The organism is Pseudomonas sp. MWU12-3088, from assembly GCF_023242405.1.
GTDB lineage: Bacteria > Pseudomonadota > Gammaproteobacteria > Pseudomonadales > Pseudomonadaceae > Aquipseudomonas > Aquipseudomonas kribbensis.
The window spans coordinates 113,947-160,691 of the sequence record NZ_JALJEA010000013.1; the positions used below are offsets into that span (position 1 = coordinate 113,947).

Annotated in this window: 50 protein-coding genes and 2 tRNA genes (1 of these 52 running past the window's edge); 33 read left to right on the forward strand and 19 right to left on the reverse strand. The window is 60.7% G+C overall.

Annotation, left to right across the window (positions count from 1 at the left end; genetic code table 11):
- The 25 genes from M5B98_RS25280 to recX all read left to right on the forward strand — a co-directional run.
- Window positions 1-550 carry the final stretch of a phage tail sheath subtilisin-like domain-containing protein gene (locus M5B98_RS25280; protein WP_248744325.1) on the forward strand. It extends 947 nt beyond the left edge of the window, so 550 of the gene's 1,497 nt are visible here — the last part of the coding sequence; the start codon falls outside the window, past its left edge; the stop codon is at window positions 548-550.
- A 67-nt stretch (window positions 551-617) separates the two neighbouring features.
- Window positions 618-965 (forward strand): phage tail tube protein, encoded by a 348-nt coding sequence (locus M5B98_RS25285; RefSeq protein ID WP_007908779.1) that lies wholly within the window; start codon window positions 618-620, stop codon window positions 963-965.
- Window positions 962-1,258, forward strand: a complete 297-nt coding sequence (locus tag M5B98_RS25290; RefSeq protein WP_003222226.1) for a phage tail assembly protein — start codon at window positions 962-964, stop codon at window positions 1,256-1,258. The genes M5B98_RS25285 and M5B98_RS25290 overlap by 4 nt, the downstream gene beginning before the upstream one ends.
- 130 nt (window positions 1,259-1,388) lie before the next feature.
- Window positions 1,389-3,164: a phage tail protein gene (locus M5B98_RS25295; protein ID WP_248744326.1), complete on the forward strand. Its 1,776-nt coding sequence runs from the start codon at window positions 1,389-1,391 to the stop codon at window positions 3,162-3,164.
- Window positions 3,151-4,386 carry a DNA circularization protein gene (locus M5B98_RS25300; RefSeq protein ID WP_248744327.1) on the forward strand — a complete coding sequence of 412 codons (1,236 nt, stop codon included), beginning with the start codon at window positions 3,151-3,153 and terminating at the stop codon, window positions 4,384-4,386. The genes M5B98_RS25295 and M5B98_RS25300 overlap by 14 nt, the downstream gene beginning before the upstream one ends.
- A gap of 3 nt (window positions 4,387-4,389) precedes the next feature.
- Window positions 4,390-5,433: a phage baseplate assembly protein gene (locus M5B98_RS25305; RefSeq protein ID WP_248744328.1), complete on the forward strand. Its 1,044-nt coding sequence runs from the start codon at window positions 4,390-4,392 to the stop codon at window positions 5,431-5,433.
- 29 nt (window positions 5,434-5,462) lie between these two features.
- Window positions 5,463-5,972: a phage baseplate assembly protein V gene (locus M5B98_RS25310; RefSeq protein ID WP_248744329.1), complete on the forward strand. Its 510-nt coding sequence runs from the start codon at window positions 5,463-5,465 to the stop codon at window positions 5,970-5,972.
- Entirely contained in the window at window positions 5,972-6,370 is a 399-nt protein-coding gene (locus tag M5B98_RS25315; protein ID WP_248744330.1) for a phage GP46 family protein, read from the forward strand. The genes M5B98_RS25310 and M5B98_RS25315 overlap by 1 nt, the downstream gene beginning before the upstream one ends.
- On the forward strand, window positions 6,360-7,406 hold the full coding sequence (locus M5B98_RS25320; RefSeq protein WP_248744331.1) for a baseplate J/gp47 family protein: 1,047 nt from the start codon (window positions 6,360-6,362) through the stop codon (window positions 7,404-7,406). The genes M5B98_RS25315 and M5B98_RS25320 overlap by 11 nt, the downstream gene beginning before the upstream one ends.
- Window positions 7,394-7,993, forward strand: coding sequence for a YmfQ family protein (locus M5B98_RS25325; protein WP_248744332.1), 600 nt, complete (start codon window positions 7,394-7,396; stop codon window positions 7,991-7,993). The genes M5B98_RS25320 and M5B98_RS25325 overlap by 13 nt, the downstream gene beginning before the upstream one ends.
- A gap of 11 nt (window positions 7,994-8,004) precedes the next feature.
- Window positions 8,005-9,162 carry a phage tail protein gene (locus M5B98_RS25330; RefSeq protein WP_248744333.1) on the forward strand — a complete coding sequence of 386 codons (1,158 nt, stop codon included), beginning with the start codon at window positions 8,005-8,007 and terminating at the stop codon, window positions 9,160-9,162.
- The gene (locus tag M5B98_RS25335; protein WP_248744334.1) at window positions 9,159-9,674 is read left to right on the forward strand and encodes a phage tail protein; all 516 of its coding nucleotides are present in this window, start codon (window positions 9,159-9,161) and stop codon (window positions 9,672-9,674) included. The genes M5B98_RS25330 and M5B98_RS25335 overlap by 4 nt, the downstream gene beginning before the upstream one ends.
- A 126-nt stretch (window positions 9,675-9,800) precedes the next feature.
- Window positions 9,801-10,841 carry a phage tail protein gene (locus M5B98_RS25340; protein ID WP_248744335.1) on the forward strand — a complete coding sequence of 347 codons (1,041 nt, stop codon included), beginning with the start codon at window positions 9,801-9,803 and terminating at the stop codon, window positions 10,839-10,841.
- 7 nt (window positions 10,842-10,848) lie between these two features.
- Window positions 10,849-11,430, forward strand: a complete 582-nt coding sequence (locus M5B98_RS25345) for a tail fiber assembly protein (RefSeq protein WP_248744336.1) — start codon at window positions 10,849-10,851, stop codon at window positions 11,428-11,430.
- A gap of 82 nt (window positions 11,431-11,512) precedes the next feature.
- Entirely contained in the window at window positions 11,513-12,439 is a 927-nt protein-coding gene (locus tag M5B98_RS25350) for a hypothetical protein (protein WP_248744337.1), read from the forward strand.
- Window positions 12,439-12,906, forward strand: coding sequence for a phage tail assembly chaperone (locus M5B98_RS25355; protein WP_248744338.1), 468 nt, complete (start codon window positions 12,439-12,441; stop codon window positions 12,904-12,906). Before M5B98_RS25350 ends, M5B98_RS25355 begins: the two co-directional genes overlap by 1 nt.
- 37 nt (window positions 12,907-12,943) lie before the next feature.
- Window positions 12,944-13,684: a hypothetical protein gene (locus M5B98_RS25360; protein ID WP_248744339.1), complete on the forward strand. Its 741-nt coding sequence runs from the start codon at window positions 12,944-12,946 to the stop codon at window positions 13,682-13,684.
- 2 nt (window positions 13,685-13,686) lie between these two features.
- Entirely contained in the window at window positions 13,687-14,118 is a 432-nt protein-coding gene (locus M5B98_RS25365) for a phage tail assembly chaperone (protein ID WP_248744340.1), read from the forward strand.
- Between the two features lie 12 nt (window positions 14,119-14,130).
- Window positions 14,131-15,291, forward strand: coding sequence for a hypothetical protein (locus M5B98_RS25370; RefSeq protein WP_248744341.1), 1,161 nt, complete (start codon window positions 14,131-14,133; stop codon window positions 15,289-15,291).
- Complete coding sequence (locus M5B98_RS25375; protein WP_085729862.1) at window positions 15,291-15,545, forward strand: hypothetical protein; 255 nt, start codon at window positions 15,291-15,293, stop codon at window positions 15,543-15,545. The genes M5B98_RS25370 and M5B98_RS25375 overlap by 1 nt, the downstream gene beginning before the upstream one ends.
- Before the next feature lie 34 nt (window positions 15,546-15,579).
- Window positions 15,580-16,146, forward strand: a complete 567-nt coding sequence (locus M5B98_RS25380; protein WP_248744342.1) for a glycoside hydrolase family 19 protein — start codon at window positions 15,580-15,582, stop codon at window positions 16,144-16,146.
- Window positions 16,125-16,643 (forward strand): lysis system i-spanin subunit Rz, encoded by a 519-nt coding sequence (locus tag M5B98_RS25385; RefSeq protein ID WP_248744343.1) that lies wholly within the window; start codon window positions 16,125-16,127, stop codon window positions 16,641-16,643. Before M5B98_RS25380 ends, M5B98_RS25385 begins: the two co-directional genes overlap by 22 nt.
- Before the next feature lie 68 nt (window positions 16,644-16,711).
- Complete coding sequence (locus M5B98_RS25390) at window positions 16,712-17,212, forward strand: CinA family protein (protein ID WP_248744344.1); 501 nt, start codon at window positions 16,712-16,714, stop codon at window positions 17,210-17,212.
- 83 nt (window positions 17,213-17,295) lie between these two features.
- Window positions 17,296-18,354 carry a recombinase RecA gene (gene recA / locus M5B98_RS25395; RefSeq protein WP_085712898.1) on the forward strand — a complete coding sequence of 353 codons (1,059 nt, stop codon included), beginning with the start codon at window positions 17,296-17,298 and terminating at the stop codon, window positions 18,352-18,354.
- Between the two features lie 8 nt (window positions 18,355-18,362).
- Entirely contained in the window at window positions 18,363-18,833 is a 471-nt protein-coding gene (gene recX, locus M5B98_RS25400) for a recombination regulator RecX (RefSeq protein WP_248744345.1), read from the forward strand.
- Window positions 18,834-18,905: 72 nt separating this feature from the next.
- Here recX and M5B98_RS25405 read toward each other — a convergent pair whose 3' ends face one another.
- Complete coding sequence (locus tag M5B98_RS25405; RefSeq protein ID WP_248744346.1) at window positions 18,906-20,024, reverse strand: TIGR00730 family Rossman fold protein; 1,119 nt, start codon at window positions 20,022-20,024, stop codon at window positions 18,906-18,908.
- 354 nt (window positions 20,025-20,378) lie between these two features.
- Between M5B98_RS25405 and M5B98_RS25410 the strand changes: the two genes are divergently transcribed.
- Window positions 20,379-20,573, forward strand: coding sequence for a hypothetical protein (locus M5B98_RS25410; RefSeq protein ID WP_085712901.1), 195 nt, complete (start codon window positions 20,379-20,381; stop codon window positions 20,571-20,573).
- On the opposite strand, the gene M5B98_RS25415 is transcribed toward M5B98_RS25410, so the two are convergent.
- A complete protein-coding gene (locus M5B98_RS25415) occupies window positions 20,574-20,999 on the reverse strand; it encodes a PA3611 family quorum-sensing-regulated virulence factor (RefSeq protein WP_119427211.1) in 426 nt (141 codons plus the stop codon). It lies immediately after the preceding gene.
- A gap of 189 nt (window positions 21,000-21,188) precedes the next feature.
- Here M5B98_RS25415 and M5B98_RS25420 point away from each other — a divergent pair, with 189 nt between their 5' ends.
- The 3 genes from M5B98_RS25420 (at window position 21,189) to M5B98_RS25430 (ending at window position 23,251) form a co-directional block, all read left to right on the forward strand.
- Window positions 21,189-21,932, forward strand: a complete 744-nt coding sequence (locus M5B98_RS25420) for a tRNA-uridine aminocarboxypropyltransferase (protein ID WP_085712903.1) — start codon at window positions 21,189-21,191, stop codon at window positions 21,930-21,932.
- Window positions 21,933-22,162: 230 nt separating this feature from the next.
- On the forward strand, window positions 22,163-22,813 hold the full coding sequence (gene erdR, locus M5B98_RS25425) for a response regulator transcription factor ErdR (protein WP_085647827.1): 651 nt from the start codon (window positions 22,163-22,165) through the stop codon (window positions 22,811-22,813).
- 75 nt (window positions 22,814-22,888) lie between these two features.
- Complete coding sequence (locus M5B98_RS25430) at window positions 22,889-23,251, forward strand: diacylglycerol kinase (RefSeq protein ID WP_003222276.1); 363 nt, start codon at window positions 22,889-22,891, stop codon at window positions 23,249-23,251.
- On the opposite strand, the gene M5B98_RS25435 is transcribed toward M5B98_RS25430, so the two are convergent.
- On the reverse strand, window positions 23,248-24,174 hold the full coding sequence (locus M5B98_RS25435; protein WP_085712905.1) for a LysR family transcriptional regulator: 927 nt from the start codon (window positions 24,172-24,174) through the stop codon (window positions 23,248-23,250). The two genes, M5B98_RS25430 and M5B98_RS25435, sit on opposite strands and share 4 nt — an antisense overlap.
- A 144-nt stretch (window positions 24,175-24,318) precedes the next feature.
- On the opposite strand from M5B98_RS25435, the gene fpr reads away from it, so the two are divergent.
- Entirely contained in the window at window positions 24,319-25,098 is a 780-nt protein-coding gene (gene fpr, locus M5B98_RS25440; protein WP_003222277.1) for a ferredoxin-NADP reductase, read from the forward strand.
- 70 nt (window positions 25,099-25,168) lie between these two features.
- Here the strand turns inward: fpr and tsaA are convergent, their stop codons facing one another.
- From tsaA to rimO, 6 genes are all read right to left on the reverse strand, one after another.
- Window positions 25,169-25,867 carry a tRNA (N6-threonylcarbamoyladenosine(37)-N6)-methyltransferase TrmO gene (gene tsaA, locus M5B98_RS25445; protein ID WP_248744347.1) on the reverse strand — a complete coding sequence of 233 codons (699 nt, stop codon included), beginning with the start codon at window positions 25,865-25,867 and terminating at the stop codon, window positions 25,169-25,171.
- A 61-nt stretch (window positions 25,868-25,928) separates the two neighbouring features.
- Entirely contained in the window at window positions 25,929-26,699 is a 771-nt protein-coding gene (locus M5B98_RS25450) for an SDR family oxidoreductase (RefSeq protein ID WP_248744348.1), read from the reverse strand.
- Between the two features lie 127 nt (window positions 26,700-26,826).
- The gene (locus tag M5B98_RS25455; protein WP_114881683.1) at window positions 26,827-27,294 is read right to left on the reverse strand and encodes a DUF1456 family protein; all 468 of its coding nucleotides are present in this window, start codon (window positions 27,292-27,294) and stop codon (window positions 26,827-26,829) included.
- A gap of 73 nt (window positions 27,295-27,367) precedes the next feature.
- Window positions 27,368-28,078, reverse strand: a complete 711-nt coding sequence (locus tag M5B98_RS25460; RefSeq protein WP_134825697.1) for an rRNA pseudouridine synthase — start codon at window positions 28,076-28,078, stop codon at window positions 27,368-27,370.
- A gap of 82 nt (window positions 28,079-28,160) precedes the next feature.
- Window positions 28,161-28,634 carry a GNAT family N-acetyltransferase gene (locus tag M5B98_RS25465; RefSeq protein WP_248744349.1) on the reverse strand — a complete coding sequence of 158 codons (474 nt, stop codon included), beginning with the start codon at window positions 28,632-28,634 and terminating at the stop codon, window positions 28,161-28,163.
- 111 nt (window positions 28,635-28,745) lie between these two features.
- Complete coding sequence (rimO, locus tag M5B98_RS25470) at window positions 28,746-30,083, reverse strand: 30S ribosomal protein S12 methylthiotransferase RimO (protein WP_085712910.1); 1,338 nt, start codon at window positions 30,081-30,083, stop codon at window positions 28,746-28,748.
- Between the two features lie 350 nt (window positions 30,084-30,433).
- Between rimO and M5B98_RS25475 the strand changes: the two genes are divergently transcribed.
- Window positions 30,434-32,275, forward strand: coding sequence for a potassium transporter Kup (locus tag M5B98_RS25475; RefSeq protein ID WP_371321039.1), 1,842 nt, complete (start codon window positions 30,434-30,436; stop codon window positions 32,273-32,275).
- A gap of 68 nt (window positions 32,276-32,343) precedes the next feature.
- Here M5B98_RS25475 and M5B98_RS25480 read toward each other — a convergent pair whose 3' ends face one another.
- The 5 genes from M5B98_RS25480 to M5B98_RS25500 all read right to left on the reverse strand — a co-directional run bounded on the left by M5B98_RS25480 (window position 32,344) and on the right by M5B98_RS25500 (window position 37,810).
- Window positions 32,344-32,676 carry a DUF3077 domain-containing protein gene (locus tag M5B98_RS25480; RefSeq protein ID WP_248744350.1) on the reverse strand — a complete coding sequence of 111 codons (333 nt, stop codon included), beginning with the start codon at window positions 32,674-32,676 and terminating at the stop codon, window positions 32,344-32,346.
- A 560-nt stretch (window positions 32,677-33,236) separates the two neighbouring features.
- On the reverse strand, window positions 33,237-34,529 hold the full coding sequence (locus tag M5B98_RS25485) for a virulence factor family protein (RefSeq protein ID WP_248744351.1): 1,293 nt from the start codon (window positions 34,527-34,529) through the stop codon (window positions 33,237-33,239).
- Window positions 34,529-37,168: a bifunctional lysylphosphatidylglycerol flippase/synthetase MprF gene (gene mprF / locus M5B98_RS25490; protein ID WP_248744352.1), complete on the reverse strand. Its 2,640-nt coding sequence runs from the start codon at window positions 37,166-37,168 to the stop codon at window positions 34,529-34,531. The genes M5B98_RS25485 and mprF overlap by 1 nt, the downstream gene beginning before the upstream one ends.
- Window positions 37,169-37,447: 279 nt before the next feature.
- A tRNA-Met gene (locus M5B98_RS25495) sits at window positions 37,448-37,524 on the reverse strand.
- Window positions 37,525-37,733: 209 nt separating this feature from the next.
- A tRNA-Met gene (locus M5B98_RS25500) sits at window positions 37,734-37,810 on the reverse strand.
- 280 nt (window positions 37,811-38,090) lie between these two features.
- Here M5B98_RS25500 and dinB point away from each other — a divergent pair.
- Complete coding sequence (gene dinB, locus M5B98_RS25505) at window positions 38,091-39,152, forward strand: DNA polymerase IV (RefSeq protein ID WP_114881690.1); 1,062 nt, start codon at window positions 38,091-38,093, stop codon at window positions 39,150-39,152.
- 48 nt (window positions 39,153-39,200) lie between these two features.
- On the opposite strand, the gene M5B98_RS25510 is transcribed toward dinB, so the two are convergent.
- The 4 genes from M5B98_RS25510 to M5B98_RS25525 all read right to left on the reverse strand — a co-directional run bounded on the left by M5B98_RS25510 (window position 39,201) and on the right by M5B98_RS25525 (window position 43,989).
- On the reverse strand, window positions 39,201-40,154 hold the full coding sequence (locus tag M5B98_RS25510; protein WP_085712916.1) for a hypothetical protein: 954 nt from the start codon (window positions 40,152-40,154) through the stop codon (window positions 39,201-39,203).
- A gap of 17 nt (window positions 40,155-40,171) precedes the next feature.
- A complete protein-coding gene (locus M5B98_RS25515) occupies window positions 40,172-41,887 on the reverse strand; it encodes a proline--tRNA ligase (protein WP_085712917.1) in 1,716 nt (571 codons plus the stop codon).
- 115 nt (window positions 41,888-42,002) lie between these two features.
- A complete protein-coding gene (locus M5B98_RS25520) occupies window positions 42,003-43,562 on the reverse strand; it encodes an AmpG family muropeptide MFS transporter (RefSeq protein ID WP_114881691.1) in 1,560 nt (519 codons plus the stop codon).
- 43 nt (window positions 43,563-43,605) lie between these two features.
- On the reverse strand, window positions 43,606-43,989 hold the full coding sequence (locus M5B98_RS25525) for an MGMT family protein (RefSeq protein ID WP_162803463.1): 384 nt from the start codon (window positions 43,987-43,989) through the stop codon (window positions 43,606-43,608).
- A 136-nt stretch (window positions 43,990-44,125) separates the two neighbouring features.
- Here M5B98_RS25525 and M5B98_RS25530 point away from each other — a divergent pair, with 136 nt between their 5' ends.
- Window positions 44,126-45,133 (forward strand): DUF481 domain-containing protein, encoded by a 1,008-nt coding sequence (locus M5B98_RS25530; protein WP_085712920.1) that lies wholly within the window; start codon window positions 44,126-44,128, stop codon window positions 45,131-45,133.
- Between the two features lie 60 nt (window positions 45,134-45,193).
- Here the strand turns inward: M5B98_RS25530 and M5B98_RS25535 are convergent, their stop codons facing one another.
- Window positions 45,194-46,648, reverse strand: coding sequence for a toxin-antitoxin system YwqK family antitoxin (locus M5B98_RS25535; RefSeq protein WP_248744353.1), 1,455 nt, complete (start codon window positions 46,646-46,648; stop codon window positions 45,194-45,196).
- Between the last annotated feature and the right edge of the window lie 97 nt (window positions 46,649-46,745).

Here is a 46,745-nt window from a genome sequence, read left to right on the forward strand (position 1 = left end):
TGCCAGCCGTCCGACCCAGAGCGGCAGCCTGCCTGGCGTCGATCCGGCTCCGGCCAGCGAGCGCTTCACCCTGACCGAGCGTCAGTCGCTGCTCAACTACGGCATCGCCACCGCGTACTACGAAGGCGGTTACGTGCGCATCCAGCGCTCAATCACCACCTACCAGAAGAACGCTTACGGCCAGGCCGACAACTCGTACCTGGACAGCGAAACCATGCACCAGTCGGCGTTCATCGTGCGTCGTCTGCAAAGCGTGATCACCAGCAAGTACGGTCGCCACAAACTGGCTTCCGACGGCACCCGTTTCGGCGCCGGCCAGCCGATCGTCACTCCGGCGACCATTCGCGGCGAGCTGATCGCCCAGTACGCCAAGCTCGAACTGGAAGGCCACGTGGAAAACGCCGAGCTGTTCGCCGAGCACCTGATCGTCGAGCGCGACGTGCAGGACCCGAGCCGCGTGAACGTGCTGTTCCCGCCGGATTACATCAACGGTCTGCGCGTGTTCGCACTGCTCAACCAGTTCCGTCTGCAGTACGACGACGTCGCCTGATCGGCCCGTTTGAATCTGTGAATCCAGCCCACCTCGCGTGGGCTTTTTATTTGAAGGGAGTAACACCATGGGTCAACTGATTGCAGGCACCTGCTACGTCAAGGTCGACGGTGCACAACTGACCATCAACGGCGGCTGCGAAGCCCCGCTGATGGCCGTCAAACGCGAAACCGTCGTGCCGGGTTTCTACAAGGAAACCGACATCGCGCCATCGTTCAAGGTGACCGCGCTGCACACCGCCGACTTCCCGCTGAAGAAGCTGATCGAAGGCACCGACATCACCGTCACCTGCGAATTCAGCAACGGCAAAGTCTACGTGCTGGCCGGTGCCTACCTGGTTGAAGAGCCAGTCTCCAAGGGCGATGACGCCACCATCGAACTGAAATTCGAAGGCATCAAGGGGACCTGGCAATGAGCGGCGCCGTGAAGCTTCAAGTTGCGATCGAAGCTCACGGCGAGCCCCTGACCGAACTCGTCCTGCGCCGTCCGACGGTGCAGGAGGTGCGAGCGATCAAGGCGCTGCCGTACAAGATCGACAAGAGCGAAGAGGTCAGCCTCGACATGGACGTGGCGGCCAAATACATCGCCGTGTGCGCCGGCATTCCGCCGTCGTCGGTCAACCAGCTGGACCTGGCTGACCTCAACGCGCTGAGCTGGGCCGTTGCGAGTTTTTTCATGAGTGCGGCGTCGGAGCCATCACCGACCTGATTTCGGTCGCCTATGACCTGGCCTGGTTCTGGAAGGTTGACCCCGAACAGATGATGGCCAGGCCACTGGATGTGCTTCGCGAATCGCTGGAGCACGCGCAACGGATCAATGCGATGCAGCAGGTGCAGTGATGGCAGACGAAGAAAAGAAAGAGAAAACCTCGGTGCTGCTGACGGGCATCGATGAACTGTCGCCCAAGCTCGGTGCCCTGCGAGTAAAGGTCGAGAGCTTCAAGAAAAACCTCGAACAGACCGGCCTCGGCAAACTGGACATCAGCGGTCTGTTCAAGGGCGGCAGCGTGATTACACCGTTCGTGGACGGCATCAAATCGGCTGCGGCGTTTCAGGGCAAACTGAGCGAAGTCAGCGAGACGGCAAAAACCGTCGATCTGCCGGAAACACCGAAAGCCGCCGCGCAGAACATGAACGTGTTCAGCGCGTCGATGGAAAAGGTCTCCGCTGCGGTAGACGCCGCACTGGTGCCGGCGGTGGGCGCCTTGGTGGTGGGGCTGGAGCCGATGCTGACCCAGGTCGGCAGCCTGCTGGCCGATAACCCGAAACTGGTCGAAGGGCTGGCGGCGGGGGCGATTGCGTTCTCCGCCATGCAAACCGCCGTCACCGGTATGACCCAGGTGATGGACGTCATGAGCATGGTGCTCAAGACCAACCCGATCATGCTGATCGCCATGGGCATTGCCGTGGCGGCCGGACTGATCGTGGCCAACTGGACACCGATATCCGCGTTCTTCACCGGAATGTGGGAGGGCGTGAAAAATGCCGGGGCCAGTGCAATGGCGACGTTGCGCTCGGTACTCGACTGGCGACCGCTGGAAACGCTGGCAGCGCTGTGGGAACCGGTCACGGGTTTCTTCTCGGGTATCTGGGACAAGGTCAAAGCGGTCACGGCGCCGGTGATCGACTTCTTCAAGTCGGTTTTCTCGTGGTCGCCCGCGGGCCTGATCCTGGAAAACTGGGGGCCGTTGACCGGTCTGTTTTCGGCGATCTGGGAATTGCTCAAGGCCTTGAGTGTGCCGGTGATGTCGTTCCTCAAGGGGCTGTTCGACTGGACGCCGCTGGGCATGATCATCAACAACTGGGGTGCGATCACCGGTTTCTTCGCCTCGATCTGGGTCGCGCTGCAACCGGCGGCGCAAGCCATCAAGGATTTTTTCGGCACGCTGTTCGACTATTCCCCGTTGGGGATGCTCGTCAACAACTGGGGCAGCGTCGTGACCTTTTTCGAACCGGTCTGGGCCGCGCTGCAAACGTCGGCACAAACGATCAAAAGCTTCTTCCAGAGCCTGTTCGAATGGTCGCCGCTGGAGCAGATCGCGCAGTACTGGCAGCCGATCAGCGAAGTGTTTTCGGCGCTGTGGGGCGTGGTGCAGGCGCTGGCCGCACCGGTGCTGGAGTTCCTGCACAACATGTTCGAATGGACACCGTTGGGGCAGATCATCAAGAACTGGGGACCGATCACCGAATGGTTCGGCGAGCTGTGGCAAAAGCTGCAAACCGTCATCGCCCCGATCAAGGAATTGTTCGACGGCGGTTTCGCCGGGCTGATCGCCAGGGTCACCGGCAAGGTCGAAACCTTGACCGAAGCGCAACGCCAGACCAATGCCGAAGGCAAGGGCGAACTGGCGCCGGCCTTCTTCGGTACCAGCCCGAAAGCCGAGGGTGGTAGTGCGTTGCAGGGCGGCTCGTTGCCGCAATCCTCTGGCGCACTGATCCAGCAAAGCGCCGCCAACAACCGCACGCAACTCGAGGGCGGCCTGACGGTGCGTTTCGAAAACGCGCCGGCGGGGCTGCGCACCGATCAACCGCAAACCAATCAACCGGGGCTGGCGCTCAGTTCGCGCATCGGCTATCGCTCGCTATCGGCAGGAGGTTCCAATGAACTGGCGTGACCGTTTGTTGCCGGCATCCTTTCGCGGTGTCGGCTTCTGGATCGACCAGGCGAAAACCCCGGTCGGTCGCAAGGGACAGTTGCACGAATACCCGCAACGGGACCTGCCGTTTTTCGAGGACCTCGGCCAGCAGGCCAAGACCCACGATCTGACGGCGTTCATCATCGGTGCCGATTGCCTGGAGCAGCGCGACAAGCTGCTCCAGGTCCTGGAGCAGGGTAGCGGCGAGCTGGTGCATCCGTGGCTGGGACGCTTGCAGGTCAAGGTCGGCGAGTGCGACATGACCCACACCCGCCAGGACGGCGGGATGGTGACCTTCACCCTGAAGTTCTACCCGGACCGGCCACTGCCGTTTCCGACGGCGACGGTCAGCACGCAAAAAGTCCTTTTGATCAAGGCCGACGGTTTGCTCGGGTCGGCGGTGGCGCGTTTCGAACAGGCGATGACCCTGATCAAGGCGGCGCGGATCGGCATCGCCAATCTGCGCAACAGCCTCACCGGCGTGTATGACGTGATCAAGGAGCAGCTCAAACCGCTGATCGCGCAGTACAAGCAGATCACCGAACTGGTCAGGGCCGTCAAGGAACTGCCCAAGGAAGTGGCGGCGGAGTTCAAGGGCTTGCTCGGCGATATCAAAGAGCTGAAGGAATTCGCGAAGGAGGGCTACCGTGGCGTGATTGCCGACGTGTCCCAACAGATCGAAGCCATCCGCAAGGCCGACGCCCCGAAAATCACCACCGGCAAGGACACCACGGCTGCGGCGCAGGCCCTGGCCAATCTGGTGCAGGACACCCTTATCGTCAAAGCGGCGCAATGGGTAGCCTCGATGCCGGTGGCCTCGACGCCGGTGAAACTGTCGTCGACACCTTCGCTGGACCAGCAATCGAAACAGCCGGTCAGCCGTCAGGAAGTGCCGGTCACCGACGATCTGCAAGCGTTGCAAAAAGAGCTGATCGACGCGCTGCAAAAGGCCCAGGACAAAGCCGATCCCGCGCACTACCAGGCTATTGCCGATGTGAAGGAAGCGCTGATCGCGCACCTCAAGGCTGTGGCTTCGTCCGGTGTGCGGCTGGTCAGCAAAACCTTCCAGGAAACCTTTCCGGCAGTGGTCGTGGCTTACAAGCAGTTTGGCGATGCCACCCGTGTGACCGAGGTCATTCAGCGCAACGGCCTGTCTCATCCAGGGTATTCACCCAACGAAGTGAAAGTCTCCGGGGAGTGAGCCATGAACGAAACTGACAACCGCGTCACGCTGACCGTCGGCGACATGGAATACGGCGGCTGGAAAAGCGTGCAGATCACCGCGGACCTGGAGCGCCAGTTCCGCACTTTCAAACTCGATATCACCTGGCAATGGCCGGGGCAGACCGTGGATCAGCGGATCAAGGCCGGTGACCCGTGCGAAGTGCGGATCGGCCAGGATCTGGTGCTCACCGGTTATGTGTTCAAGGCCCCGATCAGTTATGACGGGCGGCAGATCAGCCTGAGCATCGAAGGCAGCTCCAAGACCCAGGATCTGGTGGATTGCGCGGCGCGAAACAACCCCGGCCAATGGCAGGATCAGTCGCTGCTGAGCATCGTCCAGGCCCTGGCCATGGAGTACGCGTTGATGGTGGTCAACGAAATCCCCGAGACCGCGCGCCTGAGCAAACACACGATCGTGCCGGGTGAAACGGCGTTTCAGTCGATCGACCGTCTGCTCTCGCTGTACCGGGTGTTTTCCACCGATGACGCCGAAGGCCGGCTAGTACTCGCCAAACCCGGCAGCGGCGGCCGCGCCAGCGATGCACTGGAGCTGGGCAAGAACATTCTCTCGGCCAACGCGCCGATGGATTTCAGCCAGGTATTTTCCGAATACCGGGTGATCGGCCAGCAGAAGGGCAACGACAAGAAGAGCGGGGCGGCGGTCAGCGAAGTGGAATCGACGGCGGCCGACCTGAGCTTCAAGCGTCGGCGCACCACGATCATCAACGAAGGCTCGCAACTGACGTTCGAACTGGCCCAGCAACGGGCGCAATGGGAAAGCGCGACGCGCATGGGCCGGGCACTGACCACCACGTATCAGGTACAGGGCTGGCGTCAGTCCAACGGTGACCTTTGGCGTCACAACACGTTGGTGCGGGTCAAGGATCCGGTGCTTGGCTTCGATGAAGACATGCTGATTTCCAAGGTGACGTATTCGTTGTCGGCGCAAGGTTCGGTGACCACTCTGCAAGTGGCGCCGCCGCATACCTTCGACGCGAACCCGACTCCCCCGAAAAAGACCTGAGCCCGACACCGCCCTCCAAGGAAAACCCTATGAGCCTACTGACACGCCTGCTGGCGCGCGGCACTGTCGTGCTCGCCAGTTCGGCCTCCAAGCTGCAATCGCTGCAAATGCGCCTGACCGCCGGTGAAGTGAACGACGACATGGAGCACTTCGAACCTTATGGCTTCACCAGCCATCCGCTGGCCGGCGCCGAGGGTGTCGTCACGTTTCTCGGCGGCGACCGTTCCCATGCCATCGCCCTGGTAGTTGCCGACCGCCGTTATCGCCTGCAATCGCTGGCGGCCGGCGAAGTGGCGATCTACACCGACGAAGGCGACAAGATCCACTTCAAACGCGGGCGGATCATCGACATCGAAACCTCCACTTTGAATATCCGCGCCAGCACTGCCGTGAACTTCGACACGCCGGTGATCAACCAGACCGGCAAGATCGTTTCCAAAGGCGATCAGTTGGCCGCTGGCATCAGTCAGATCAAGCACGTGCACGGCGGCGTGCAGGGCGGCAGCGGCCAGACCGGCGTGCCGGCGGGAGGTCAGTGATGCTCTTCAGTCAAAACCTCCACGCTGCGCTCACCCGTGCGGTACTCATCAGCCTGTTCACCTGGCGCCGCGCTGCCGACGACGATGCCCTCGACGACGAGGAGCGTTACGGCTGGTGGGGCGACACCTTTCCGACCGTGGCCGACGATCGCATCGGCTCGCGGCTGTGGCTGCTGCGCAGGGTCAAGCTGACCCGGCAGACCCAGATGGACGCCGAGTTCTATGCCCGCGAAGCCCTGCAATGGCTGATCGACGACGGCCATTGCAGCGCCATCGACATCATCAGCGAACGCCTCGACGCCCAGCGCCTGAACCTGCGTACGGTCCTGACCCTGGCCGACGGCGAACGCCTGGACATCAACCCCAATAACAGTTGGCAGGTGATCTATGCCGTTTGAAACCCCTTCGCTGCCGGTGCTGATCAAGCGCACCCAAAGCGACCTGGCCGGCGATTCGCTGCGCCAGTCCGATGCGCAAGTCCTGGCCCGCACCGTCGGTGGTGCCGCTTACGGTCTGTATGGCTACCTTGACTGGATTGCCGAGCAGATCCTGCCCGACACCGCCGACGAATCGACCCTGGAACGCATCGCCGCGCTGCGCCTTAACCAGCCGCGCAAACCGGCGCAAGTCGCCACCGGCAGCGTCAGTTTTACCGCGACCGCGGGCGCGGTACTGGACGTTGATACGCTGCTGCAATCGAGCGATGGCCGTACTTACAAAGTCACTACCGCGCGCACCACCGTCAATGACAGCAACACCACCACCATCGCGGCGCTGGAGGCCGGCAGCCTCGGCAACGCCGACGCCGGACTGGCGCTGACTCCGGTGCAGCCGATTGCCGGCGTGGTCGGCAACAGTTTTATCGTGCTGGCGCCAGGCCTCAGCGGCGGCGTGGCGCGGGAGAGTCTGGAGTCGCTGCGTTCACGGGTGATCCGTTCCTATCGCGTTATCCCTCACGGCGGTTCGGCCAGCGACTATGAAACCTGGGCGCTGGAAGTGCCGGGCGTAACTCGCGCCTGGTGCCGAGGCGGCCTGCTCGGCCCGGGCACAGTGACGGTGTTCATCATGCGTGATGAAGATCCGCAACCGGTGCCCAACGACGAGCAACTGGCGGAAGTCCAGGACTACATCGAACCGCTGCGACCGGTGACGGCGGAAGTGCATGTGCAGCGACCGATTCAAGTGCCGGTGGTGTACCGCTTCAAGAGCGTCAACCCGGACACCACCGCCGTGCGCGCCGCCGTCGAAGCGCAGCTGCGCGACCTGCACAACCGTGAAGCCGATCTCGGCGTGCCGTTGCTGATCAGCCATATCCGCGAAGCCATCAGCAGCGCCGGCGGTGAGTACGATCACACCTTGACCGCACCGGCCGCTGACGTGCCTGCCGGTCAAAGCGAACTGCTCACCTTCGGAGGTTGCGTATGGGGGGCATAAGAACCGCTGCGCAATATCAGGCGCAGCTTCGCGCACTGCTGCCCAGCGGCCCGGCGTGGGACCCGGAGCGGGTGCCGGAACTCGATGAAGTGCTGCAAGGCGTTGCCGTCGAACTGGCGCGTCTCGATGCCCGCGCCGCCGACCTGCTCAACGAAATGGACCCGGCCGGCGTCAGCGAACTGGTGCCGGACTGGGAACAGGTGATGAACCTGCCCGACCCGTGCCTCGGCGCCACACCGCTGTTCGACGACCGTCGCCTCGCCGTGCGCCGCCGCTTGCTCGCGGTCGGCAGCCAGGCCGTCGGTTACTACCTGGAAATCGCCAAAAGCCAGGGTTACCCCAACGCCACCATCACCGAACTCGAAGCCCCGCGCATGGGCCGTTCGCGCTTCGGTGCCGCGCATTGGGGCACCTGGGAGGCGCAGTTCATGTGGACGCTCAACACCGGTGGCCGTCTGCTGCTCGGCCGGCGTTTCGGCGCGAGTTACTGGGGCGAGCGTTTCGGCGTCAATCCGGGCTCGGCGCTTGAATGCCTGATCCATAGAGCGGCGCCGGCGCATACCAGGGTGCACATCAACTATGACTAGGGAATAACGCAATGGATTATCCGAAGAGTGTGCCCAGTGCCGGTCTGGTGAATGGGAGATTTATCGATGAAAACCCGATGACCGGGACGCCGGGATCGTTGATTCCGGCGGACTGGGGTAACGGTGTCACGCAGGAAATTCTCAACGTGATCAAGGCCGGGGATCTGACCCCGGACGAGAAGAAATATGATCAGTTGTTGCAGGCGATTCAGACGGTAACGGCCAAGGGCTGGAATCAGGATCTGGCATTGCCGCTGGCAGCATTGCTATTGCCGACCGTGGCCACGGCAGATGCCCGGATGCCGATTACACCGGCCGCAGCCTCGACCAGTGGCGGGCGGGTGTCGGTGCCGGCGGGTATCTACGTCAGCATTGGCCAGGAAGTGCTGGCAGGGCAGTTGGGGCGTTCGCGGACGTTCACCACTCAGGCCTGGAGTAGCGCCGATCTGTTGCCGAGTTCGGGGTACTTTCTGCGGGCTCAGGTGGTGAGTGGTGCACTGACGTTCTACATGCAGCGCGGGACGATTTACGACGTGACGCCCGACTCTCTGAAGGGCACGGTCAATGGTGCTGCTGGGGGTGGTTTCCAGAGTTCGGTGCTGGACATGTGCCTGGCCTGGGTGGTTACCGGTGCACCGGGTTCTGTGCCGACAGTGCGCGCGATCTACAACCGGGCACGTCTGACCTGGACGCAGACGCTCAACGGCACGGGGGCAGTGTTTCTGCCGCTGGATCCTCATGCCCGCGCTGCACGGCTGGTGGTGGGTAACCCGACGCCTTCGTCCACCGCCATTACGACGGTTGCGTTTCCTTCGACTGGATGGGCGGGCGGCAACTACAGCTACCTTTCGCCCGTATCAACAGGCGTTTTCAATAATGCAGGGGGCTGGAATCCTGCCACTGCGCAACCGTGCGTCATCTTCACTAGCAACATCGTCAATGACGTTACGGTCTCGACACTGACCGCCAGTTTCGATCACGCCAATGTGCGCTCGCTCTGGCAGTCCTATCAGGCCGAACACAACCTGGCACAAGCCAGCGCCGACAGCGATGAGCTGTTGCTGAGCATGGGCATCAAGAGCCATCCGGTGACCGATTACAACGCCGGTATTCCGATCAACTTTAGCGAAGCTGTGAACGTGCAGTTGTCATGGGAGCTCATTCGATGATCGTCATTCAGGAACTGCATCAGATCGATGGTGAGTTGCGTCCCGCACAGCCGTCCGCCGCCCATGATTGGGATGGCGAGCAATGGGTACTCAACCCGGAGAAAGTCGCGCTGCTGGATCAGCAGGAAACCGAACGCCTCTGCGCCCGGGTTGATGCTGCCGCCGACAGTGCGCGCAGTGTATTGGCCGGTGATCCGCTCAAGGCGTTGGAGTATGCCCAGGCAGCCATTGACGCTCAGTCCTTTCAGGACGCCGGTTATCCGAAGAAGGAAGTACCGCTGTCCGTTGCCGCCTGGGTCGCCAAAGGCCGGTCGGCGAAACAGGCGGCCGAGCAGATCCTCGACAAAGCCACTCAGGTCAGCGACAGCCTGCTGACCCTGCGTACCTTGCGCCTGAAGGCCAAGACCCAGATCCGTGGGTACGCCAGCAAAAGCCAGATGGATCAGGCGCGTGCCGCCACGGACGAAGTGCTGGTGGCCATTCGCGAACTGACGGCCAATTCCAACCTGTAATCGCATCCGCCTCACTCAAGCCCACTTCGTTGTGGGCTTTTTATTTTCAGGAACAGAGGCGTTGCGCTGCCGCGAAGCCTTCGCGCCGTGACGTTTCATTTGTCATGACAGAGGAATGAACATCCCATGGATTATCCAAAAAGCGTCCCCAGCGTCGGCCTGGTCGACGGCCGCTTCGTCGATGAAAACCCGGTGGCGGGAACGCCGGGGTCGTTGATTCCGGCGGTGTGGGGCAACAGTGTCACCGAAGAGTTGCTGGGCGTTATCAAAGCGGCTGGCATGACGCCTGCCGAAGGCATCAACGATCAGTTGCTCTCGGCTTTCAAGAAGCTTCTGAGCCTGGCCAGTCCGATGACCTCGCGGGTGATGGAGGTGTCTGCCTCGAAGGCGTTGATCGCCGATGAGCTTGGGCTCGTGCTGATCAGCGCCAATGCGGCTGATACCAACATTACCTTGCCGGCAGTGAGTGCGCTGGCGGGAGTACGGGATGTGATCGTCCGTCGTACCGACAACAGTGCCAACCGATTGGTGGTACAGGCCGCCGGAAACGACCGAATCAGGTTTCACACGCATTTGTCCGCCAGCGGTTATCCGTTTCTGGTGCTGGTGGGGGCGGGTGACTGGTGGCATCTGCGCAGTGACGGTTCGGGTAACTGGTGGCCGGTTGGGCGCTTCGATGCGACGCCTTTGGGGCGGATTGTGTTCGAAAGCTCGACCACCTTGAACCCCGGCGGTTATGGCGCCTTGAACGGTCGGGAATTCCTGCGCGCCGAATGGCCGTGGTTGTGGGATCACGCTGTTCAATCCGGAATGCTGCGTGCCGAAGCCAGTCGTGCCGGCGGCTGGAGCAGTGGTGACGGCATCAAGACATTCCGCGGGCCGGAGGTTCGTGGCGAATTTATCCGGGTGCTTGATGAGCAACGCAACATCGATACCGGGCGAGTGGCCGGCTCCTGGCAAAACGGCACCAACATAACCGGTGATAACGGATACGCGCCGGCCGTTCACGGGATCGGCGACCTTTCGATGGTCGGAACCGATCCGACAACGTTCGCGGGTCTGGTTTATTGGACCGGTGCTACGACGGCGGAAAATCTGGTGAGTGGCTATTGGGGGATGACCCGTCCCAGAAACATCGCGTACCCCGGTCGATTGAAACTTATTTGAGGTGCATATGGCTTATTACTATGTGAATGAAAGAACGCAGGAATTGAACGGCCCGGTCGAGTTGCCGGTCATCCCGGGCATGGGTGTTGTTCTTCCGGGCAACGCTATCGAATTGCCCGAGGTGCTCCCACCGGCCGAGTCGGGTCATGTCTGGGTGTGGCGTGACGGAGCGGCGTTGCAACTGATCGATTTGCGCAACCGACCGGTCTATCGCAAAGACAACGGCAACTTTTTCTACTGGAACGAACTGGGCCCGTTGCCCGAGTACCTGACGCTCAAACCGCGCCCGAGCGAATTTTACATCTGGGGCACCGATGACTGGGTCCTGGATGTCGCGGCGGAGCGCGGGGGTAAAGTCGCCGAGGCTGACGTCGAGCGTGACAATCGCCTGCGTGAAGTGGTCATTCGTGTCGCACCGCTGCAATACGCCTATGAGTTGGGCGAGGCTTCCAACGAACAGTTGACCGCTCTGCAGGCGTGGAAACGCTACACCGTCAAGCTGGCGCAGATTGAGTTGCAAACGGATTATCCGTTGACGATCGACTGGCCTGTAGCGCCGGCCAAAGCGATTGTTTCGCCTGCTGCCTGACTGAACCTATCCCCTTATCAATCTCACAGGCGGACGATTGCTGCCGGCATCCGGCTGCCTGTAGATCATCGGAAGTGCAGACGTGGACTATCCAAAAAGCATCCCCGGCGTCGGCCTGGTCGACGGTGGTTTTATCGATGAAAACCCTGTTGCCGGCACTCCCGGGTCGTTGATCCCCGCCGCCTGGGGCAACAGTGTCACGCAAGAAATTCTCAACGCCATCAAGGCGGCCGGGCTGACGCCTGACGAGAGCAAAACCAATCAGTTGGCCACGGCCATCGGTGCGCTGGTCGACTTCACCAAACTGAAGAACACCCCGACCACTCTGGCCGGTTACGGCATCACCGATGCGGTCGGGCGACTGTTGGCGGTCAGGCAGATCGAAACTGTCGGGATCACGGTTTACAAGCCGAATCCGAGAGCCAGACGGATTCGCGTGCGGCTGGTGGGGGCGGGTGGTTCGGGGGGCGGATGTGCACCCATCCCGGCGACTTATCTAGGCATCGGCGGTGGCGGCGGGGCGGGCGCTTATGGGGAAAGCCTGTATGACGTCACGCCGGAAATGCTGACCGGTGTTCCGGTCACTCTGGGCACCGGCGGTGCCCCACGTAACGCGGTTGGCCAGGCCGGTGGCGGCGCTTCTTTCGGTTCCTACCTGAGTGTTTCGGGAGGCATGGGCGGGCAGACGCTTACCGTCCTGACGTCCCCAACGGCGTCCGGCTTTGTGCAAGGCGGTTTGGGAGGGCAAGTCGTTACGGGCGGCAACCTCTGCAGTGCTCGGGGCATCACCGGCACCTTTGCGATGTACAACGGCAACTGGGGAATGGTCTGCGGGGGCGGAGGCCCCAGCCCGTTCGATGGCGGTGCGCCGCTGATAGGTGTGAACAGCATTGGTATTGCCGGTGTTCGTGGCTCGGGAGGAAGTGGTTCGTGCTCGAACAATGCATCCGCATCAGTCGTGAGTGGCGCTGGCGGCAACGCCTTCTGTGAAATCTGGGAGTACGAGTAATGGCTCGTTATGCACGCATTGAAAACGGTGTCGCCGTCGAAGTGATCGACACCGGTGACTACGCGATCGAGCAACTGTTTGCGCCGGCGTTCGTTGCGGCGATGGTGCAGGTGCCCGAAGGTGTTGATGTTGAAATCGGCGCGCAGATGTCTGAGTTGACGCCCGCTGTCGAGCCTCTGCGCGAACCGCCAGGTCCTGAAGTCGCTCAGGCTGCAACGGTCGAGGACAACGAGTCTTTGACGGCTGAGCGCGCCTGGCGCCAGTCGGCGCTGGCGGCCACGGAATGGTTGGTCACCCGCCATCGCGACGAGCAGGAACTGGGACGCGGCACCACGCTCAAGGCCCAGCATTATCTGGAATTGCTCGAGTACCGCCAGGCGCTGCGCGACTGGCCTGACTCAATCCATTTTCCGGCAGTAGTTTTGCGCCCGGCAGCTCCGGAGTGGATGGCCACCGTTCATGGCTGAGGTCTTGTTTTGATGTTCTCGAATAGGGAGAAGAGTGATGGATTACCCAAAAAACATTCCTAGCGCAGGTTTGGTGAATGGCAGGTTTGTTGATGAAAACCCTCTTACCGGAACCCCGGGTTCGTTGATTCCGGCAAGCTGGGGAAATGGCGTTACGCAAGAGATTCTTGAAGTCATCAAAAGCGCAGGGTCGCCTGCCGATGAAAGTGATAACACTCAGCTCAAAGCGGCAATCGATACGCTGATCTCGAAGAAACAAAGCGACAGTCTGGCCAGCCAGGAAGACGCAGAGGCGGGCGTCAGCAACACGCGGTTGATGACGCCGTTACGAGTGTTTCAATCCATAGCGAAAAAAATGCAACAGGCGACAGAGTCGCTGATGGGAATTGCAAAAGTTGCTTCTCAGGCAGAGGTCAACGCCGGTGTCAGTGATACGTCTATCGTGACCCCTAAAAAACTCAGGCTTGGGTTCATGGTGAGGCTGGGGGCATCCGGTTATGTCGTTTTCCCCTCGTGGATGGGGGGGGTGATTATCCAGTGGATCACCGGAGGCGCGAGCCAGGCGGGCAACAATGGCTACGGCGACCTGAATCTATGGCCGTTGGTCTTTCCCAATGCACTGTTTCTTGCCGTCGCGACCCATGAAGGCACGTCACCCGGAACGCAGCTGACCTGGAACAATAACGCGACCGTGAGTCGGCAGGCAGGCATCAATGTTCGTTGTCCTGAATGGCCGTCAGGCTCCATTGCTGCTCGTGTCATCGGAATAGGAAACTGACTATGTATTACTTTTCTCCGGCTACTTCCGGCTTTTATCACTCCGATCTGCACGGCGCCAATATCCCCGCTGATGCCTTTGAATTGAGCGAGGGTGAGTATTGCGCGCTGGTCTCGAACGCTCCAAAAGGAACCGTTCTTGGCCTGACTGCCAACGGACGCCCGGAACGGGTGCTACTGGCTGAACAAACTCTTGATGCTACAGAGCGGGCCTGGCGAGACAAGGTATTAGATCGGACTCAATGGCTGGTTCTTCGCGATGCAGAAGAACTGGAAGTCGGCGAGGGCACAACCTTGCGCGGCGAAGAGTTCAAGCAACTGCTCGCCTATCGGCAGGCGTTGCGCGACTGGCCAAATGATCCGGAGTTTCCGGATGCGCGTTCGCGACCGGTTGAGCCGGATTGGCTGGAAGGCCTGCTGAACCACGGAAGTTGAGGAGATACCAACATGGATTATCCGAAAAGCGTTCCCGGCATCGGGCTGGTGAACGGCAAGTTCGTCAATGAAGACGTCGTCGGCGGGTTGCCGGGATCGCTGATCCCGGCAACCTGGGGCAATGGCATCACCGATGAGCTGCTGAATGTCGTCAAGTCTGCCGGACTCGAACCAAGCGAAAACGATGCGACGCAGTTGTTGCTGGCAATCAGGAAAATCAGCCAGAGCGCTGAAGATAAACACGCAGCGGATATCGGCGCTGCCAATCTCTACATGGCCAATTATGTGCCGGCCATCAGCACGCTGAAGGACGGGCTGACGCTGCGCTTCACGGCAGGCAATGCCAATACCGGAGCGAGCACTTTTGCGCCGAATGGTCTTCTGCCCAAACCGCTATTGAGTCTGGCGTTGAGTGCGTTGCGACCTGCGGAGATTGTCGGTGGCAGTGTCTGCTCTGTGGTTTACAGCGCTGCGCTGGACAGTTGGCTGCTGGTTTATGCGAGTGGTGGCAACGCCAACAGCGGTCGCTTGTTGGGTATCAAGACGTTCACTGCGTCGGGTGTCTATGTACCGACGCCAGGCATGAAGAATGTGTTGGTCAAAGTGCAGGGCGGTGGCGGTGGCAGCTCGGGTATCGGCGCAACCAACGGCAGTCAGGTTTCACTTTCCGGGGGCGGGGCTTCCGGTAGTTATGCCGAAGCGTGGATTTCTTCCGTCGCAACAGGCGCCAGCCAGGTCATAACCGTGGGGGCAAAAGGCGCCGCAGGGGCTGTGGCAGCAAGCGCCGGCCCGGGTGGGACCAGTTCCTTCGGTTCCTTGGTGTCTGCACCGGGCGGCGGCGGATCTCCCTATGTCGGAGTCATCAATATCACTGATTTTGGCTTGTTCGTCGGTGGCTTTCCGAGTACGAGCGCTACCGGCGGCAGCATCGTTAACAGTGCGGGTGCGGCCGGCAGTCCGGGAATCAACGTCACCGGCTCGATTCTGGCCGGGCATGGTGGGAACTCTCCTTTGGGCGGAGGTGGTTTTGGTAGCAGTGTGGCACTGAGTCTGGCAGCCCCGGGAACCGGCTACGGATCCGGCGCAGGCGGCATTGCCAATGCCCTCACCCAACCGGGCAGGCCTGGAGGTTCAGGCGCGCCTGGTGTCGTGATCATCTACGAGTACGCCTGATGAAAACTTACGCACGCATCGTCAACGACACGGTGGTCGAACTGTTCTCGACCGACGGAAACATGGTCGAGATGTTTCACCCGGATCTGCTCTGGGTCGATATCACCGAGATCACTCCTGCACCACAAATCGACTGGTCGGCGAACTTCGGCACCCTCGGCTGGGTGTTTTCGTCGCAAGAAGACAGTGCCCCTGATGGCGCTCTGAAAACCCTGGCAAAGAAATGGCTGACCGGATTCGGTCGCCAGCCGTGATTCAATCAGCGCAATCCAGGGAGGACCAAGCATTATGCAAATCACTGAAAACAACCTCAGCAACATCATGCCCAACGCCCGCTCCCAAGCGGGCGTTTTTGTTTCACCGCTCAACGACGCCATGGCGCGTCATCGCATCGATACGCCCAAGCGCGTCGCTGCGTTTCTCGCCCAGGTCGGCCATGAGTCCGGGCAACTGCGCTACGTGCGCGAACTGGGCAACAACCAATACCTGAGCAAATACGACACCGGCACGCTGGCCCTGCGCCTGGGCAACACGCCGGAAGCCGATGGTGACGGGCAGAGGTATCGCGGTCGCGGGCTGATCCAGATCACCGGTCGCACCAACTATCGCCAGTGCAGTCTCGGGCTGTTCGGCGATGAGCGTCTGCTGTCGTTGCCTGAATTGCTCGAGCAACCGCAGTGGGCGGCGGAATCCGCCGCATGGTTCTGGGAGCTGAACGGTCTGAACGAACTGGCGGACCGCGATCAGTTCAACACCATCACCCGTCGAATCAACGGCGGGTTGAGCGGCTTGCAGGATCGCCTGGATCTCTGGGCGCGGGCGAGGGCGGTGTTATGTCCATCTCCTGGCGTGTAACCGGTGTTGTATTGCTGGCCCTGGGGGCGGCAGCGCTGGCTTGGCAATTTCAGGACTGGCGTTATGGCAGGCAACTGGCCGAGCAGGCCCGGTTGCACGCCGAAACCCTCAACCAACTGACTCAGGTTGCTGCCTTGGCGCAGCAGGCCGAGCAGGACAAGCGCCTGGTCCTGGAGCAACGGCTCGCGGCCAGTGAACAAACCCACTATCGAGCACTGAGTGATGCCCAACGTGATCAGGATCGCCTGCGCGATCGCCTTGCCACTGCTGATCTGCGCCTGTCAGTCCTCATCGACGCAGGCGACGCTGCCCAGGGCTGCGGTGTGCCAGCCGCCTCCGGCACCGGCGGCGTGGATCATGCAACCGTACGCGCCCGACTTGACCCGGCGCATGCTCAACGAATTGTCGCCATCACCGGTGAAGGCGATCGCGGACTGATTGCCCTGCAGGCGTGTCAGGCCTATATCAGAGCGCTGGCGCCTGCACATTTTGAATGAGTCTGTGTATTGAAAGCGCAACCGGCTCGTGTACGGTGGTAGGCATTCCACCTGATCCGGAGAGTGCCGTGAAAGACCTCACCCAACTGGCGGCCGAACTTGGCCGACGCCTGCAGTTGCTCAATGCCCACGTCACCACGGCCGAGTCCTGCACCGGCGGCGGCATCGCTGAAGCGATTACCCGGATTCCGGGGAGCTCCGCCTGGTTCGAGGCCGGTTATGTGACCTACTCCAACCGACAGAAAACCCAGCAACTGAACGTACCCGCCGAACTGTTCGGGACGGTCGGCGCAGTCAGTCGCGAGGTGGCCGAGGCGATGGTGCGCGGTGCGCAGAAACACAGCCGTGCGCGGTTCGCCGTGGCGGTCAGCGGTATCGCCGGGCCGGACGGCGGCTCGCCGAACAAACCGGTGGGCACGGTGTGGCTGGCCTGGGGTGTGGGCGATGCGGTTTCCAGCGAGGTGCAGCACTTCCCCGGCAACCGCGACGAAGTCCGCCGACAAACGGTGAAGGCCGCGCTAGAGGGGCTCCTGCGACTAGCGGCACGAGAAATCGAAAATCAGGGGTAGGCGATCCGTGAACGCTGTGGAATAATACTGGCTACTTATACAGGTGTTGGCCGTCAGGCCTTATTGATTACGTGAGGACTTTAATGGACGACAACAAGAAGAAAGCCTTGGCTGCGGCCCTGGGTCAGATCGAACGTCAATTCGGCAAGGGTGCCGTAATGCGTATGGGCGATCAGGACCGTCAGGCGATCCCGGCCATTTCCACCGGCTCTCTGGGTCTGGACATCGCGCTCGGCATCGGCGGTCTGCCAAAAGGCCGTATTGTTGAAATCTACGGTCCTGAATCTTCCGGTAAAACCACACTGACGCTGTCCGTGATCGCCCAGGCCCAGAAGGCCGGCGCGACCTGCGCATTCGTCGACGCCGAACACGCCCTCGACCCTGAGTACGCCGGCAAGCTGGGCGTCAACGTCGACGACCTGCTGGTTTCCCAGCCGGACACCGGCGAACAGGCCCTGGAAATCACCGACATGCTGGTGCGCTCCAACGCTGTTGACGTGATCATCGTCGACTCCGTGGCGGCACTGGTGCCGAAGGCTGAAATCGAAGGCGAAATGGGTGACATGCACGTGGGCCTGCAAGCCCGTCTGATGTCCCAGGCGCTGCGTAAAATCACCGGTAACATCAAGAACGCCAACTGCCTGGTGATCTTCATCAACCAGATCCGCATGAAGATCGGCGTGATGTTCGGCAGCCCGGAAACCACCACCGGTGGTAACGCGCTGAAGTTCTACGCTTCGGTTCGTCTCGACATCCGCCGTACCGGCGCGGTGAAGGAAGGCGACGAAGTGGTCGGCAGCGAAACCCGCGTCAAGGTAGTGAAGAACAAGGTGGCTTCGCCGTTCCGTCAGGCCGAGTTCCAGATCCTTTACGGCAAGGGTATCTACCTGAACGGCGAGATGATCGACCTGGGCGTGCTGCACGGTTTCGTCGAGAAGTCCGGCGCCTGGTATGCCTACGAAGGCACCAAGATCGGTCAGGGCAAGGCCAACTCGGCCAAGTTCCTGGCAGACAACCCGGAAGTCGCGGCTAAGCTCGAGAAGCAACTGCGTGACAAGCTGCTGTCGCCAGCCGTGATCGCTGACTCCAAGGCCTCTGCGGTCACAGAGACCGAAGACGACCTGGCTGACGCTGACATCTGATTGCACCGATGACAACCGCCGTACTCGATACCCTCGTCGCGGTGCGGCGAACCGCAATGGACCTGCTCGCACGCCGCGAGCACGGTCGAGTCGAGCTGACGCGTAAACTGCGTCAGCGTGGCGCTCCACCCGATATGATCGAAACAGCTCTCGACCGATTGACGGAAGAAGGGCTGCTTTCCGAAGCCCGTTATCTGGAAAGCTTTGTTTCTTATCGCGCCCGTTCAGGTTACGGCCCGTTACGGATTCGTGAGGAACTCAGTCAGCGCGGCCTGCAGCGTGCCGATATCGAACTCGCCTTGCGTGAGAGCGGTATCAACTGGCAGGAGCAACTCACAGACACGTGGCAACGGAAGTTCTCCGGACAGCTTCCCGCCGACGCCAAGGAGCGAGCCAGACAAGGCCGGTTTCTGGCGTATCGGGGGTTCTCGATGGAGATGATCAACCGCTTGTTCAGCGGCAGAGGGATGGACGATTAAATCGGTTCCAGCTTCAATCAAAAAATAAAAAAGCGGCCCGCTATTTCGATAGCGGGCCGCTTTTTTTTGCCTTCAGATTACCTTCGACGGTTCGCGGGAGGGTTGCGCCGTTTGTGGTCTGGACTGTGCCCAGTTTTCCGGCAGGTTGATGAAGTCGACCAGTTCCCGCAAGCGCCCATGGTCCCGGGCGTTGAAGGCGAAAGACAGTCGCGCCAGATGGCTGAATTGCGCCTCGTCGTGTTCCTCGCTGCTATAGGCGTGTTGATGGAACCGGTCGCTCAGGCACAGATCGGCGAAGGCTTCCTGCATGTGGTCCAGGGCCCGGTCGCTGAGCCTGTGGTTCATGCGAATCACGAACTGCCGTTTGAGCCAGCGACTGGAGTGGAAGTTGCCGTAGAACTGATTGATCTGTTCCACCGCCTCTTCAACGCTGTAGACCAGACGCATCAACTTCAGGTCGGTTGGCAGGATGTAACGGTTGTCCTCCAGTTGCTGACGAATGAAGTCCAGTGCCCCTTGCCAGAATGTGCCGCCGGGCGTGTCCAGCAGCACAACCGGCACCAGCGGGCTCTTGCCGGTCTGGATCAGGGTCAGCACTTCCAGCGCTTCGTCCAGCGTGCCGAAGCCGCCGGGGCAGAGCACCAGTGCGTCTGCCTCCTTGACGAAGAACAGTTTGCGCGTAAAGAAAAAGTGGAACGGCAGCAGGTTCCCGGTGCCGTCCACGGTGGGATTGGCATGCTGTTCGAAGGGCAGGGTGATGTTGAATCCAAGGCTGTTGTCGCGGCCGGCTCCTTCATGGGCGGCGGCCATGATTCCACCACCGGCACCGGTGATGACCATCATGTCTGAGCGGGCCAGGGCTGCGCCCAGTTCACGGGCCATGGCGTACAGCGGATGCTCGACGGGCGTGCGCGCCGAGCCGAACACCGTAACCTTGCGCCGGCCCTTGAACTGTTCGAGCGTGCGAAACGCCTGCTCCAGTTCTCGCAGGGCTTGCAGGGTGATCTTGGCATTCCAGCGGTTGTGATCTTCCTGGGCCATGCGCAGCACGGTCAGGATCATGTCGCGGTAGATGGGAATGTTCGGGCTGTTGGGGGAAACCAGGTTGAGTTGTTCTTCGACCTTGCCGGTAAGATCGTGGCCGCTTTCCTGAAAATGACGGCTGAGCAGGTCATTCGGTTGGTAAGGCATGCAACTTCTCCTTCTGCACAGAGCCTTCGGCCCTGACGTGCGGCGTCAGTGCCGCGCTGCAAGAAAAACAAACGTCCGGCAGCTCCTTTCCTGCCGTTGATAAAATGATCGGGAATACTTTGAATCTAGACCCTCAAAGCATTTCTCGCTCATTGAGCATTGCGCCACAAAGTCTTGCCTGGCAACTGCTTATTGTCGTTTTGCGAAGTGCTTTCACCGCTCGTCCGATGGCGCACCGAGGGCAAAATGCTCTGATTTACTAAGTTAAAGGCGCCGTACGACAACTTTGCGTCAGCGAGCGTATGCAAGGTGCACGCGATTCAAGGATTTGCGGGTGGCAAGGAGGCGGGACACATGACCAGAGTCATTCTGGAGATCGATACGCAGCTGTATCGAATGTTGAAGGCATCGGCCGAGACCAACCATGTCAGTCTCGAAGAGGAGTGCTGCCGACGTCTTTCGGGAGGAGAGCGCCGCTCGCGCTATCTGCAGGCCTTGCTGGCCGAACTGCGCGCCGAGGATGAACAGCGGCGCGCCAATTCTCGTTGATTACTTCTTCTTCGCCGGGCCTGCTTTCGGGCAGTCCGATTCCTGATAGCTGGCCGAACCGATCGCCCGGTTGGTCTTCACTTCGCTGAAGTCATAACGCATCACGGCGCCCTTGGCCATCAGCTTGCGGTACGACGGGTTGTTGCAGACCGAAGCACCCAGCTGGAAATACACGGCTTTGGGATCGGCGCGCATCTTGTCGGCATGGCTTGCCTGGACGCTCAGGTGGTTGATCAGCGTGGTGCCTTCAACGGTGTAACCCTGATCGAGGATGTCTTCGTTGATCGCCCGTGGTGTACCGACGCTGCTTTGTGCGGCGACGTTTTGCAGCTCTTTGTTCAGGTTCTGCTCTTTCAGGGACGCAGCCTGTGCGCTGAAGGACAACGCCAGCGCAATGGCCGCGGTAGGAACGATAAGGCGCAGCATGAAACTCTCCTGATTCAGTGACTGGTGGTTCGACCAGCCCCGGGGCTGTGCGTTCAGTGGCGGCGAATTATAGGGGAGCCGGTCGGGAGGGTACAGGCTTGTGCCCGTTGCTCTGATAAACTGCCAGCCTTTATTGCCTTGCCGAGAGTTGTTCGTGTCGAGTTTTCCTGTCAGTCGGCGTCGCCCGCAATGAACCATGCCCCCAACGCCGTGGCCCGACTGCGCGATCAGCGCGAGGACGAGGGCATCAAGCCGATTCAGGCCCGTGGTTTTCGCTCTGAGCGCTGCCGCGACTGCCGGGTCATCATCAGTCATTGCCTGTGCGCCTGGCGCCCGACCGTGGAAACCCGCTCCGGTGTCTGCCTGATCATGACCGGCAAGGAAGTGTTCAAGCCAAGCAACACCGGTTGGCTGATCGCCGACATCGTGCGGGACAATCACGCCTTCATCTGGTCGCGGACCGAACCCGACGAGCAACTGCTGGCGCTGCTGAACGACCCGCAATGGCAGCCGTATCTGGTGTTTCCCGGCGAGTACGTCGAGCCTTCGCGAGTGACCAACACCGTGGATCTCGACAGCAGCAAGCGTCCGCTGTTCATTCTGCTGGACGCGACCTGGACCGAGGCGCGCAAGATCTTCCGCAAGAGCCCGTACTTCGATCGCCTGCCGATCCTCAGTCTGTTGCCCGACAAACTGTCGCGTTATCGCCTGCGCCGTTCGACCCGCAGCGAGCACCTGTGCACCGCCGAAGTCGCGGCGCTGTGCCTGGAACTGGCGGGCGATACGGATGCCGCTTCGGCGCTGGATGCCTATTTCGATGTGTTCAGCCAGCATTACCTGGGCGCAAAGCAGCAGCTTGAGGTGAATGTGTCGACACCGGCCCATGCAGAGTTGCTGCCTTTTATAGCCAACCCGCAGCCGGTGCCGGCCTGATCCTGGCCCATACTGCTAAAGCAGTGGCCGTGTTGCTTGACCACCCCGGCTTCGCTGGGCATGCTTGGCGCCGATTGGGGTGCGGCCAAGGTTTGAAACGCCGTTTTTTGTCCGTGATTGGCGTTGAACGTGCCCCTGTGGATGCCGCTGCACAAGCGCCGGCATCTTGATTTGCCTTGGTGAGCCCCGAATGCGTCGGGTCTGCCATCAAAAACAGGATCATTTGAAAAATGGCCACATACGACATCCTGATTGCCGATGATCACCCTCTTTTTCGTAGCGCACTGCATCAAGCGGTGACGATGGGCCTTGGTCCGGATGTACGAATGGTGGAGGTGGCGAGCATCGCCGAGCTGGAGGCGCGCCTGACCGAGAAGGCCGACTGGGATCTGGTGCTGCTGGACCTGAACATGCCGGGCGCTTTCGGGTTTTCCGGGCTGGTGATGCTGCGCGGTCAGTACCCGCAGATTCCGGTGGTGATGGTCTCGGCGCAGGAAGAAGCTTCGGTGATGGTCAAGTCGCGGGAGTTCGGTGCCAGCGGTTTCATTCCCAAGTCGAGCGACTTGAGCGTGATTCAGGAAGCGGTACGCAAAGTACTGGACGGTGACGTGTTCTGGCCGCCACAGGCGTTCGAAGCCGTCAGCGTCTCCGACGAGGCCAAAGCCGCCAGCGATGGCCTGGCGAGCCTTACGCCCCAGCAGTTCCGGGTGTTGACCATGGTCTGTGAAGGCCTGCTCAACAAGCAGATTGCCTATGAGTTGAGCGTGTCGGAAGCGACCATCAAGGCCCACGTCACGGCGATCTTTCGCAAGCTGAACGTGCGGACTCGCACCCAGGCGGCTTTACTCTTGCAACAACTTGAGTCAATTCCAAGCCAGTAAAGGCTGGCGTCTTCACGCTTTTTTGACTTTCGTTGAACTAGCTTCCCCACTTCTTTTTGGTCGGTTGTTTACTTTATGTCACCTTTCAAGGGCCAGACGGGCCTGAAACGCATCCTCAACGCTTCCGGTTACTCGCTGGACGGCCTGCGCGCAGCCTTCACCGGCGAAGCGGCGTTCCGTCAGCTGGTGCTGCTTAACGTGGTGCTGATTCCACTGACGTTCTTCCTGAATGTCAGCCGTGTCGAGCAGGCGTTGCTGATTGCCGTGTGCCTGCTGGCGCTGATCGTCGAGCTGCTGAACTCTGCGGTGGAGGCGGCCATCGACCGCATTTCCCTGGAACTGCACCCGCTGTCCAAGAACGCCAAGGACATGGGCAGCGCCGCGCAATTCGTGGCACTGAGCATGATTGCCCTGGTGTGGGCGGTGATTCTGCTTTAAGCGATTGTCGGCAGGACGATCTCGTCGCTGCGCTGGACCCCGGCGGTGAAGGCGCGGCACAGATCGAGAAACTCGCGCATGGCGGAGGTCTGGTACTTCTGTTTGTGCCAGATGAAATAGAACTGCCGCGCCAGATCCAGATCCGGCGTCTCCACCGGTACCAGACTGCCGCGTCGGAATGCATCGCGTAGTGCCAGTCGCGAAATGCAACCAATTCCCAGACCTGATTCCACGGCGCGCTTGATCGCTTCCGTGTGTTCCAGCTCCAGACGAATATTCAGCGCACTGCGATGGTGACGCATGGCCTGATCGAAGGTCAGGCGGGTGCCGGAGCCTTGTTCGCGCAGAATCCACGCTTCGTGGGTCAACTCTTCCATGGTCGCGCTGCCGCGTTTGGCCAGCGGGTGCTGCGGGGCGCAGAACACCACCAGTTCATCCTCGACCCAGCTCTGCACTTCGATGTCCGGGTGGCTGCAATCGCCTTCGATTAGACCCAGATCAATTTCGTAATGCGCCACTTGTTGCACGATATTGGCAGTGTTCTGCACGTGCAGCTTCACCTGGCTTTCCGGGTGACGCTGCATGAAGCCGCCGATCAACAGGGTGGCCAGGTAATTGCCGATGGTCAGGGTCGCGCCCACCGACAGCGAGCCGAAACCGGATTTGCCGTTGAGCAGGTCTTCGATTTCCTTGGCCTGATCGAGCATCGCCACCGCTTGCGGCAACAATTGTTTGCCGAGGGCGTTGAGGCTCAGGCGTTTGCCGGCGCGATCGAACAGCTGGCAGCTGGATTGACGCTCCAGTTCGGTGATGGAAGTGCTGGCGGCCGATTGCGACAGGTTGAGCAGACCCGCAGCACGGGACACGCTCTCCTGCTGGGCGACAGCGACGAAGACTTGCAGTTGACGAAGAGTAAATCGCATATCGATATAACCGATAACCCTTATCTTAATAATCCAGTTAACAGATATTGTCGGCGCTATTAGAATGCGATGCAATTGCGCACCGTCGGCATCCTTCAACGCGAGCCGGGCAAGCGCAGATCAATCTCCAGGAGTCCCACGTACATGAGCAACATGAACCACGAGCGTGTCCTCAGTGTTCATCACTGGAACGACACTCTGTTCAGCTTCAAGTGCACCCGCGATCCGGGCCTGCGCTTCGAGAACGGTCAGTTCGTGATGATCGGCCTGCAACAGCCAAACGGCCGCCCGCTTATGCGCGCTTACTCGATCGCCAGCCCGAACTGGGAAGAGCATCTCGAGTTCTTCAGCATCAAGGTGCCTGATGGTCCGCTGACCTCCCAGTTGCAGCACCTGAAGGAAGGCGACGAGATCATCATCTCGAAGAAGCCTACCGGCACCCTCGTTCTGGACGACCTGAACCCGGGCAAGCACCTGTACCTGCTGAGCACCGGCACCGGTCTGGCGCCGTTCATGAGCGTAATCCAGGACCCGGAAACCTACGAGCGCTTCGAGAAAGTGATCCTGGTTCACGGTGTTCGTTACGTCAACGAAGTCGCCTACCGCGAGTTCATCACCGAGCACCTGCCGCAGAACGAATTCTTCGGCGAGGCGCTGCGTGACAAGCTGATCTACTACCCGACCGTGACCCGCGAGCCGTTCGAGAATCAGGGCCGTCTGACCGATCTGATGCGCAGCGGCAAGCTGTTCAGCGACATCGGCCTGCCACCGATCAACCCGCAGGACGACCGCGCGATGATCTGCGGCAGTCCGAGCATGCTCGACGAGACCAGCGAAGTGCTCGACAGCTTCGGCCTGAAGATCTCGGCCCGTATGCGCGAGCCGGGTGACTACCTGATCGAGCGAGCGTTCGTCGAGAAGTAATCCCGACGATGCCAACAGAAAAGCCCGCGTTGCCTGAGAAGGCAGCGCGGGCTTTTTTCGTTTCCGGGGATCATGCTTCGGCGGGGATGACTTCCAGGACGCGGATCTGCTCCGGTGTCGGGTAATGCCAGCGTACGTCCAGATCCCAGAACTGTGCGCCGTATTCGCGCTCCGGTGCGGGCGTCTGGTAGGCCGGACGCGGATCCTGGGCCAGGCACTGCTCGATCAGCTCCACCAGCGGCTCGGCAAGGCGCTGAGCGTGGGTGTGGGCCTGTTGCAGCGCTGCTTCCGTCCACTGCACGTCGATCAGTTGCGGCGCGGCGCTGGCGATGCTGTTGGAGGCCTCGGGGATGATGTCGGCGTAAGGCACGTAGGGTTTGATATCGAGAATCGGTGTGCCGTCCAGCAGGTCGATGCCGGAGATGAACAGGCGATTGGCCTCGACCTTGTCCAGCTTCACCACCGACTGACCGATGCCGTTCGGCCGGTGAGTGGCGCGAGTGGCGAACACGCCCATGGACTTGTTGCCGCCCAGACGGGGAGGGCGGACCTTCAGTCGCGGCTTCTCCTCCAACGCCTGATGGAATAGGAACAGCAGCCATACATGACTGACCTGCTCCAGCCCCTGCACCGCATCGCCCTGATCGAACGGCGCCACCAGTTCCAGCACGCCACGGGCGGCGGGGGCCAGTTGCGGCTGGCGCGGGATGGCGAACTTCTCCTTGAAGCAGGAGCGGACAAAGCCGATGGGGGAGACGCTGTAAGTCATGGTCTTGGGTCGAGGCAGAAAACAGGACGGGCATGATAACCCGTCCGCCTGGGTCGCCGACCTAAAGACTGAACCCGCCATCCAGCGGAATCACATTCCCGGTCATATAGGCCCCGGCGGTACTCGCCAGGCTGATCGCCAGCGCCGCCATCTCTTCCTCACGGCCCCAGCGTTTCATCGGGATCAGCGCGGTGTCTTCGGCCAGTGCCTGCTGGTCGTTGCCGATGTGCTGGGTCATCTTGCTCGGAAAGCGCCCCGGCGCGATGACGTTGACGTTGATGTGCTGGCTCACCAGTTCCCGGGCGAGAATTCGCGACAATTGGTGCAGGGCCGCTTTGCTTGGCCCATAGGCGTAGGCCTGCTCGCCGAACGAAGAAATCCCCGCCACCGAGCCGATGTTGATGATCCGCGCCGGATTGGCTGCCGAACCGGCCTTGCGCAGCAGCGGCAGAAACTGCTGGATGCAACTGAACACCGAGGTCACGTTGAGCTGCATGACCTTCTCCCAGCCCTTGACCGGGTAGCTCTCCAGCGGCGCACCCCAGGTGGTGCCGGCGTTGTTCACCAGAATGTCCAGATGGGTGATCTGCTCGCCCAGCCGGGCCGCCAGTTCCTTTACGCCGTCCTCAGTCGCCAGATTCGCCGCCACACCATGACAAATACCCAACGTACCGAGTTCTTCAGCGGTCTGATGACAGGCTTCAGCGTCACGGGAGCAGACGTAGACACGGGCGCCGGCCTCGACATAGGCCTTGGCGATCATTTTGCCGATACCACGGGTGCCGCCGGTCACCAGGGCGGTGCGGCCTTGCAGGGAAAAATACGGGTGCATGGCGAATCCTGAGGGCTAGGGTTCAGTACACCCTAGTCGCCGGCCGCGAAAAGCGGAGCCACTATTTTTCGAGGGAATGGAGGACCATGCATGAAAACGGCGACCGAAGTCGCCGTTTGTTCAAGGATCAGCCGCGAATGCGCAGCGTCAGGCCCTTGAGGAAATTGCGCAGCAACTGGTCGCCGCACGGGCGGTAGTTGGTGTGGCCGACCTTGCGGAACAGCGCGCTCAATTCAGGCTTGGACACCGGGAAATCGGCAGCCTTGAGGATCGCGTGCATGTCGTCTTCTTTCAGTTCGAAGGCCACGCGCAGTTTTTTCAGAATGATGTTGTTGGTCACCGGCACTTCGATCGGCTGCGGCGGACGGCTTTCGTCCTTGCCGCGCTTGAAGATCACCAGACCGTCGAGGAAGTGCGCGATGACTTCGTCCGGGCAGCGCACGAAACCTTCTTCGTCTTCTTCCTTCTTGTCGAGCCAGGTCACCACGTCGGCGAGGGTCACGTCCATACCACCGAGTTTGATGATTTCGACGACTTTCTTGTCGCTGATGTCGAGCATGTAGCGCACGCTGCGCAGTACGTCGTTATGAACCATGTTTGCAATCCTGATCGTTCGCTGTGGGCACCGCGCAGGCGCGATGCCGGAATGTGTGGCGGCAACGGAGGCCTTAGAACTTCTCTTTGCCGGACAGGTAGCGCCATTGGCCGGCCGGCACCTTGCCGATCGATACGCCGCCGATGCGGATACGGCGGATGCCGACCACCTTCAGCCCGACCGCTTCGCAGAACTGGGCGATGATCCCCGGCTGCGGGTTCTTCATGGCGAAGCGCAGGCGGTTTTCGTTCTGCCAGCTGGCCTTGACCGGCGGCAGCTCCTTGCCCTTGTGGGTGAGGCCGTGCTGCAGGCGATTGAGGCCGTGGGCGACCATCTCGCCTTCGACTTCGACCACGTATTCCTGCTCGATCTTGGCCGCGTCGGCGGTGAGCTTGCGCAGCACCTTCCAGTCCTGGGTGAACACCAGCAGGCCGCTGGCCTTGGGTTGCAGGTCGGCGCTGGCGGTCAGGCGCAGGAAGTGCCCGCGCAGCGGTCGCTTGCCGTAGCGGTGTTCTTCGCTGAGGGTGTCGGCGCTCAGCGACTGCATCGCGGTGTCGACATCCATGCCGGCCGGCACATTGAGCAGAATGGTCACCGGCTCCGGCGCGGTGGCCTTGGCGTCCTTGTCGAGCTCGACTTTCTGGTCGCCGACCTTGAACTGCGGCTCGTCGATGACTTCGCCGTCCACGGTGACCCAGCCTCCCTCGATGAACAGCTCGGCCTCCCGGCGGGAGCAACCGACCAGTTCAATGAGGCGTTTGGAGAGGCGAATCGGGTCAGTCATGACAGGGCCGTAACAAAAAAGGGGTGGGCATTGTACCTGCCTGGCGCCGGTTAATCGCGATTGCATTTGTACCGTGTGGCTTTTAGCCGCGTACGGCGCGCTGTTCCGGCTGTTTCAGACGCATGTGCAGTAGCGGATAAGGCTGGCCCATGCCATCGACTTCCGACCGGCCGATCACCTCGAACCCCTGCTTGAAGTAAAAGCCCAGGGCCTGGGGGTTCTGTTCGTTGACGTCCAGTTCATCGGCGTTCAGGTGCTGCATCGCATAATTGAGCAGCTTCTTGCCCAGACCCTGGCCACGATGTTCAGGGTCGATGAACAGCATTTCGATCTTGCCCGCCGCCACGCCGGCGAATCCTGTGATGCGCTGGTGGCTGTCCCTGGTGCAGATCAGCATCACCGCATCGAGGTAGCGGGTCAGCACCAGATTGCGCAGCAGCTCGATATAGCTGTCCGGCAGAAAATCATGTGTGGCACGAACCGAGGCCTCCCAGACCCGGGTCAGTTCCTGATAATCGCTGAGTTTCGGCGTGTGGATGACCGAATGGTGGCGCATGCCCGATAGCCTCTTTGTCATTTATGAGGGAGTCCTTCCCCTCACAAACGATAGCCGTAAAAAAGCCCCGCATCTCGTAAAAGAGAGCGGGGCTTTTCGTATTTTTCGCGTTTAGATCTGTTCGGCCCAGAGGTCGTATTCGTCGGCGTCGGTCACCTTGCACCAGACCTTGTCGCCCGGCTTGAGGTTGCTGCCGTTGTCGATGAACACGTTGCCGTCGATTTCCGGTGCGTCAAAGAAGCAGCGGCCGACTGCGCCTTGCTCGTCGACTTCGTCCACCAGCACTTCGATTTCACGGCCGATGCGCATTTGCAGGCGGGCCGAGCTGATTTCCTGCTGGTGCGCCATGAAGCGCTCCCAGCGATCCTGCTTGACGTCGTCCGGAACGATGTCGAGGTTCAGGTCATTGGCCGGTGCGCCTTCGACCGGCGAGTACTGGAAGCAGCCGACGCGGTCGAGCTGGGCTTCGGTCAGCCAGTCCAGCAGGTACTGGAAGTCTTCTTCGGTTTCGCCGGGGAAGCCGACGATGAAGGTCGAACGGATGATCAGGTCCGGGCAGATTTCGCGCCAGTTCTTGATCCGCGCCAGGGTCTTGTCTTCGAACGCCGGGCGTTTCATCGACTTCAGGACTTTCGGGCTGGCGTGCTGGAACGGGATGTCCAGGTACGGCAGGATCTTGCCGGCGGCCATCAGCGGGATCAGCTCGTCGACGTGCGGGTACGGGTAAACGTAGTGCAGACGGACCCAGACGCCGAGGGTGCTCAGCGCTTCGCAGAGTTCGGTCATGCGGGTCTTCACCGGCGCGCCGTTCCAGAAACCGGTGCGGTACTTGACGTCAACGCCGTAGGCGCTGGTGTCCTGGGAAATCACCAGCAGCTCCTTCACGCCGGATTTGACCAGACGCTGGGCTTCGTCGAGCACGTCGCCGACCGGGCGGCTGACCAGTTTGCCGCGCATCGACGGGATGATGCAGAAGCTGCAGCTGTGGTTGCAGCCTTCGGAAATCTTCAGGTACGCGTAGTGACGCGGGGTCAGCTTGATGCCTTGCGGCGGCACCAGGTCGATCAGCGGGTTGTGATCCTGTTTCGGCGGCACGACTTCGTGCACGGCGTTGACCACTTGCTCGTACTGCTGCGGACCGGTGACGGCCAGCACGCTCGGGTGCACGTCACGGATGTTGCCTTCTTCGACGCCCATGCAGCCGGTCACGATGACCTTGCCGTTTTCCTTGATCGCTTCGCCGATGACTTCCAGGGATTCGGCCTTGGCCGAGTCGATGAAGCCACAGGTGTTGACCACGACCACGTCGGCGTCCTGATAAGTGGACACCACGTCATAGCCTTCCATGCGCAGCTGGGTCAGGATGCGCTCGGAGTCGACCAGTGCTTTCGGGCAACCCAGAGATACGAAGCCAACCTTTGGATTGGCCGGCGCAGGAGTGGTGGACATGTCTAACCTCGGTATTTTGTGACGCCGCTTGCCTGATGGCGGAAGCCGACGGACGGGCGCTTGAAGTGCGCCTCTGATCAAAAAGTGCGCAATTCTAGCGATGAGCAGCGCACTTGACCAGCTTTATGCAGGGAAATACGACGAGTGCTGCGCTATGCTTCGCGCCGTTGGGCTTTACCAATTTTTTACAGTCAACAAAACGACTGTAACAACAGGTAAAACAGCGCATGCTGCATCAAAAAGCATAGTGCTTCGTTCAAAGAAGCCGGTCTGGAAATCAGGAGTGTTGGATGGGTCAGGCAAGTAGTCAGGCGGCGGGCGCCGAGCATTCGGCTGCAAAACCGCTGAGCATGCTGGTCGCGGCAGTCGGGGTAGTTTACGGCGACATCGGCACGAGCCCGTTGTACACCCTTAAAGAAGTGTTTTCCGGCGGTTACGGCGTCCCCGTCAACCACGACGGAGTGCTGGGCATTCTGTCGCTGATCTTCTGGTCGCTGATCTGGGTCGTCTCGATCAAGTACATGATGTTCGTCCTGCGCGCCGACAACCAGGGCGAAGGCGGGATCATGGCCCTGACCGCGCTGGCACGGCGGGCGGCAGGGGAGCGCAGGAAGTTGCGTTCGCTGCTGGTGGTCTGCGGCCTGATCGGCGCGGCGCTTTTCTACGGCGACAGCATGATCACCCCGGCGATCTCCGTACTTTCCGCCATCGAAGGTCTGGGGCTGGCGTTCGATGGCATCGACCACTGGGTCGTGCCGCTGTCGCTGGTGGTGCTGGTGGGCCTGTTCCTGATCCAGCGTCACGGTACGGCGCGGATCGGCATTCTCTTCGGGCCGATCATGGTCACCTGGTTCCTGGTGCTCGGCGCCCTCGGCGTGTACGGCATCAGCCATTCCCCGGAAGTGCTCAAGGCGCTGAACCCGATCTGGGCCGTGCGTTTCTTCATGGTGCATGCCGGCATGGGCGTGGCGATCCTCGGTGCCGTGGTGCTGGCACTGACCGGTGCCGAAGCGCTGTACGCCGACATGGGCCACTTCGGTCGCAAGCCGATTGCCCGGGCGTGGTTCCTGCTGGTGCTGCCGGCGCTGGTGCTCAACTACTTCGGTCAGGGTGCCTTGCTGCTGGACAACCCGGAAGCGGCGCGCAACCCGTTCTACCTGCTGGCACCGAGCTGGGCGTTGATTCCGCTGGTGGGTCTGTCGACCCTGGCCACGGTGATCGCCTCGCAAGCGGTGATTTCCGGCGCGTTCTCCCTGACCCGTCAGGCGATCCAGCTCGGCTACATCCCGCGCATGTACATCCAGCACACCTCCAGCGATGAGCAGGGGCAGATCTACATCGGTGCGGTGAACTGGACGTTGATGGTCGGCGTGGTCCTGCTGGTGCTGGGCTTCGAGTCCTCCGGCGCCCTGGCCTCTGCCTACGGCGTGGCAGTGACCGGGACGATGCTGATGACCACCATTCTGGTGTCGGCGGTCATGCTGTTGCTGTGGAAATGGCCTCCGGTGCTGGCGGTGCCGGTGCTGATCGGCTTCCTGCTGGTGGACGGCCTGTACTTCGCCGCCAACGTGCCGAAGATCGTGCAGGGTGGTGCGTTCCCGGTGGTCGCCGGTATCGCCCTGTTCATCCTCATGACCACCTGGAAGCGCGGCAAGCAATTGCTGGTGGAGCGCCTGGACGAAGGCGCATTGCCGCTGCCGATCTTCATCAGCAGTATCCGCGTGCAGCCGCCACATCGCGTGCAGGGCACCGCCGTATTCCTGACTGCGCGCTCCGACGCGGTACCGCATGCGCTGTTGCACAACCTGCTGCACAACCAGGTCTTGCACGAGCAGGTTGTGCTGCTGACCGTGGTCTACGAAGACATCCCGCGCGTACCGCCATCCCGACGCTTCGAAGTCGAGGCCCACGGCGAAGGCTTCTTCCGGGTGATCCTGCACTTCGGCTTCACCGACGAACCGGACGTCCCGCAGGCGCTGAAACTGTGCCATCTGGACGACCTCGACTTCAGCCCGATGCGCACCACCTACTTCCTCAGCCGCGAAACGGTCATCGCCTCGAAACTCGAAGGCATGGCCCGTTGGCGTGAGGCGCTGTTTGCGTTCATGTTGAAGAACGCGAACGGCAACCTGCGGTTCTTCAATCTGCCGCTGAACCGGGTGATTGAATTGGGGACGCAGGTGGAGATGTAGGCTCCGCCTTAATTGAAAAGCCCCCGTCAGCCTTTTGGCTGGCGGGGGCTTTTTCGTTTCTGTGCCGTTTACATGCTTTCGGGCAATTCTGCTTCAGATTCGGTTTTCGTCCGCGTTACTCGTGGCATCAGGGATTTCGTCACATCATCCATCAAGGCCTTGCCCATGATTGTCAGGTAATGCGCAGCCCAGGCGTGGCGGTCGTTTTCCTTGTCGTAGGCGGCATCCTCTGCGAAGGATTTGGCGAGGAACAACAGATCTGAAGCCTGTGACAGGGCTTCGACGATGGGGACGCCAGAGCGGACATTGAAAAACGCTTGATCGGAGCCAGAGCCGTAGAGAAAGGAGGTGAAGCCAATGGTTGTAAGGTCTGTGGGTGTAGACGATTTCGTTTCGGTCATGGTGTTACTCCTTGGTTCGAGGAGCTGCAACTTCCGTTACCACACGAAAGGGAGGCAGCTGTACGCAGGGTGGTAAACCGGGAACCAAGGAAACCGGCACGCCCGGAGGCGTCCCACGCACAGCTGCCATAAATCGAAATCACAGGCATGAAAGTGCCTGTGATTGTGAATGGGGCGCTGTTGCGCTGGTTTATCCGGGTTACCACACCCGATCGCTGAAAGGGTCAGCGACCTCTGGAGAGTATCCCGTCAAAAAACAGTGCAACAGGGCGGCAAAGTGCCCAAACACGAGATTAGGAGTTTGCCTACAAGGTACTCGGACGTCATCTGATATTGCGACACCAGACGTAAACGAAACTAAACGTTGGTGGAGGTTTAGCGCTTCTTCGGTGCGGAAGATGAATGAGGAGTTGACTACTCGAAAAGGCCAGTGAAGCAGGTGTCCACGTTTTATGGAATGTGGACACCTGGCGTTTTCAGCTTCATGAAGAGTCAAGCAATGAATGAAAAAGCCCCCGCAACCCTAAGGTTGCGGGGGCTTTTCGTTGGAGCGCCTCAGATCACTCTGCCGGCTGATCCTTGGTCTGACGCTTCTCGATCAGATCCACCAGTCGCTTGGCCAGCGCCGGGTAGTTCTCGTCGAAGTGGTGGCCGCCAGGCAGCTTCACCGCTTCGCCCACCGCGGTCTTGTCGGTGCAGCCGCTTTCATCCTTCTCTTCTTCGCCGTAGATGCACACGACCTTGGCCGGTGGCAGTTTGGCCATTTCCGGGCCGGTGGCGGCTTCTTTGCCGGCGTTGCCGAGCCAGCCTTCGACTTCGATTTCGAAGCTGCCGGTGCGGGCGAAGGCCAGCAGGATGATTGCGTCGACGCGTTGCTGCTCGGTTTCCGGCAGGCGGTTGTAGATGGCCGGCAGGACGTCGGCGCCGAACGAGTAACCGGTCAGGATGAAGCGTTTGGTGCCCCATTTCTGGCGGTAGTGCTGCATCAGTTCGGTCAGGTCCAGCGCGCTCTGTTCCGGGCTCTTGTGCTGCCAGTAGTAGCGCAGGGTGTCGATGCCGACCACCGGGTAACCGATCTTGGCCATTTCACCGGCCACGTCGCGGTCCAGGTCACGCCAGCCGCCGTCACCGGACAGGAACAGGGTCACAGTGTCCTTGGCCTGGCCGGCCGGGACTTCCACCACCGGGATCTGCAGGCCGCCGTTGGCTTTGTCGCCACCGACGAGGATCTTGCGCAGTTCGTTGTTCAGCACTTGCGGCAGGTTGATGTCGTAGTCGCTGATGCTGGTTTCGGCGTTCGGTTGATCGCGCACGAAACCGGCGCTGGTGTCGTCCGGGTTGTCGTTCCAGGCCACCAGCCAGTGGCCGTGGGCGGCGGATTTCGGCAGCAGGTGGGTGCAACCGCCTTTTTCCAGGGCCAGGTCGACCGACACGGCCTGGGCCTTGTCATCCTTCTGTTCCGACAGCCAGCGCCAGGCCAGCACCGCGCCAGGGCCGATGCCGCTGACCAGGGTCGCCGGGCCGTTCAGTTCGCGCAGACCGCTTTGCAGTGCGCGGCTTTGCAGCAGGCAGTCCTTGGGCAGAATCACCTGGACGATCTGCGCCGAGGCGCTGCGGCTCAGGGTGGTCAGCTGATTGTCGGTGAGTTTCTTGTCGTCCTCGACCGCCACCAGCACCTGGGCCTTGGGCTTGGTGCCGGGGATGACCCGGGTCATGACCGTGCCGTCAGCCGGCGTGAGCTGTTCGAGGGTCGGTTCCGGTGCCGGGCGTTTGAGGTACCAGTAACCGCCGCCGGCAATCACGGCCAGCACGATCAGTGCGGCCAGGATGTACTTCAGGGAGCGTTGAATCATCAGCGTTTCACCAATCCAGTCAAGCCGCCCGCGATCAGGGCAGCAGTATCGGCCAGTGCCACCAGCGGATCGAGTCCGGCGGGCACTGCCATATAACGGGGTTCCCAGTCAGGCTGGAACTTGTCTTTGAAGCGGCGCAAGCCTTGGAAGTTGTACAGCTGCTCACCACGGCGGAAAACCATCGAGCCCAGACGCTGGGTCAGCGGTGCACCACGACGGGGTTGCAACCCCGACAACGGCACCATGCCCAGGCTGAAACGCGCGTATCCGTGACTCTTATAATGTTGAATCAGACCGACCATCAAAAACTCCATGGTCAGCTTGGGGGCGTCCGGGTGCGAGCGCATCAGATCGAGGCTGGCCAGGTCATGGCTGTAAGTCTCGAGCAGGTTGGCGAACGCCACCGGGCGGCCTTCGAAGCGAATCACCGCGATGCGGAAATGCTTCAGGTAATCGTCGCTGAAACGGCCGAGGGAGAAGCCTTTCTCGCGTACGTTCTTGCCGGTCAGCCAGGCATCGGAAATCACCTTGAGCTCATCCATCGGCGCCTGGCCCGGCTCGAAGATCTCGAGCGACAGACCATCGCGGGTACCACGGTTCCAGGTGTAGCGCAGGTCCTTCATCTCCTTGCCCTTGGCATCCAGGTCAAAACGATGCAGATCGACCCGGGCTTCTTCGCCGAGCTTGATCGCGGTCAGGCCGATGTCCATGTAGTACGGCAGGTTCTCGGCGCGCACTTGATAGAACACGGGACGGGCGTGGTGGATGTCACACAGGTCGCGGAACTGCCAGATCATTTCCGCCCGTTGCTGGCCGGGGCCGATCGGGTCGTACAACGCCACCAGACTGCGGCCGCGACGGGCGTACATCAGGAAGGCCTCGTCGTTGGGGTGAAACAGCAGCGCCTTGTCACCGGTCAGGGCCAGGCCGCCGTCCGGTTGCGAGGAGGCCATCAGGACCTTCGAGGCGCGCTCCAGCTCGTCCGGGGTCGGCAGATGAATCACCGGGCGGGCGGTGCGCAGCAGCCAGGTCAGGGCGATCACCAGCAACAGCACCGCAGCGCCGAGCAGTGAACGCAGACCGCGCGGGGCATCGGCGTCCAGGGTGAACTGCCACCACAACTGATGGCTGTACGGCACGTCCTGATAGGCAAACAGCAACAGCCAGGTCGAAGCGCCGAGTACGCACAGGCTCGCCACCAGATACAGCGGCGAGAACGGCACTTCGGTCAGACGGCTCGGGCGATAGAACGAACGACGGAAGACCCCCAGCAGCGCGGCGGTGAGGGTCATCAGCGTGGCTTCTTCCCAGTCGAAACCCTTGAGCAGTGAGAGCAGGGCGCCTACCAGTAGCAGAATGGTGGTCAGCATCCACGCCGCCGACAGCCGGCGACGCAGGCCCTGAGCGAGCATCAGGCACAGCAAGCCGATCAGGCTGGCGCCGAAGTGCGAGGCATCGACCAGACGATGGGGGATCAGGTAGGCGATGTGTTCCAGGCGCGTGTCGATTTCAGGGGTGGCGCCGGAGAACAGCAGCACCACGCCGGACAGGAACACCAGCACCGCGAGGATCGGTGCGGCCAGACCGGAAGCGGCGCGCATGGTCTGGGTCTGGAACAGCCGCTGACCTTCATTGATCAGCAGCAGTACGCAGGCCACCAGCAATGGCAGTACCACGTAAATCATGCGATAGAGCAGCAGGGCGGCGGCCAGCGGTGCTGCGCCGAGCTTGTCGGCGAAGGCCGCCAGCAGAATCGCTTCGAAAACCCCGACACCGCCCGGTACATGGCTGAGCACGCCGGCCGCCAGGGCCAGCAGGTACACCAGCAGGAACGCGCCGAATGGCGGTGCTTCCGGCAGCAACATGTACAACACGGTGGCGGCAGCGGCGACGTCGAGAGCGGTGATGACCAGTTGCAGGAACGTCAGGCGTCGGCCCGGCAGGCGCAGGGTGCGACGGCCGACCTTGACCAGCAGATTGTCGCGATACGGTTGCTCCGGCAGACGCCGACGATAAATGCCCATGGCCAGAATCGCGCCGAGCAGCAGCACGGCAGAGGCAATCGTGGCCAGCAGGCCTTCGGACAGGCCCAGCGCCTGGGAAGCTGCCGGCAGGTCACTCAGGGTGGCCAGTGCTGCCAGCGGGGGCAGGGCGCATCCCAGCGACAGGCTGGCAAACAGGGTCATGTGCGCGACTTCCGAAGCGCCCAGGCCAAGCCGTGCATATAAACGGTAACGCACCGAGCCGCCGGACAGCATCGACAGGCCGATGGCGTTGCCGATCGCGAATGCCGTGAAGCCACCGAGCGCCAGCGTGCGCGGCGGGATGGTCACGCCGGCATAGCGGCTGGCCGACCATTCGTAGCCCAGCAGAATGATGAAGCCGACGACGGTCGCGCCGAAAGCACCCAGCAGGGCCGGCTTCGGCACGTCGAGAATCGAATCGTGCAAGGCATAGAGGTCGAGTTCGCTGAGCAGATGGCGACAGGCAATCAGCGCGATAGCGAACAACAGCAAAGTGACCGCCAGACCAATCGGTTGCCGGTATTTGCTGATTCGATCCAGCAAGCGCATGCGCTCGGGCTTGATCGATGGATTCACGGTGAGGGTGTCTTGTGGATCAGACGAGTTGGCGCGCATCAATCACCTCTTGGATTGTGCGCGACAGGATGGGGGTATCCAGCCAAGTTACCAATCCCTGTAGAAAAAAATAATCACAAAATACTACGCCTCTCGTCGGGTATCGGCGAGGGCAGGTCCCGGATTGCAGACCTCTTGCCTGCGACTCAAGCATAGTCGCAACTCGGCGGGTCTGAAGATCCTGAGCGGTTCACTGCACGATGACAGATCATTGTTGCGAAAGGACTTTTTCCACAGATACAAAAAAGGCCACTCTTTCGAGCAGCCTTTTTTGATGTTTGGTTGCGGGAGCCGGATTTGAACCGACGACCTTCGGGTTATGAGCCCGACGAGCTACCAGACTGCTCCATCCCGCGTCTGTGTGGCGGCATTCTACAGGCGAACGGCGGGGTGTCAACCGTTAATCCCGCGAAGGGTCAAATAAGCGTGAAATCGCGTCAATCCGTCGCAGGAGGGCGGTAAGTTTCGGAATTGCAAAGGATTCCTGTTTGGCCCGGATGATTGCCGAATGAAAAACAGACGCGCACAAAAAAGGCCAATCTTTCGATTGGCCTTTTTCGATGTTTGGTTGCGGGAGCCGGATTTGAACCGACGACCTTCGGGTTATGAGCCCGACGAGCTACCAGACTGCTCCATCCCGCGTCTGTGTGGCGGCATTCTACAGAGGATCGCCGGGGTGTCAACCTTGAATCCGGATAAAATCTGTTCTGGTTCAATTGGTTAGCTATTTTTCGAGGTCGCTGACGGGGCCGCAGGTCAGGCAGGACGCGGGTTTCAGCTCTATTGGTCAGCGATTTCCGATTGAGAAAATAAATTCAACGGACGTTTCCTACTGCTGGAAAAGAACCTTCATACCACTGGTGCTATATACAGGTGTCAGTGAGATACTGCTCATCCGGCTTGCCACGTTTCCTTTTCTGTCATGACCCAGCGAAAAATCATCCACATCGACTGTGACTGTTTCTACGCCGCCATCGAGATGCGTGATGACCCGCGTCTGGCCGGCAAACCGCTGGCGGTGGGTGGTTCGGCAGACCGACGCGGGGTGATCGCCACCTGCAACTATGAGGCGAGGGCTTACGGGGTGCGTTCGGCGATGTCCTCCGGGCATGCCTTGAAACTGTGCCCGGACCTGACCATCGTCAAGCCGCGCATGGATGCCTACCGTGAGGCATCGAAGGAAATTCACACGATCTTTCGCGATTACACCGACCTGATCGAACCGCTGTCGCTGGACGAGGCCTACCTCGATGTCTCGGACAGCGCGCATTTCGGTGGCAGCGCCACGCGCATCGCCCAGGACATCCGGCGCCGGGTTTCCAATCAATTGCACATCACGGTCTCGGCCGGGGTGGCACCGAACAAGTTTCTGGCCAAGATCGCCAGCGACTGGAAAAAGCCCAACGGCTTGTTCGTCATCACTCCGGATCAGGTCGAAGATTTTGTCAGTGGCCTGCCGGTGAGCAAGCTGCACGGCGTCGGCAAGGTCACTGCGGACAAACTGGGCAAGCTCGGTATCAACGACTGCTCGCAACTGCGCGAGTGGGACAAGTTGGCGTTGGTGCGCGAATTCGGCAGTTTTGGCGAGCGACTCTGGAGCCTGGCCCGTGGGATAGATGAGCGGCAGGTGCATAACGACAGCCGCCGTCAGTCGATCAGTGTGGAAAACACCTACGACGTCGACCTGCCGGATCTGCGCAGTTGCCTGGACAAGCTCCCTGAATTGCTGGAAACCCTGAAAACCCGCATGGCGCGGATCGACAGCAGCTACCGGCCGGGCAAGCCGTTCGTCAAAGTGAAATTCCATGACTTCACCCAGACCACGCTGGAGCAGGCCGGGGCAGGGCGGGATCTGGGCAGTTATCAGTTGATGCTGACGCAGGCATTCAATCGCGGTGGCAAACCGGTGCGGCTGCTCGGGGTGGGCGTGCGGCTGGAGGACTTGCGCGGCGGGTTCGAGCAGATGGAGTTGTTCGAGCGGTAGCTCATATAAAAAAGCCCGAAACAGGTTCGGGCTCTTCTATAAGTGTTGTCAGTTCGGACCGGGGTCCGCCACCAGTCGCCCGGCATCCTTGGTCAGCGACTTGAGGAACTCGGCCTGCAACTCGGGATCGTTGCGTGTCAGCTCGATCAGACTCTGTTCCAGCTCGCTGGCTTCTTCTTCCAGACCCAGTTCCGACAGGCGTTTGACCCGGTGCACCCACTGGCTCACTTCGTCGTCTTCCAGATCGTCGTAAATCAGGCCGTGGGCTTCCAGCAGCTTGCCACGCAGGTGACTGCTGATCGTCAGGGACGAGTCGGAATGCACGTCATCCTTGGCGTCTTCGACACTGATCTGCAGTTTGCCGACATGGTTCAGATCGTTTTCGGCGAACGGGCTGTCCAGCAGGTTCAGGCGCAGCACGCCGTTGCGGTCGGTGGTCATGTCGAAGGTCTGCTTGCCGGCCTTGACCTGCACCGGGCGCTCGCTCCACGGCAGGCTCGAATACTCCATGCGCTTGTCGCGCTGGACTTCATCGATACCGGCCAGGTTCTGCTGTGCACGACCGTGGGACTGCACGTTCATGAACGGGTTGAGCCCGGCGAACCCGTAGCTCAGCCAGTCCTTGGTCACGCTGTCCGGCAGGGTGCCGAAGGCGAACACGTTGACTACGTTAGCCCCGACGCCGGCCACCACCGCCACGGCACCCAGCGGAATCTCGTAGATTTCGCGCCAGGGCTGGTAAGGCGTGTAGCGGTCATAACGACGGGTCACTTCGTACTCAGTGACTTCGAAGGTTTTCTGTTCGTTGATCTTTACGCGTCTCTGCGGCAGCTCAAGCACCTTAGGCTCACCGACATCGATCTGCAGGCTGTGATCGAGCAGCTTTCGCTCGACCCGCTCTTCGTGCTCGCTGCGCTGTGACATGTGATTGGCACAGCCGCTGACCAGCAGGGTGCCGCACAGGGCGGCACCACCGAGGCCTAAGGTGTTTCGCTTGAACATGAGGACTCTATCTGGTTTCAGCGGCGGATACGGGCCTGCAGGAAGGACAGTACGTCGGCAACCGGCAGCGCTTGCGCCTGGCCTTCGGTACGGCTCTTGTATTCCAGGTTGCCTTCGGCGAGGCCGCGGTCGCTGACCACGATCCGGTGTGGAATGCCGATCAGCTCCATGTCCGCGAACTTGATGCCCGGGCTGGTTTTCTTGTCGCGATCGTCCAGCAGTACTTCGAAGCCGGCAGCGGTCAGTTCCGCGTACAGCTTGTCGGTGGCTTCGCGCACCTGCTCGGTTTCATAGCGCAGCGGTACCAGGGCGATCTGGAATGGCGCCAGGGCGTCGCTCCAGATGATGCCGTTCTCGTCGTTGTTCTGCTCGATGGCCGCAGCCACCACGCGGGACACGCCGATGCCGTAGCAACCCATTTCCAGGGTCACAGGCTTGCCGTTCTCGCCCAGCACTTCGCACTTCATCGCCTTGCTGTACTTGTTGCCCAGCTGGAAGATGTGTCCGACTTCGATGCCGCGCTTGATTTCCAGGGTGCCCTTGCCGTCCGGGCTCGGGTCGCCGGCCACGACGTTGCGCAGGTCGGCCACGGTCGGAACCGGCAGGTCACGCTCCCAGTTCACGCCGAAGTAGTGCTTGTCGTCGATGTTGGCACCGATGCCGAAGTCGCTCATCAGCTCGACCGAACGGTCGATGATGATCGGCAGCGGCAGGTTCAGCGGGCCAAGAGAACCGGCGCCGGCGCCGATGGCGTCACGCAGTTCGGCGTCGGACGCCATGACCAGCGGGCTGGCGACGCCAGGTTGCTGGGCAGCCTTGATTTCGTTCAGCTCGTGGTCGCCACGGATGACCAGGGCGATCAGTTTGCCTTCTTCTTCGGCGTGCACGATCAGGGTCTTGATGGTCTTTTCGATTGGCAGACCGAATTTCTCCACCAGGGCCGCGATGGTCTTGGTGTCCGGAGTGTCGACCAGACGCAGCTCTTCGGCCGGCGCAGCGCGGGAAGTTTCACGCGGTACGGCTTCGGCTTTCTCGATGTTCGCGGCGTAGTCGGAGCCGTTGCTGAAGACGATATCGTCTTCGCCGGACTCGGCCAGCACGTGGAATTCGTGGGAGCCGGCACCGCCGATGGAACCGTTGTCGGCTTCGACCGGACGGAATTTCAGGCCCAGACGGGTGAACACGTTGCAGTACGCCTCGTGCATGCGGTCATAGGTGACCTGCAGCGACGCCTGGTCGGCGTGGAACGAGTACGCGTCCTTCATGATGAATTCACGGCCGCGCATCAAGCCGAAGCGTGGGCGGATTTCGTCACGGAACTTGGTCTGGATCTGGTACAGGTTGATTGGCAGCTGCTTGTAGCTGCTCAACTCGTTGCGCATCAGATCGGTGATCACTTCTTCGTGGGTCGGGCCCGCGCAGAAGTCGCGACCGTGACGGTCTTTGATGCGCAGCAGCTCAGGGCCGTATTCTTCCCAGCGCCCCGATTCCTGCCACAGCTCGGCCGGTTGGGTGCTCGGCATCAACACTTCCAGAGAGCCGGCGGCGTTCATCTCTTCGCGAACGATGGCTTCCACCTTGCGCATTACCCGCAGGCCCATCGGCAGCCAGGTGTACAGGCCCGAGGCGAGTTTGCGGATCATGCCGGCGCGCAGCATCAGCTGATGGCTGATGACGACCGCGTCGGAAGGCGTTTCTTTCTGTGTGGCGAGCAAAAATTGACTGGTGCGCATGGTTGGCCGTTGTCGGTTGCTATGACTGGAAATGACGGAGCAGTGTACCGGCGAGAGCTGCCGACGTACAGAAGTGCAGGCCCGGCGGAAACCCTCCCGCCGGGTGCGAGATGTCTTACGACTCTTCGGCGACGGGCGTCGACACGGGTTCCGGTGTCGGTGTCGGGCCTTCGCGGCGACTCTCCTGGAACCAGTGCAGGGCGATCAGCACCAGGGTCGGCACGCCGAGCGCCGCTGTGATGATGAAGAAGTTGTGATAGCCGAACTTCTCCACCATGACCCCGGAGTAGCCGCCGATGAGGCGTGGCAGCAACAGCATGATCGAGCTGAGGAGGGCGTACTGGGTCGCGGAGAACTTCAGGTTGGTCAGGCTCGACAGGTAGGCGACGAACGCCGAAGTGGCCATGCCCGAGCTGAAGTTGTCGAGGGAAATGGTCACCACCAGCATCTGCAGGTTCGGGCCCATGTCCGCCAGCATCACGAACAGCAGGTTGGTGGCTGCCGACGCGGCACCGCCAATGAACAGGATCGGCAGAATCCCGAAGCGCACGATCAGCAGGCCACCCATGCCGGCGCCCACCAGGGTCATGATCAGGCCGAAGATCTTGCTGACGCTGGCGATCTGGTCCTTGGTGAAGCCCTGGTCGATGTAGAACACGTTGGCCATCACACCCATCACCGTGTCCGACATGCGATAGGTGGCGATCAGGCCGAGCAGCAGCAGGGCCTGCCAGCGGTAGCGCAGGATGAAGTCGTTGACCGGCGTCAGCACCGGCGCCAGGCCACGGCGACCCATGGTCGACAGGCACAGGCCGGTCAGCAGGGTATAGAGAATGGCGCGCAGGAATGCCCGGTCTTCCAGCAGCAGGTCCAGCGGGCTCATGGTGCCGAACAGCACGCTGGCGAAATCGGTGTTGTAGAGCTGGGTGAACATGGCCGGTACGGAAACCAGCAGGACGATCAGCACGAACACCGACATCAGCTGGTGCATGAAAGTGTAGCGCCCGGCCTGCAACTGGGTACGCAGCGGCACTGGCGGCTCGCGCATCAGCAGGGTGGTGATCAGGGCAGGCACCATCAAGGCGCCGAACAGCGCGTAAGTGCCGGTCCAGGCCGAATGCTGGTAGTTGAAACCGGTGGAGCCGAAACCTTCGGCGAAGAACAGTGCACCGGCGGTCGCCAGCAGGGCTGCGACCCGATAACCGGACATGTAGCTGGCGGCCAGGGCAGCCTGGCGGTTGTCTTCGGCGATTTCCAGGCGATAGGCGTCGACGGCGATGTCCTGCGTAGCGGAAGCGAAGGCGACGATCACGGCAATGGCGATCAGCCAGGACAAGTGTTTCTGCGGGTCGCAGAAGCCCATGCCGATCAGGCCAAGGATCACCAGCGACTGCGCAAGCACCAGCCACGAACGGCGTCGGCCCAGTTTGCCGAGCAACGGCAGGCGCCACTGGTCGAGCAGCGGCGACCAGACCCATTTGAAGGCATAGGCCAGACCGATCAGGCTGGCATAGCCGATCGTCTCGCGGGCTACACCGGCTTCACGCAGCCAGACCGAAAGTGTCGAGAACACCAGCATGTACGGCAGGCCGGCGGCGAAACCCAGCAACAACAGCACGAGCGTCGAAGGACTGGCATAGGCGGCGAGCGCGGCGCGCCAGGTTTTACGGGGCATGGGCTGAAGTCTGCCTCAAGATTGCGAAAACAAAGCGCGCACTCTAACCGCTGTGCTCTACCGGACGCCAGCCATGGCGCCGAATATCCACACGATTGTTCAGGATCGTAACGCCCTCCATACGCAATCGTGCCCGCTGCTCATCACCCGAAGGGCTGCCTGCCGGCAGGCTGATCCGACCGCCGGCACCGAGTACGCGGTGCCAGGGCAGCTTCGTGTCGCCGGGCAACTGGCTCAGGGTACGGCCGACCCAGCGGGCGGCGCGCCCCAACCCGGCCAGTTCGGCCAACTGACCATAGCTGACCACCTTGCCCTCAGGTACCTGGGCAAGGGTCGAGTAGAGTGCCGTGCGTCGGATTTGCGGATCGTTTTCGCAGGCTTGTATCGGGTCTGTCACGTGCGCCGTTCCTGAACAGGGTCGATTCATGGATTAAAGGGTAATCCGTGATCGGGCAATTGAGAAATGAACTCAACAGAAATAGCCGGGTCACTCCTTGTCAGAGGATTATTCCTACGGATAATGCCGACCCTTTTTTTCGCAACCCCGAGTTTCCGATTCGCTTATGTTGTCCAGAACCCTGTTGTGCCTTGCTGTCTTCAGTGCGTCCACGCCCTTGCTTGCCGATACCGTCTGGTTGAAAAACGGTGACAAGCTGAGCGGCAAAATCACCCTGTTCGACGGCGGCAAGTTGCTGGTCCAGACCCAATACGCCGGCGCGGTTACCATCGACTGGAAACAGGTAAAGACCCTGGAAAGCGATCAGGAACTGCTGGTCAAGCAGGACGCCTACAGCGGCGAGAAAGCCAAGTCGCTGACCGCCGCTGACGATGGCAAGGTCACCCTGGCCAACGGCGAGGCACCGAAAACCGTCGAGCTGGCGAGCATCCAGCAGATTCTCAAGCCAAAACCCGTGGTCGAGGATCTGGTGTGGAAGGGCAATGTCGATCTGGCCCTGGATTATCAGCGCGCCGAAAAAGACACCAATGACTACGACATCGGCTTCAAGACCTCGGCGCGCCATGGCCGTTGGCGTCATACCGCCGAGGGCGAGTACAACCGTGAAGTCCAGGATGAGGTGGTGACCACCAACAACTGGCGCGCCGAATATGCACTGGACCGCTTCCTGACCGACAAGTGGTTCTGGCAGGGACGGTTGAACTACAAGCGCGATTACGTCGAAGAGCTGTCGCGCCAGCGGGTGGTCGGTACCGGCCCGGGCTATCAGTTCTGGGATGACGAGCTGGGCGCGTTCTCTCTCGGCTCGCTGCTCAACCGCACCGATTACGAGTACAGCGACGGCGGCAAGGACAACTTCTATTCCGTTGCCATGAAGTGGGACTACAACCGCTACCTGATCGGCAAGAAGGTGCAGTTCTTCACCACCGGCGAGATTGGCAAGCCGCTGTCGGACGTCGCCAACTATGCCCTGGATTCGGAAGTGGGCCTGCGCTACAAGGTGACGGACTGGGCCTCGCTCAATCTCAAGGCCGAGCGTGACATCATCAGCGGCACCAAGGATGCGGATCTGAACAAGACCCGCTACACCGCCGGATTTGGCGTGGCCTGGTAACGCCGCACTCCGAGGTGGGAGAAAGCCCAGCAGCTTCAGAGTTGCAGGGCTTCTTTGTTTTTAATCCTTCGATTTATCTTCGTTGGCGGAAATGTAGGTACATTTTTCCAGCTTTTTGCCCATCAGGTATTGGCATTCGTAGCTCAGAGTGCCGTTGCCTCTCCAGAAACGGACTGGGCCATGTTCTTTTCCGTCTACGTAGTCGGCAGACGATGCCATTTCACCATTTTCGTGCCATGTAACGGATGAGCCCTGAAGCTTATCGTCCTGATATTTTTGATGTTCCTTTAGTTGCCCTGACTCGTACCATCGCTTGAAATCCCCTTGCTTGCGATTTTGTGCGTCCCACTGCCATTGCAGCGTTTGCACGCCTTGCTGAGTCCATTGTTCGTAGCTGAGTCGATTTCCATCTTTATAGAACGCTTTTTCCTTCGCCTTGCCGTCCATGAAATATTCGATTACCCAGCCAACCGGTTTGCCATTCACATCGTTTCGGGTGAACTGTGTTGTTCCATTTTCAAAGTAGTGGATGGTGGGGCCCTCGGATTTACCGTTCACGAAAAGGGTGCTGTAGCGCAGCTTTCCGTTCGGGAAGTAACCGAGGCTAGGGCCGTCCCACACGTTGTTCCGGTAGTGTGTGCGGCCTATCAAGGCTCCATCTTCGTCATATTCCAGGTACTCGCCATCCACACGTTTGCCTAGGTGCCACTTGTAGGATTCGGCAATCTTGCCATTGGCATGGTAGATGGTTTGCGTTCCGTCGAGTTCGTTGTTCAGGTAGCTCTCTCGCTGGTTGACTGTGCCATTTTCGTCGTATGTCAGCGCTTCGCCCTGACGCTGGCCGCTGGCGTCACTCTGGTGGCTTTTATGCAGCGTGCCGTTTGGATAGTAGGACTTGTACGCAAGGACGGGTTTCCCTGAAACAAAGTCTTCGTTATCTACAAAGTAGTCTCGGCTCAGGGTGTGGGTTTCTAGGTTGAAGATTTGCACTTTCCAGACCTTGAGACTGGCGTCATAGGGCATGGGCATTTTCAGGTAGTGGGAAGCCACGCCTTTGCCGGTCGGAGCAAAATGTTCATCGAGATAAAGCTTGCCGTCGACTAAATGGGTCATCAGCTCGCCACACTCTTCCACTGTGCAAGGGCGTACCTTCTCGAAGAAAGCGCGTTTTCGCTCGCAAGCCGAAAGAGTGAGCAAGAGAGGGACTTTTTGGTCGATCAGATCCTGGATCTCGCCAAGCGCGCGGCGAAACGACTCGGCGGGAATGCCCGCTGACTCTGGCGTGAGGTAGATTTCGTTGCTCCCGCAGGTGTGCGGCGTCGAGAGCGTGAGTAGCGCTGCGGCTCTTAGTTGTATGGGGGCATGTCCATTTACCTCGGGCCCCTTAGCCAGATAGGTTGCGCGAGGGTTCATGTCGATGATCACAGTGGCGTGATCAGGTTGTGGGTCTGCGTTGAGCGGCGGTGCGAATACCAGCAGCAGAGCGTTGAACGCCTTCCAGGAGATGAATTGCATCCTGCTTCTTCCGTGTGATTTCCAGGGCGCGAAGCATAAAGAGCTGGAGCACGGACGGGGGGAAACTAAATACGCGTGTCTAGTCCTGAAATACGCG

Excerpts from the sequence above, each read along its gene's own strand:
- M5B98_RS25285 (WP_007908779.1), top strand. The coding sequence starts at position 618 with ATGGGTCAACTGATTGCAGGCACCTGCTACGTCAAGGTCGACGGTGCA.
- M5B98_RS25290 (WP_003222226.1), top strand. The coding sequence starts at position 962 with ATGAGCGGCGCCGTGAAGCTTCAAGTTGCGATCGAAGCTCACGGCGAG.
- M5B98_RS25295 (WP_248744326.1), top strand. The coding sequence starts at position 1,389 with ATGGCAGACGAAGAAAAGAAAGAGAAAACCTCGGTGCTGCTGACGGGC.
- M5B98_RS25300 (WP_248744327.1), top strand. The coding sequence starts at position 3,151 with ATGAACTGGCGTGACCGTTTGTTGCCGGCATCCTTTCGCGGTGTCGGC.
- M5B98_RS25305 (WP_248744328.1), top strand. The coding sequence starts at position 4,390 with ATGAACGAAACTGACAACCGCGTCACGCTGACCGTCGGCGACATGGAA.
- M5B98_RS25310 (WP_248744329.1), top strand. The coding sequence starts at position 5,463 with ATGAGCCTACTGACACGCCTGCTGGCGCGCGGCACTGTCGTGCTCGCC.
- M5B98_RS25315 (WP_248744330.1), top strand. The coding sequence starts at position 5,972 with ATGCTCTTCAGTCAAAACCTCCACGCTGCGCTCACCCGTGCGGTACTC.
- M5B98_RS25320 (WP_248744331.1), top strand. The coding sequence starts at position 6,360 with ATGCCGTTTGAAACCCCTTCGCTGCCGGTGCTGATCAAGCGCACCCAA.
- M5B98_RS25325 (WP_248744332.1), top strand. The coding sequence starts at position 7,394 with ATGGGGGGCATAAGAACCGCTGCGCAATATCAGGCGCAGCTTCGCGCA.
- M5B98_RS25330 (WP_248744333.1), top strand. The coding sequence starts at position 8,005 with ATGGATTATCCGAAGAGTGTGCCCAGTGCCGGTCTGGTGAATGGGAGA.
- M5B98_RS25335 (WP_248744334.1), top strand. The coding sequence starts at position 9,159 with ATGATCGTCATTCAGGAACTGCATCAGATCGATGGTGAGTTGCGTCCC.
- M5B98_RS25340 (WP_248744335.1), top strand. The coding sequence starts at position 9,801 with ATGGATTATCCAAAAAGCGTCCCCAGCGTCGGCCTGGTCGACGGCCGC.
- M5B98_RS25345 (WP_248744336.1), top strand. The coding sequence starts at position 10,849 with ATGGCTTATTACTATGTGAATGAAAGAACGCAGGAATTGAACGGCCCG.
- M5B98_RS25355 (WP_248744338.1), top strand. The coding sequence starts at position 12,439 with ATGGCTCGTTATGCACGCATTGAAAACGGTGTCGCCGTCGAAGTGATC.
- M5B98_RS25360 (WP_248744339.1), top strand. The coding sequence starts at position 12,944 with ATGGATTACCCAAAAAACATTCCTAGCGCAGGTTTGGTGAATGGCAGG.
- M5B98_RS25365 (WP_248744340.1), top strand. The coding sequence starts at position 13,687 with ATGTATTACTTTTCTCCGGCTACTTCCGGCTTTTATCACTCCGATCTG.
- M5B98_RS25370 (WP_248744341.1), top strand. The coding sequence starts at position 14,131 with ATGGATTATCCGAAAAGCGTTCCCGGCATCGGGCTGGTGAACGGCAAG.
- M5B98_RS25375 (WP_085729862.1), top strand. The coding sequence starts at position 15,291 with ATGAAAACTTACGCACGCATCGTCAACGACACGGTGGTCGAACTGTTC.
- M5B98_RS25380 (WP_248744342.1), top strand. The coding sequence starts at position 15,580 with ATGCAAATCACTGAAAACAACCTCAGCAACATCATGCCCAACGCCCGC.
- M5B98_RS25385 (WP_248744343.1), top strand. The coding sequence starts at position 16,125 with ATGTCCATCTCCTGGCGTGTAACCGGTGTTGTATTGCTGGCCCTGGGG.
- recA (WP_085712898.1), top strand. The coding sequence starts at position 17,296 with ATGGACGACAACAAGAAGAAAGCCTTGGCTGCGGCCCTGGGTCAGATC.
- recX (WP_248744345.1), top strand. The coding sequence starts at position 18,363 with ATGACAACCGCCGTACTCGATACCCTCGTCGCGGTGCGGCGAACCGCA.
- M5B98_RS25405 (WP_248744346.1), bottom strand. The coding sequence starts at position 20,024 with ATGCCTTACCAACCGAATGACCTGCTCAGCCGTCATTTTCAGGAAAGC.
- M5B98_RS25410 (WP_085712901.1), top strand. The coding sequence starts at position 20,379 with ATGACCAGAGTCATTCTGGAGATCGATACGCAGCTGTATCGAATGTTG.
- M5B98_RS25415 (WP_119427211.1), bottom strand. The coding sequence starts at position 20,999 with ATGCTGCGCCTTATCGTTCCTACCGCGGCCATTGCGCTGGCGTTGTCC.
- M5B98_RS25420 (WP_085712903.1), top strand. The coding sequence starts at position 21,189 with ATGAACCATGCCCCCAACGCCGTGGCCCGACTGCGCGATCAGCGCGAG.
- erdR (WP_085647827.1), top strand. The coding sequence starts at position 22,163 with ATGGCCACATACGACATCCTGATTGCCGATGATCACCCTCTTTTTCGT.
- M5B98_RS25430 (WP_003222276.1), top strand. The coding sequence starts at position 22,889 with ATGTCACCTTTCAAGGGCCAGACGGGCCTGAAACGCATCCTCAACGCT.
- M5B98_RS25435 (WP_085712905.1), bottom strand. The coding sequence starts at position 24,174 with ATGCGATTTACTCTTCGTCAACTGCAAGTCTTCGTCGCTGTCGCCCAG.
- fpr (WP_003222277.1), top strand. The coding sequence starts at position 24,319 with ATGAGCAACATGAACCACGAGCGTGTCCTCAGTGTTCATCACTGGAAC.
- tsaA (WP_248744347.1), bottom strand. The coding sequence starts at position 25,867 with ATGACTTACAGCGTCTCCCCCATCGGCTTTGTCCGCTCCTGCTTCAAG.
- M5B98_RS25450 (WP_248744348.1), bottom strand. The coding sequence starts at position 26,699 with ATGCACCCGTATTTTTCCCTGCAAGGCCGCACCGCCCTGGTGACCGGC.
- M5B98_RS25455 (WP_114881683.1), bottom strand. The coding sequence starts at position 27,294 with ATGGTTCATAACGACGTACTGCGCAGCGTGCGCTACATGCTCGACATC.
- M5B98_RS25460 (WP_134825697.1), bottom strand. The coding sequence starts at position 28,078 with ATGACTGACCCGATTCGCCTCTCCAAACGCCTCATTGAACTGGTCGGT.
- M5B98_RS25465 (WP_248744349.1), bottom strand. The coding sequence starts at position 28,634 with ATGCGCCACCATTCGGTCATCCACACGCCGAAACTCAGCGATTATCAG.
- rimO (WP_085712910.1), bottom strand. The coding sequence starts at position 30,083 with ATGTCCACCACTCCTGCGCCGGCCAATCCAAAGGTTGGCTTCGTATCT.
- M5B98_RS25475 (WP_371321039.1), top strand. The coding sequence starts at position 30,434 with ATGCTGGTCGCGGCAGTCGGGGTAGTTTACGGCGACATCGGCACGAGC.
- M5B98_RS25480 (WP_248744350.1), bottom strand. The coding sequence starts at position 32,676 with ATGACCGAAACGAAATCGTCTACACCCACAGACCTTACAACCATTGGC.
- M5B98_RS25485 (WP_248744351.1), bottom strand. The coding sequence starts at position 34,529 with ATGATTCAACGCTCCCTGAAGTACATCCTGGCCGCACTGATCGTGCTG.
- mprF (WP_248744352.1), bottom strand. The coding sequence starts at position 37,168 with ATGCGCGCCAACTCGTCTGATCCACAAGACACCCTCACCGTGAATCCA.
- dinB (WP_114881690.1), top strand. The coding sequence starts at position 38,091 with ATGACCCAGCGAAAAATCATCCACATCGACTGTGACTGTTTCTACGCC.
- M5B98_RS25510 (WP_085712916.1), bottom strand. The coding sequence starts at position 40,154 with ATGTTCAAGCGAAACACCTTAGGCCTCGGTGGTGCCGCCCTGTGCGGC.
- M5B98_RS25515 (WP_085712917.1), bottom strand. The coding sequence starts at position 41,887 with ATGCGCACCAGTCAATTTTTGCTCGCCACACAGAAAGAAACGCCTTCC.
- M5B98_RS25520 (WP_114881691.1), bottom strand. The coding sequence starts at position 43,562 with ATGCCCCGTAAAACCTGGCGCGCCGCGCTCGCCGCCTATGCCAGTCCT.
- M5B98_RS25525 (WP_162803463.1), bottom strand. The coding sequence starts at position 43,989 with ATGAATCGACCCTGTTCAGGAACGGCGCACGTGACAGACCCGATACAA.
- M5B98_RS25530 (WP_085712920.1), top strand. The coding sequence starts at position 44,126 with ATGTTGTCCAGAACCCTGTTGTGCCTTGCTGTCTTCAGTGCGTCCACG.
- M5B98_RS25535 (WP_248744353.1), bottom strand. The coding sequence starts at position 46,648 with ATGCAATTCATCTCCTGGAAGGCGTTCAACGCTCTGCTGCTGGTATTC.